Origin of the sequence: Cyclobacterium sp., from assembly GCF_014762705.1 — a bacterium.
Lineage (GTDB): Bacteria > Bacteroidota > Bacteroidia > Cytophagales > Cyclobacteriaceae > Cyclobacterium.
Map to the genome: position 1 here is coordinate 1 of NZ_JABURL010000117.1, position 57671 is coordinate 57671.

61 protein-coding genes and 1 pseudogene (1 of these 62 running past the window's edge) are annotated in these 57671 nt (G+C 42.8%); 12 read left to right on the forward strand and 50 right to left on the reverse strand.

What is annotated here, in order from left to right:
• Positions 1-1052 (reverse strand): P-loop NTPase fold protein (locus HUJ21_RS22945; protein WP_291373160.1); only part of this gene is annotated, 1052 nt, incomplete at its 3' end.
• A gap of 493 nt (positions 1053-1545) precedes the next feature.
• Entirely contained in the window at positions 1546-1767 is a 222-nt protein-coding gene (locus tag HUJ21_RS22950; RefSeq protein WP_291373161.1) for a helix-turn-helix transcriptional regulator, read from the reverse strand.
• Positions 1768-1950: 183 nt separating this feature from the next.
• On the opposite strand from HUJ21_RS22950, the gene HUJ21_RS22955 reads away from it, so the two are divergent.
• Genes HUJ21_RS22955 through HUJ21_RS22970 form a run of 4 tightly spaced genes read left to right on the forward strand, consistent with a single transcriptional unit; the run spans position 1951 to position 3623 of the window.
• Complete coding sequence (locus HUJ21_RS22955) at positions 1951-2277, forward strand: hypothetical protein (protein WP_291373162.1); 327 nt, start codon at positions 1951-1953, stop codon at positions 2275-2277.
• A gap of 24 nt (positions 2278-2301) precedes the next feature.
• Complete coding sequence (locus tag HUJ21_RS22960) at positions 2302-2565, forward strand: hypothetical protein (protein ID WP_163380160.1); 264 nt, start codon at positions 2302-2304, stop codon at positions 2563-2565.
• A gap of 6 nt (positions 2566-2571) precedes the next feature.
• Complete coding sequence (locus tag HUJ21_RS22965; RefSeq protein ID WP_291373166.1) at positions 2572-3090, forward strand: stage II sporulation protein M; 519 nt, start codon at positions 2572-2574, stop codon at positions 3088-3090.
• Positions 3087-3623, forward strand: coding sequence for a hypothetical protein (locus HUJ21_RS22970; protein ID WP_291373168.1), 537 nt, complete (start codon positions 3087-3089; stop codon positions 3621-3623). The genes HUJ21_RS22965 and HUJ21_RS22970 overlap by 4 nt, the downstream gene beginning before the upstream one ends.
• Before the next feature lie 12 nt (positions 3624-3635).
• Here HUJ21_RS22970 and HUJ21_RS22975 read toward each other — a convergent pair whose 3' ends face one another.
• The 29 genes from HUJ21_RS22975 to HUJ21_RS23115 all read right to left on the reverse strand — a co-directional run bounded on the left by HUJ21_RS22975 (position 3636) and on the right by HUJ21_RS23115 (position 27479).
• Positions 3636-3926: a type II toxin-antitoxin system RelE/ParE family toxin gene (locus HUJ21_RS22975; RefSeq protein WP_291373170.1), complete on the reverse strand. Its 291-nt coding sequence runs from the start codon at positions 3924-3926 to the stop codon at positions 3636-3638.
• On the reverse strand, positions 3914-4093 hold the full coding sequence (locus HUJ21_RS22980) for a hypothetical protein (protein ID WP_291373172.1): 180 nt from the start codon (positions 4091-4093) through the stop codon (positions 3914-3916). Before HUJ21_RS22980 ends, HUJ21_RS22975 begins: the two co-directional genes overlap by 13 nt.
• A gap of 596 nt (positions 4094-4689) precedes the next feature.
• Positions 4690-5343, reverse strand: a complete 654-nt coding sequence (gene radC, locus HUJ21_RS22985; protein WP_291373174.1) for a DNA repair protein RadC — start codon at positions 5341-5343, stop codon at positions 4690-4692.
• 598 nt (positions 5344-5941) lie between these two features.
• Complete coding sequence (locus HUJ21_RS22990) at positions 5942-7474, reverse strand: RNA-binding domain-containing protein (protein WP_291373175.1); 1533 nt, start codon at positions 7472-7474, stop codon at positions 5942-5944.
• A gap of 183 nt (positions 7475-7657) precedes the next feature.
• Positions 7658-8149, reverse strand: coding sequence for a hypothetical protein (locus tag HUJ21_RS22995; RefSeq protein ID WP_291373176.1), 492 nt, complete (start codon positions 8147-8149; stop codon positions 7658-7660).
• 76 nt (positions 8150-8225) lie between these two features.
• The gene (locus tag HUJ21_RS23000) at positions 8226-8870 is read right to left on the reverse strand and encodes a hypothetical protein (RefSeq protein WP_291373178.1); all 645 of its coding nucleotides are present in this window, start codon (positions 8868-8870) and stop codon (positions 8226-8228) included.
• Complete coding sequence (locus HUJ21_RS23005; RefSeq protein ID WP_291373179.1) at positions 8845-9753, reverse strand: DUF4099 domain-containing protein; 909 nt, start codon at positions 9751-9753, stop codon at positions 8845-8847. The genes HUJ21_RS23000 and HUJ21_RS23005 overlap by 26 nt, the downstream gene beginning before the upstream one ends.
• Positions 9750-10817, reverse strand: coding sequence for a zincin-like metallopeptidase domain-containing protein (locus HUJ21_RS23010; protein ID WP_291373180.1), 1068 nt, complete (start codon positions 10815-10817; stop codon positions 9750-9752). Before HUJ21_RS23010 ends, HUJ21_RS23005 begins: the two co-directional genes overlap by 4 nt.
• Entirely contained in the window at positions 10807-10986 is a 180-nt protein-coding gene (locus HUJ21_RS23015; RefSeq protein WP_291373182.1) for a hypothetical protein, read from the reverse strand. The genes HUJ21_RS23010 and HUJ21_RS23015 overlap by 11 nt, the downstream gene beginning before the upstream one ends.
• 32 nt (positions 10987-11018) lie before the next feature.
• Positions 11019-13001, reverse strand: coding sequence for a type IV secretion system DNA-binding domain-containing protein (locus HUJ21_RS23020; RefSeq protein ID WP_291373184.1), 1983 nt, complete (start codon positions 12999-13001; stop codon positions 11019-11021).
• Entirely contained in the window at positions 13002-13466 is a 465-nt protein-coding gene (locus HUJ21_RS23025; RefSeq protein WP_291373187.1) for a hypothetical protein, read from the reverse strand.
• An 85-nt stretch (positions 13467-13551) separates the two neighbouring features.
• The gene (traN, locus tag HUJ21_RS23030) at positions 13552-14394 is read right to left on the reverse strand and encodes a conjugative transposon protein TraN (RefSeq protein WP_291373189.1); all 843 of its coding nucleotides are present in this window, start codon (positions 14392-14394) and stop codon (positions 13552-13554) included.
• A gap of 1 nt (position 14395) precedes the next feature.
• Complete coding sequence (locus HUJ21_RS23035) at positions 14396-15607, reverse strand: conjugative transposon protein TraM (RefSeq protein WP_291373190.1); 1212 nt, start codon at positions 15605-15607, stop codon at positions 14396-14398.
• On the reverse strand, positions 15594-16037 hold the full coding sequence (locus HUJ21_RS23040; protein WP_291373192.1) for a hypothetical protein: 444 nt from the start codon (positions 16035-16037) through the stop codon (positions 15594-15596). The genes HUJ21_RS23035 and HUJ21_RS23040 overlap by 14 nt, the downstream gene beginning before the upstream one ends.
• On the reverse strand, positions 16015-16626 hold the full coding sequence (gene traK / locus HUJ21_RS23045; RefSeq protein WP_291373193.1) for a conjugative transposon protein TraK: 612 nt from the start codon (positions 16624-16626) through the stop codon (positions 16015-16017). Before traK ends, HUJ21_RS23040 begins: the two co-directional genes overlap by 23 nt.
• Before the next feature lie 12 nt (positions 16627-16638).
• Entirely contained in the window at positions 16639-17811 is a 1173-nt protein-coding gene (locus HUJ21_RS23050) for a plasmid transfer protein (RefSeq protein ID WP_291373194.1), read from the reverse strand.
• Positions 17812-17954: 143 nt separating this feature from the next.
• Positions 17955-18746, reverse strand: a complete 792-nt coding sequence (locus HUJ21_RS23055; protein WP_291373196.1) for a hypothetical protein — start codon at positions 18744-18746, stop codon at positions 17955-17957.
• Complete coding sequence (locus tag HUJ21_RS23060) at positions 18743-19402, reverse strand: hypothetical protein (protein WP_291373198.1); 660 nt, start codon at positions 19400-19402, stop codon at positions 18743-18745. The genes HUJ21_RS23055 and HUJ21_RS23060 overlap by 4 nt, the downstream gene beginning before the upstream one ends.
• Positions 19399-20046, reverse strand: a complete 648-nt coding sequence (locus tag HUJ21_RS23065; protein ID WP_291373200.1) for a hypothetical protein — start codon at positions 20044-20046, stop codon at positions 19399-19401. The genes HUJ21_RS23060 and HUJ21_RS23065 overlap by 4 nt, the downstream gene beginning before the upstream one ends.
• Before the next feature lie 3 nt (positions 20047-20049).
• On the reverse strand, positions 20050-20709 hold the full coding sequence (locus HUJ21_RS23070) for a hypothetical protein (RefSeq protein ID WP_291373202.1): 660 nt from the start codon (positions 20707-20709) through the stop codon (positions 20050-20052).
• A gap of 87 nt (positions 20710-20796) precedes the next feature.
• Positions 20797-23307, reverse strand: coding sequence for a TraG family conjugative transposon ATPase (locus tag HUJ21_RS23075; RefSeq protein WP_291373204.1), 2511 nt, complete (start codon positions 23305-23307; stop codon positions 20797-20799).
• On the reverse strand, positions 23279-23590 hold the full coding sequence (locus HUJ21_RS23080) for a DUF4133 domain-containing protein (protein WP_291373206.1): 312 nt from the start codon (positions 23588-23590) through the stop codon (positions 23279-23281). Before HUJ21_RS23080 ends, HUJ21_RS23075 begins: the two co-directional genes overlap by 29 nt.
• Positions 23590-23895 (reverse strand): DUF4134 domain-containing protein, encoded by a 306-nt coding sequence (locus HUJ21_RS23085; RefSeq protein ID WP_291373207.1) that lies wholly within the window; start codon positions 23893-23895, stop codon positions 23590-23592. Before HUJ21_RS23085 ends, HUJ21_RS23080 begins: the two co-directional genes overlap by 1 nt.
• A 53-nt stretch (positions 23896-23948) precedes the next feature.
• A complete protein-coding gene (locus tag HUJ21_RS23090) occupies positions 23949-24269 on the reverse strand; it encodes a DUF4134 family protein (RefSeq protein ID WP_291373208.1) in 321 nt (106 codons plus the stop codon).
• A 1-nt stretch (position 24270) separates the two neighbouring features.
• Entirely contained in the window at positions 24271-24618 is a 348-nt protein-coding gene (locus HUJ21_RS23095) for a hypothetical protein (RefSeq protein ID WP_291373209.1), read from the reverse strand.
• Position 24619: 1 nt separating this feature from the next.
• A complete protein-coding gene (locus HUJ21_RS23100) occupies positions 24620-24961 on the reverse strand; it encodes a hypothetical protein (RefSeq protein ID WP_291373211.1) in 342 nt (113 codons plus the stop codon).
• The gene (locus HUJ21_RS23105; protein WP_291373212.1) at positions 24940-25584 is read right to left on the reverse strand and encodes a ParA family protein; all 645 of its coding nucleotides are present in this window, start codon (positions 25582-25584) and stop codon (positions 24940-24942) included. The genes HUJ21_RS23100 and HUJ21_RS23105 overlap by 22 nt, the downstream gene beginning before the upstream one ends.
• Positions 25585-25596: 12 nt before the next feature.
• Positions 25597-27099 (reverse strand): relaxase/mobilization nuclease domain-containing protein, encoded by a 1503-nt coding sequence (locus tag HUJ21_RS23110; RefSeq protein ID WP_291373214.1) that lies wholly within the window; start codon positions 27097-27099, stop codon positions 25597-25599.
• Positions 27099-27479, reverse strand: a complete 381-nt coding sequence (locus HUJ21_RS23115; protein ID WP_291373215.1) for a hypothetical protein — start codon at positions 27477-27479, stop codon at positions 27099-27101. Before HUJ21_RS23115 ends, HUJ21_RS23110 begins: the two co-directional genes overlap by 1 nt.
• 127 nt (positions 27480-27606) lie before the next feature.
• On the opposite strand from HUJ21_RS23115, the gene HUJ21_RS23120 reads away from it, so the two are divergent.
• The 7 genes from HUJ21_RS23120 (at position 27607) to HUJ21_RS23150 (ending at position 35149) form a co-directional block, all read left to right on the forward strand.
• Positions 27607-27843: a hypothetical protein gene (locus HUJ21_RS23120; RefSeq protein WP_291373216.1), complete on the forward strand. Its 237-nt coding sequence runs from the start codon at positions 27607-27609 to the stop codon at positions 27841-27843.
• A gap of 257 nt (positions 27844-28100) precedes the next feature.
• Positions 28101-29648, forward strand: a complete 1548-nt coding sequence (locus HUJ21_RS23125; protein WP_291373218.1) for a hypothetical protein — start codon at positions 28101-28103, stop codon at positions 29646-29648.
• Between the two features lie 357 nt (positions 29649-30005).
• Entirely contained in the window at positions 30006-30803 is a 798-nt protein-coding gene (locus tag HUJ21_RS23130; protein WP_291373220.1) for a hypothetical protein, read from the forward strand.
• Between the two features lie 463 nt (positions 30804-31266).
• A complete protein-coding gene (locus tag HUJ21_RS23135; protein ID WP_291373221.1) occupies positions 31267-31773 on the forward strand; it encodes a transposase in 507 nt (168 codons plus the stop codon).
• A gap of 36 nt (positions 31774-31809) precedes the next feature.
• The gene (locus HUJ21_RS23140) at positions 31810-32877 is read left to right on the forward strand and encodes a nucleotide-binding protein (RefSeq protein WP_291373222.1); all 1068 of its coding nucleotides are present in this window, start codon (positions 31810-31812) and stop codon (positions 32875-32877) included.
• A gap of 694 nt (positions 32878-33571) precedes the next feature.
• Positions 33572-34252 carry a hypothetical protein gene (locus HUJ21_RS23145; protein WP_291373223.1) on the forward strand — a complete coding sequence of 227 codons (681 nt, stop codon included), beginning with the start codon at positions 33572-33574 and terminating at the stop codon, positions 34250-34252.
• Between the two features lie 633 nt (positions 34253-34885).
• A complete protein-coding gene (locus HUJ21_RS23150) occupies positions 34886-35149 on the forward strand; it encodes a hypothetical protein (protein ID WP_291373225.1) in 264 nt (87 codons plus the stop codon).
• 828 nt (positions 35150-35977) lie between these two features.
• Here HUJ21_RS23150 and HUJ21_RS23155 read toward each other — a convergent pair.
• From HUJ21_RS23155 to HUJ21_RS23175, 5 genes are all read right to left on the reverse strand, one after another.
• Positions 35978-39058, reverse strand: a complete 3081-nt coding sequence (locus HUJ21_RS23155; RefSeq protein WP_291373227.1) for an efflux RND transporter permease subunit — start codon at positions 39056-39058, stop codon at positions 35978-35980.
• A gap of 12 nt (positions 39059-39070) precedes the next feature.
• The gene (locus tag HUJ21_RS23160; RefSeq protein ID WP_291373229.1) at positions 39071-40585 is read right to left on the reverse strand and encodes an efflux RND transporter periplasmic adaptor subunit; all 1515 of its coding nucleotides are present in this window, start codon (positions 40583-40585) and stop codon (positions 39071-39073) included.
• 20 nt (positions 40586-40605) lie between these two features.
• On the reverse strand, positions 40606-40890 hold the full coding sequence (locus HUJ21_RS23165; protein WP_291373230.1) for a hypothetical protein: 285 nt from the start codon (positions 40888-40890) through the stop codon (positions 40606-40608).
• A 21-nt stretch (positions 40891-40911) separates the two neighbouring features.
• Positions 40912-42096 (reverse strand): TolC family protein, encoded by a 1185-nt coding sequence (locus HUJ21_RS23170; RefSeq protein ID WP_291373231.1) that lies wholly within the window; start codon positions 42094-42096, stop codon positions 40912-40914.
• An 83-nt stretch (positions 42097-42179) separates the two neighbouring features.
• Positions 42180-42632, reverse strand: coding sequence for a hypothetical protein (locus HUJ21_RS23175; protein WP_291373233.1), 453 nt, complete (start codon positions 42630-42632; stop codon positions 42180-42182).
• A 946-nt stretch (positions 42633-43578) separates the two neighbouring features.
• Here HUJ21_RS23175 and HUJ21_RS23180 point away from each other — a divergent pair.
• The gene (locus HUJ21_RS23180; protein WP_291373235.1) at positions 43579-44286 is read left to right on the forward strand and encodes an FRG domain-containing protein; all 708 of its coding nucleotides are present in this window, start codon (positions 43579-43581) and stop codon (positions 44284-44286) included.
• 307 nt (positions 44287-44593) lie between these two features.
• Here the strand turns inward: HUJ21_RS23180 and HUJ21_RS25125 are convergent.
• From HUJ21_RS25125 to HUJ21_RS23255, 14 genes and pseudogenes are all read right to left on the reverse strand, one after another.
• Positions 44594-45228: pseudogene (locus HUJ21_RS25125) on the reverse strand (Na+/H+ antiporter NhaA).
• Positions 45213-45569, reverse strand: coding sequence for an STAS/SEC14 domain-containing protein (locus tag HUJ21_RS23195; protein ID WP_291373241.1), 357 nt, complete (start codon positions 45567-45569; stop codon positions 45213-45215). The pseudogene HUJ21_RS25125 and the gene HUJ21_RS23195 overlap by 16 nt, the downstream one beginning before the upstream one ends.
• Before the next feature lie 17 nt (positions 45570-45586).
• Positions 45587-45760, reverse strand: a complete 174-nt coding sequence (locus tag HUJ21_RS23200; RefSeq protein ID WP_291373243.1) for a hypothetical protein — start codon at positions 45758-45760, stop codon at positions 45587-45589.
• Positions 45761-45763: 3 nt separating this feature from the next.
• Complete coding sequence (locus tag HUJ21_RS23205) at positions 45764-46762, reverse strand: sodium:calcium exchanger (RefSeq protein WP_291373245.1); 999 nt, start codon at positions 46760-46762, stop codon at positions 45764-45766.
• Positions 46763-46785: 23 nt separating this feature from the next.
• The gene (locus HUJ21_RS23210) at positions 46786-47580 is read right to left on the reverse strand and encodes a cation diffusion facilitator family transporter (protein WP_291373247.1); all 795 of its coding nucleotides are present in this window, start codon (positions 47578-47580) and stop codon (positions 46786-46788) included.
• A 6-nt stretch (positions 47581-47586) separates the two neighbouring features.
• Positions 47587-47793 carry a GDCCVxC domain-containing (seleno)protein gene (locus tag HUJ21_RS23215; RefSeq protein ID WP_291373249.1) on the reverse strand — a complete coding sequence of 69 codons (207 nt, stop codon included), beginning with the start codon at positions 47791-47793 and terminating at the stop codon, positions 47587-47589.
• A 10-nt stretch (positions 47794-47803) separates the two neighbouring features.
• Entirely contained in the window at positions 47804-49153 is a 1350-nt protein-coding gene (locus HUJ21_RS23220) for an NAD(P)/FAD-dependent oxidoreductase (RefSeq protein ID WP_291373250.1), read from the reverse strand.
• Positions 49154-49159: 6 nt separating this feature from the next.
• On the reverse strand, positions 49160-49765 hold the full coding sequence (merTP, locus tag HUJ21_RS23225; protein WP_291373252.1) for a mercuric transport protein MerTP: 606 nt from the start codon (positions 49763-49765) through the stop codon (positions 49160-49162).
• Positions 49762-50136 (reverse strand): metalloregulator ArsR/SmtB family transcription factor, encoded by a 375-nt coding sequence (locus HUJ21_RS23230; protein ID WP_291373254.1) that lies wholly within the window; start codon positions 50134-50136, stop codon positions 49762-49764. Before HUJ21_RS23230 ends, merTP begins: the two co-directional genes overlap by 4 nt.
• Before the next feature lie 74 nt (positions 50137-50210).
• Positions 50211-52703, reverse strand: a complete 2493-nt coding sequence (locus HUJ21_RS23235) for a heavy metal translocating P-type ATPase (RefSeq protein ID WP_291373256.1) — start codon at positions 52701-52703, stop codon at positions 50211-50213.
• A 7-nt stretch (positions 52704-52710) separates the two neighbouring features.
• A complete protein-coding gene (locus HUJ21_RS23240; protein WP_291373258.1) occupies positions 52711-53133 on the reverse strand; it encodes a transcriptional repressor in 423 nt (140 codons plus the stop codon).
• 10 nt (positions 53134-53143) lie between these two features.
• Positions 53144-53473, reverse strand: coding sequence for a P-II family nitrogen regulator (locus HUJ21_RS23245; RefSeq protein ID WP_291373259.1), 330 nt, complete (start codon positions 53471-53473; stop codon positions 53144-53146).
• A 76-nt stretch (positions 53474-53549) separates the two neighbouring features.
• Positions 53550-54830 carry an efflux RND transporter periplasmic adaptor subunit gene (locus HUJ21_RS23250; protein WP_291373261.1) on the reverse strand — a complete coding sequence of 427 codons (1281 nt, stop codon included), beginning with the start codon at positions 54828-54830 and terminating at the stop codon, positions 53550-53552.
• On the reverse strand, positions 54830-57671 hold the 3' portion of the coding sequence (locus HUJ21_RS23255) for a CusA/CzcA family heavy metal efflux RND transporter (protein ID WP_291373262.1). Its footprint extends 1571 nt past the window's final position; the window shows 2842 of its 4413 coding nt (coding positions 1572-4413); its start codon lies off the right edge, out of view; it ends in the stop codon at positions 54830-54832. The genes HUJ21_RS23250 and HUJ21_RS23255 overlap by 1 nt, the downstream gene beginning before the upstream one ends.

Below are 57671 nucleotides of genomic sequence, written 5' to 3' on the forward strand. Positions count from 1 at the left end.
TCAAGATATCTTCCGTTAACTTTCGTATATGTGATACCTTTAAACTTAATTTCCTTGTCTAGTATTTTTAATATATTTCTAATTGACAGGATATTAGAATTAATTAAAGAAAAAATAATGTAGTGAATGCACATAATATCATCCTGCGATTTGTGTTTATTTAGGTCATATGTCTCCTTTTCTGTCTGAATTAGAATTTTATTGAAAACTTCAGTTAATTTTTTTTCAAGCTCCCCCGAAAGGTCAAAATGAAAAACCGACTTAGAATAAAATTTATCTATATATCCAGAAAAATCTACATCTGAACCATATCGATTCGAAAATATCTTTCTGATATTTTCAATATCACACACCAAAATGATTCTACTGAAGTCAAACTTATTTTGTTCGCTGTCTTTTTTCACATCCACATGGGCAGCCAAGACATTCAAAATGCGGAAAATATGCTCTGGATCAATGCGGTCTAGATCATCTATAATCAAGACTATTTCTTTGCCTTTTTCTTTTAACTGATTAACCAGGCTACAAATCAATTGCGTGTAAAAATCCTCTTCGTTGACTGATCCTTGTTTTTTGGGGAATTCTGCCAAATAAGAAACGATTCTGTCTTGATTCGTAAGGTTTGCCTCTTTAAACTCTTTATTAAATCTTTTATCAAGGTCAATCAGCCCTTGCGCAATTTCTTTCAAAGAACCTCCAACTTTTGGAATAACACCCAATAAAAATGGGATAATTTCGGTGGAATGGTTTTCCAGAAAAAACGGGAGAAAAGTCCACTTATCAATTTTTACCTTTTCAAAATTCATACCTTCTTCAAGAAGTTTAAACAAAATATCATACTTGATCAACTCAAAAATATCCTCATTGGAAGCCACAGAATAATTCACAGGAAAAAGATGGATAGCTTCGTACGATTCATGGTCTTTGAAGAACTTTTCCAAAAAATACGTCTTACCTGTTCCGAAAGCACCCGAGAAAATAATCCTGTTATTATTTTCTATTCCAAGGTGTTCTATAAATTGCTTTTTGGGAATGTTAAGTGGGAAATCCATTCTTGTAATTTTTCTGTTTATGTTATGTTTAAAACCTACGAATACGCCGCAGCGCACTCAAAAGTCAAAGGTTTCTTGCTCCCTGCTCCGCCGCCATCACCCCCTACCTCTCCACCACCACAAACTCCTTCATTTCTTGGCTTACCAACTCCCTCCGAAATGCCTTCGCCAATATCGCCTGAGACAATTGATCAATCTCGGCTTTTAGGACTGATATTGGGGTTTACTTACCCAATACTAAAAAAAATTTCGAAATTCATTTTCTAAGTACATAAAATTGAAGTTGGGCATACCGGACAAAAACAACTTCTACGCAATCGTTGAATATAATTTCAATGGTGGTTTTAGATAAAAATATACTTTTTTCTGTAGGCCTCACCAAGATTGAACCAAAATATTGGATAAAATTGGCCTGAATCCCGCTTTTGGATATGATTCCGTCAATAAACTCAAACCTATTTGATTAGTCGTAGTGGTTGCATGGATTTGGTAGCTAATTCTTTTCCCTCAAACCCAACCCCCCATACAACTCCTTAAACATCTCCCCTGGATCCGCATTAATGGCCAGGGCGATCAGGTAAAGTTCGTCGGCGCGGAGTTTGGCGGAGTCGTTGGAAGTCAGCTGGGTGAGGCGTGATTTGCTGATGCCCGTGCGCCTGGAAACTTCTGCTTTGTTTACCGTCCTTTTGGCTAAATACAAGCCCAAATCTGTCATGGATGTATCGTTTTAGAATACATCAATTTAGCTATCCGATACTTTTGTTACTAAAAATCAAATAACTGTTTTGAAAATAGGTTTATTTTCTATATTATTGTTTAGAAAATAGAAACAATCGTTTTACATTTTAACACGCCTAGGGTTCGTGGTCTTAGAGTCCACCGGTCCTGATTGAAAAATATGGAGAAAAAAGAATCGTTCACCTGCCCGCATTGTGACAAAAAGCTGCCCTTTCGGGTAATACTGAAGGTAAAAAACGATCATGCCTTTGCCTGTCCAAGGTGCGGAGGTGCTGTGGTTCCGCAGAAAACCAAATCCTTTACCTGGGGCTATGTGATCGGGTTTTTGTCGTTTGTGGTACCCGAACAAATTGTATTCTACCTGAACGAAGATTTTGTGATGGCATTCCTGATCGGATTCGTCCATGCCCTCACCGCATTTGGTCTGGTATCCCTTTACCTCTATTACAATACCAAATTTTCAAAAGCCATTTCCTTTTTTATTTGATTCATTCACTAAAACAAAACAACTATGAAAACTAAAATGAAAAGTCTGCTTATCCTGATTGCCATTTGTGGCAGTTTTGCAATGGGAAGCGTAGAACAAGCCGCGCCTAAAGAAGGAGAAGTTTGGGCGGGTATTAGTTACCTGGCCGCACGAAGAGGCGCTTCGGCTGAAGCTGGATTGGCCATCAATGCCATTGGCCTGATAGATGCTGCTGCATGGGGCTTTGGCGTTGGTATGGTGGCAGGCCCTGCCGGAGGGATGATTGCAGGAGCCACTGCCGGTATGTAGTGAGCCATGAACGCTAAACCCCTTACCCTATCAGTTGCCGCCGTCTACCTGACCGGGCTGCTGGTAGGGTATTGTATGGATTCTGATTTTGATTTTAGCCTATCGGAAGCCAAGCCTCCGGTAGCAATGATGGATAATTCCAAATCTAAGTTGTTCTGTTCCATTGCCGGCAACAATATTTCGGTCGCCTTGATCAATATAGGAGGTGGTTTTTCCCTGGGGGCCATTTCCTTGCTGAATACTTTCTACAATGGTGCCGTATTGGGTTATGCCCTATCTGTGGCAGGGGATAATTTTTCGTCTATCTTAATTATAAGACACCTGCTCCCCCATGCCATCGAAATCGTAGCCATCATTCTTTCGGCTTCACTGGGGTTTTACCTGGGTTTATACCTTTTGAGAAAATTCATCCTTGGAAGGAGTCCTGTATTTGAATACCAAAAGTTCCTAATCCTGGCATCCATCACCCTGATCATCCTTTTGGTTGCAGCCGTTTTGGAAGTTTATGTCAGTTTCTCCGGATGAGAAAATACCTACCCTATATCGTTCTATTTATTCTTTCCATCCTGTTTTACTGGATTTCCAGCAGGTCCTATGCCCTTCAGTCCGGCGAACTGGAAAGCATGGAGCTTTTCAGGTTATTCCGGGGCATCAGCAACCTGATAGCCCTTTTTGTTCCCTTGATGCTTTTTGTGTTTTACATGCTGACATCCGGACTGATGTTTACCCTGCTGGATGAAAAAATCAATCACCAGAAGTTGGGCTTTGTTCTTTCCATATCGTTTATTCCTATCCTCCTCAACTGCCTGATTTACCTGTTGGTGTTGTATGGGATCGAAGAAGGCGGGACCCTTTCTGAAATCTTGAATCAACCCTCCTTTATGGGATTGGGGCTGTCGGATATGGAGGAACTGAGTTATATTTTTTGGCTGGGGTTCTACTTGTTTTTTGCCATTATGTTATGGCATGAGTTTGAACTGGAAGTTAGTAAAGCCATAGCCATTAGCTGTATGCCTACTTTATTGGTAGTATTGGGAAAGTGGTTGGTTGGATTTTAAAGTAATTTTTAATTAAATATTTTCCAACGGCCTAGACGCATGATGCACCATTAGTATTTCTATTCTGTCTTCACCTCGGAGTTCATAGATGATTCTGTAATTGCCTTCAATCAATTCCCGAATATTTTCTTCATTCTTTTCAGGCACTTTCCTTCCGATCTTCGGCATCTTCTTCAAGATTTCCACTTTATCAAAGAGTTTTGAGACAATAAAAGATGCATATTTTTCAGAAAATTTGTTGCTATATTCTGCTATACTGGTTAAATCATCTATGGCCCGTTCCGCCCATATTATTTTAACCATTTTTCCAATTTCTTTTTAGCTTCTTCCTCCGTATAGAATTGTCCTGCCTGTATTTGGTGTTGGCCTTCTTCGATTTTCTGCAAAATCATTAATCTTTCCATTAATTCATCTACAGAAAACTCCTCAGGCATACCTTGAATAGTTTCTAATAATTCCGTCTTCTTCATGAGTCTTAATCTGTTTCAATCACAATATACGAAATACAACCTTCCTTGTCCATTTTTTTTGATCACCACCAACGTTACGGTCAATAGCGTAGAGATACTATCCCTGGTTTTGAGCTAATTTGGCATCTTCCCATTCCTTTTCTTGTCACTTTTTTGCTGCAGAGCCAGTCCCGAGCTGCGAAGCAAATCGGGATCAAAAAAGTAACCAACCTGTCCTGAGAATTCAGGGAAAACCCCGCTCCGCCACGGCGGACACGCGCTAATGTGCATCTTCAATCCCGAACACCACCCACACATAGGCAAACTCCTCGGGCTTTTAAAATGACTCCGTAAAAAAATTTAAATTTCATCCAAACCCCTCGTCAAACATGCCTCTGTTCTTCCCAACGCACTGCCCGGAATTCTTAACGCCAAAACCTGCAATGCGGAAGATAAATAGGGTGGCTGAGGTTTATTAATAATAGAACACCTATGTAATTGGTTTAAAAAAAGAAAAATATTTAAGGTTCTTTACCAAGCAGAGGAGTGAAAATAAGAACAAAGTGAATGAGAATTCTTCTAAAGAATTCCCATTCACCGATTTTACAAATGAAGACCTATATCAGGCCTTCATCTGCAAAACTAAGGTAGGAAGCATCTGTAAATATCAAATGATCCAGAACCGGTATTTCCAGGCTTTTTCCGACTTCTATCAGCCGCTGTGTAAGCCTCTTGTCCGATTCGGAAGGGTTAAGATTCCCGGAAGGGTGATTATGCACCAGGATCAATCCCGAGGCAAGGTAGTCCAATGCCTTTTTGAAGATCAACTTGGGATCCGCCAAAGTACCGTGTGTTCCTCCCGAACTGATTTTATGTAGCTTGACCACCTGGTTATTCCGGTTCAATAATACGATGTAAAAGTGCTCCACAACTTCATCGAAGAGATACGGTTTCATACAATTGTACACATCCTGGGAACAGTTGATTTTGATTCTTTTATCCGGTTGTTCCACCATTCTTCTTCTTCCAAGTTCAAATGAGGTAACCAGTGCGGTGGCCCGAGTATATCCGATGCCCTCTATTTTGAGCCATTTTTCCATGTCCCATTTGGCGAGTTCCGAAAGCCTGTTATCTGCCAGTTTAAGGATCTCCCGGGCTTTGTCTACCCCGATATTGGCAATGGCAGCGATGATATGGTAGTCTGTCATGGCGGATTTTCCCTGGTTGTACAGTATCTCCGTAGGTTCTGATAATAAATTAAAAGATTTCATAATGTGCTTACCGACTTTAAATCTCCTGGCACTGGAGGGCTAAATGAATGATAAGCCCATCCCATGGGGAGTTTATCACTAAGCACACGGAGGAACGGAATAAAGCATCTCAGTCGGTGACCTCCTATTATGCCGTAGTTCCTTGGTATATCTCAGACAGTCAAATCGGATGCATGTGAAAAAATAGCCCATAAATTGGTGCGTCATTGATTGGCCATTTTTTGTCACTATCAATTTCATAAATAATCCAAAAAATTTTCCCTATCAAAAATAATTTATCTTCCAAAAGTCCCCGAGACCTCCACGGTGTAGAACTCGTGAAGATGAATTCGAAATTATGAACGGATTTTTCCACATTCATAAAAACTTCGGTAATGTTAATTGGGCGTGGATAGATTATTTTCGACAACCTTTGTCCTTGCCAGATCACCGGGAATTGAGGTCTTTCAACTAGCTCTCCGAATTTATCACCGAACTTTTTCACTAATCCCTTCGTACTTTGTCGTTCGTTTCTTCCGAACTGATTATTCGGACTCATTGCTTATTTCTTCCGAACCAGAGTTTCTTCCTTATTTTGATGGAACCATCCTAAATATATTCATTCGTCCCAGGTTAAGAATACTATCCAAGTACCTTTTTTTGTGGCTCCTTCACGCTCCAAATAGCCTTTTTCACGCATTTTAGCAATGTTCTTCTCTACCGCCCGACTTGATATTCCAATTTCCAGTGCTATCTCAGCCGCAGTTACTTTTGGATTAGCTCTCATGGAAAGCAGAATTTTAAAGGCTGATTCACCAAGTTCACGTTTAATTTCTTCCGAACTCAGGATGATTTTCTTCCGAACTTTGGTTTTCGATATCCGAACTTTAGTTGAAGTCAAAAATTTGGAATGAATAGGAATAGCGACATGAAAAAATGATCGATCGTCATCTGTTTCAAACACTGCCTTTGGGGAGCCGTTCTCCTCCAATGCTTTGATAATGGTGGGTATCCCCGTAGCTTTTCCTTCGGTGAGATCGAGCTCTTTTAGAAAATCACCCAGTCTTCGGTTTCTGTAACGCCTTGGGATTACCTTGCCTTTATTAAATTCCCTCAACTTGATGCTTCTGTCAGGCCCTCCGTAATTGATGACTCTGATCTTTTCCTGATAAATCCGTATTTCAACAGGTTCCCTTGTTTGATAGTCTCGGTGATATAGCGCATTGGCAATGATTTCTTCCAGGGCCTGGTAGGGGTAATTCCAAACCCTGATGGATTCCGCCTGACCTTTTACCTTGACGGTTTTTTGTTGGAGCACATTAATTTTCAAGTATTCAAGTGTCCTATTGATCATATGATCCACTGGCCCGGATATATGGGGCGCCTCCATAAATTCATCGGCAGCTTCTCCATTTGGGAAATGAACGATTTCAACCCGGCTGTAGGGAAAGTATTTTTCCGGATTTTCCGTAAACATCATCAACGCCACATTTCGGGGATGCCTTCTTTCCGGTGGCCCGTATAGCAATTGCATCTGGGAAAGCAGCTGCTCTTTGGTTAAGGCATCCATGTTTCCCAGTAGCTTACTACTTACCTTTCTCAGGTAATCTCGAACCAAGGTCAACGAGATTTCATCGAGACTCACCTGGGAATTGGCCCGGTCATCAAAGGGCGTTTTTCCACTCAAAGAAATTAACTCTTCTTTTTGGTCTTTAGATACTTTGATAGAGCTGGATCCATAACGTACGTAATAATGGTACTTTTTGTCTTTGGCCTTTATTTCATCCGGCACTTCATAAGGTCTGTTATCTCCCCCAAAGGCCCAAATGACCAAAATTTTCTTTCCCTGAATTTCTTCAATACTGATTTTGGGGTGATAGGCAGGGTTGATCAGATTATTCAACTGAATCATTTCTTTTTGAATGCCATCCAGATCTTCTTCACCCAACCCTTCCGGAGGAAGAACAGGTCTACCGTTTTCTTCGGCTATACCCACAATAACGTAGCCTCCTCCGATATCATCAAAGTCATTGGCAAATGCGCAGATGGACCGGTAAATGGGTCCAGGATTCCAGCCTTTCTTGTATTCGATGCGTTCGGATTCTACTGCCCGCCCATTGATAAGATCCAAAACATTGATCGGTAATGCCATATCAATTTCTATTAAAAACTTTCAGTCGTGGTATTGGAATACATTCTGTTTACCGTTTACGATGAGATTTAGGAAACCCTTGACTAGAAATTAAACTGCTTGCTGGACTGGTAATTTAGAATATTTCCACCAATACCGTTTCCTTCAAATCTCCAAAAATGAAATTAAAAATTTAAATTTATTCTAAAACTCCACCGTCTCACTCAACGGCTCCGATACCTCCCCTACCGGTCTTGCTTTATATTGGTAGGTTTGTACTTCAGCATTGTTTCCAAAAACCCTGATGGTGGCACTTAAATCCTCAAAGTCTTCATCAGGAATGTCTCCGTTGTGGACCACATTGAAGATAAAACTGAAGGTATGAACGGGTGCTGCTGATTTCACGATCAGTTCGGAAAAGGTAAGGGGTGTGGAAATATTAAAGGTATTGGCCTGTTCAATAACCTGGGTCCATTCCAGTTCACCGGGCTGAACGATGGTGGCACTGACAAAACCGCTTTGGCCGGTGTAGAGGGAATGCACGCCAAAATTAACCAGGTACTGGTCCAAACTTCCCTCGAACTCGATTTCAATCCGGGCTGTCTTTTCTATAAGCGGCTCTTCATCCGGAGCATTGCTGCAGGAGAATGCCAAAAAAATTCCAGCATAACAAAGGAGGATTTTAAATCTTTTCATAACAGTGGTTTGGTTAGGTTATTTTAGGGATTTAATTGGGTCTATTTTAATGTTATATTGGAAATCATACCTAAAATTAACTAAACGAATAAAAATTGTCAATATTTTTATCAATTGGTTTACAGGTGCTTACCATTTGCCGCAAACCTACCTGCCTGCAATGGTTCCTCAACGAAAACTCACCAACCTTCATCCAAAACTCCTTGCCTTTAAATTGAGCAACCACCTTATTACCTGCTACCCTAAATGAACCATCCGATCCCTTAAGCCAATGCTGCACTTTGCAGTCCCTGATCCTTCCAATAAGCGAATGGCCGAAGACGGTATAAGTTTTCGCTTTCTTAGGATACCGTTCAATCACCATCATTAGCAGATCTTTATCCAAATTGGCTCCTACCATCAGAAAAGCAGCGTAAGAGAAATCTATCCTACCGATTTTTCGCTGCACCATAAAGATCAAATGCATTATCGCATCGGAAATAAACAGTGTGCGAACACTCTCAGGCAGTGCTGGTGATAAGTGAAGGATACCGCAGGAAGACAACTTCTGCTTGGAAACAGCAAGGATTTCCTGATCCACTACCCTTCCCTTTTCATCCCGGTAATTCGCAATCAATCTGCCACTGGCATCCTCCCGCAAACCGGCTGAAAATAGTTGCTGAACTTCTTTGCTAATCCCCAAACTGTCCAGCAATTCAAATCCTTCTTTGACGCTGTTCATCTTCTGATTGATTCGGGGAGTTTATCTCGGTATCCTTGGAGTTAAACCGTTTAACCTCATCTCCACCCTTGCTCTGATAGTTTGCCGGATGACCTGCGGAAACTTTTGAAAGTTCCTCCCTGACATTGTTCAGGTCCCTGACGGCATCCCTGTCATTGGGGTTAAGGGCAATTCGCCGCTCCATTTGTTGCTGCATCGTTTTAAGTCCTTCCTGGTAGCCTTTGGAATAGGATTGTTCCTCGGTGCTTTTTTTGCCCAACATCCTTCCCAATCCGGTTAGCAATAAATAGGATATTCCGCCATCCAGCAAAATGGACAAAACCAGCCCGTTTCGGTTGGAGCGGATTCCTCTTCGATCAGTTGTTGAAAATTGAAATTGGGTACCATCTGCCAGGTTCACCGTTTCCCCCTCTTTGAATTTTCGCTTTTGCTCGGCGGTCAGTTTTTCATTGTTCACAGCTTCGGGTGCCTGGACGGACCTGGGATCATGGCTCATAAACTGACGGGTATTTTTGTCATAGGCGATGATCTCCGTCCGTACGTTTCCATCCCGGTCTACATAATTCTTCCGGATATTGGCCAGATCTTCCCGGAGCAGCCTTTTTTTCTCCTCCGTGGAGAGTTGGGGATGGGAATTGGGGGACCGGTACACCGGATCAATTCTTAGGGAGGGGTTGCCATCTGTACCCCTTACGATGGATAGCCGGGCAGGTAAACTGTCAATATGCACATCCTTTCCTTTCAAATCTTTCAATTCCACTACATCGGTCATTTTTCCTTCCTGTAATGCCCGAATCTGGTCTTCCGGGATGGTAAACTTTCCGTCTTTATAAATCCCGAATAGTTTCAAATCCTGCATGGGTAACTTTTTTTTCTTGATCATCTTCCAATTTTTAAGGTGGGTTCTACATTTTCCTGCTTTTCTTTATTTTCCGCTTGGTGTGCCAATTCCGGCTCCACATCGGATGCTGAGCCTGTCGAAGTATCAGATGAGGAGCTTTTCGAAGCAACTGGTGCTGAGCTTGCCGAAGCAACCTGCTTCTGTTCCCTTTTTCGGTCAAAGGCCATCAGGTAGTCCATGATTTTTTGGGAATCAGCCGCTGCCTGATGAATTTCAAAAGGCTTTTCGGTAAGAATCTTGATCCAGCTGTCCACATAGGCCACATGTTGCCTGGGGTCATGGCCGATCTGAAGTTCCGAGCCCAGCATCATGCTGGCTATTTCGGCTCTCAGTTCTTCTCTGGCATATTCCTGTGTGCCAAAGGTGTTCATGATACTCCGGTCCAGCCGACCCTTGTGGCCGGTCCAATGACCCAATTCATGAAGAAGGGTGGCATAATACCTGTCGGAGGTCTTGAATTGAGTCCTTTCCGGCATCCTGATTCGATCCGCTAAAGGAGAATAATACGCTCTGTTACCTTGCACATGTTCAATATTGGCTCCGGTGTTTTTTACCAGGTTTTCTACCCGGTTCAATTTTTCCCAGTGGCTGATTTCCTGCTTTTTTTCCAGCGGAGTTACTCCCTTTATCTGCTCGGCATTGAATACCCAGGCTTTGGTGATAATGGGAGTATTCAGTTTCTTCCGGATATTAACAGCTTTTCCGTTTTGATCTGTAACAGGCTTACCCTGCTCATCTCTTTTGGGAATCAATTGGTGGGTCTTAACGAAATTGATGGCCATTCCCTTCGCTCCTTTTTGCACACTCCAGCCCTGAGATTGGGCCTGTTTGAAGGTGGCCCAGCGCGGGTCTTCAAAGGGGGTGAACAGTTGAAGGAAAAGGGAATTCAATCCCCGGTAGGCCTTGTTGGTTACCGCATTGTAGGGCTTTTCGAAGGCCCCGCTTGATTTCTCCCAGGGCAGTTGCCAGGGAGCCGTTCCTTCCTTGAGCTGGGCAATGATCTTCTCAGCTACCATTTCGTGCATTTTCGGAGTTTCAGTCGCCATATCTCAAGTGATTATTGGATTCAACATGATCTTCTTCGGGAAGCTCGTCCATCGTGTCAATCTGGTACAATTCCGCTTCGTCAGAAGTCAATTCTACCTGGCCTTTACTTTGAAGCCGATCCAATTTTTCCATCAGGGATCGCATGGTTTTTTCATCTTTTGAATTCATTTGGATGGTGTTTAAATGATGGATACATTTTCTTAAGCAGATGCGGTATAGTAGTTGATGATGTTCTCTACATCTTCCCGGATCCGCATAAAATTCCGGGTGAGGATCCGTTCTTTTGCATCGTTAAATTCATAGCATTTGGGAATGTCCCGGTAGTGTTGTTCTTCTGTTTTTAATGCTTTGGCATCGAGATTTACCCTACAGTGAAAAGCGGCGCTTTTGTATTTTCCATTGAACTCTTCGGCATCGACTGCTAATAATCCCGCCAGCTCCCCTGTTTGCATTCCGGCAATCTTTCCGGCAGGGATCAGGGGGTCGTATTTTTCGTTCATCGAAACAGAGGTCTTCATGCGATCAATGGAAACGCTCTCGCCTAACTGTTTCTTTTTACCAAACATCCGTTCCAGCCATTCCAGGGTTTCTTTATTCCTAACCGAACCGCTCAGCACATTGCCGATCACTGCAGTCATGGTGGTGGCCGTATCTTTTCCCTGCAATTGCTTCAACTGGGGCAATTCCTGCAGCCCCAATAAAACGGCTACCTTGTTGCTTCTGGCAGTAGATATCAGGTTTTCCACCCGATGGATGTAAAGCGTAGGTGCCTCATCCGCCACAATGGCAACGGGTAAGTTTCCCTTGGTATTGATCAATCGGGTAAGGCGGTTTACAATCACCGAATAACAGGTGGAGTTGATGTTTTGGGTGGCCGGGCTATTGGCCAGGACCAATATGGCCGGGGACCTTGGGTCGGAAATTCGCAGGTCAAAATCATCCCCGGAAAAGATCCAGGCCGTTTCCTTGGTATTCAGCCTGGAGATAAAGATTTTAAGGGTCCCCACCTGGCCTTCCAATTGCTCAAAGGCCCTTTTTTCCAAGGCACTGCGAAAAGGACTGAGCAGAGATTCCAATTCCGGGAAAGAGGACAGGCAGGTAAAAATTTCCTCATAGGTCCGGTTTAAAAAAGCAAGCAGGTGAGCAAAGGTGGAGTGCTTGCCATCCTGATGCCTGGATACAAAGTAAATGGAGGAGGCCAGAAAATTGACAGCAGATTGGGTGAAGAATTTATCCGAACCTCCGGTAGATTCTGTTTTTTGAAGGGACTCCACGATGGCTTCTGCCGTTTCAGAAGCGTCTGCCAGGGTCTGAATGTATTCCCGTTTCAGAGGATTTAGCCGTCTGGAATATTCCACCTGGTCCAAATTAACCACCAGGAACCGGTAATTCTGAATTTTCCCTTTTTGCTTTGCCAACAAATAATGGTAGTAAGCAATTTGGCTCAGGTCTGGAAACTTAAAATCATAGAGACACATGGTATACCCTTTGGCAATCATTTGCCTGATAAAGGGATTTACCACGCTGAACGACTTGCCACTTCCCGGAGTACCAATCAACAGGGTGCCACGGAAAGGATTGACAATATTGATCCAGCCCTTATGAATGCGTTTTTTATAATAAAATTGCATGGGTATATTGACCGAGTAAGGGGTCTCCCGCTTTTCCTTTTCCTGCATAAACGATTCCCCTTCAATGTTCCATTCATCTTTCCCCAGCCCACTTTTGATCAGCTTGGAGACATTGTCCAAAGCGGTATGGATCAGTACCGCTCCCAGCAGAGATGAAATTCCAAAGGCCAGGTCAGGCCAGCTCGTATAGGGAAGTATAATGGCACTAGCCTTCATGGAATAGAAAAACAATGAACCGAAGAAAAAGCCAAATCCTAACATCAAGGGAAATACGATTTGTTTCTTGGGGTTTAGGCTTAACTCCTTCCTTGACCGGGTTCCGATGGCGGCCAAACAAATGGCCAGTAAAATGGATAGCTTACTGTAAACAAGATTTTGGTAAATCGGAAATTGCATCAACCTATCTACCAGGGGCAAAACCTGCCTGGATATCCCCTCCCCTGTCAGGACTTTTGGACTGTAGATGAAAAGATACAGTTCCAGGAATACCATGCCGTACACCAGAAACTGGATCATACCATATAGCTTTTCCAACTGTCTTTTCTGTTCCATTTAATTGAGAGGTATTTTAATGCCCGCATCCAGGACCACACGCCACTGCTCCGCTTTTTTGCCCCAAAGCAATAACTGGCTGCTGCTGCCCAGGCATAGTTCCAAACGCTTGAGTAAAACCCAGGAAAACTCCCAACCCACCAAGGGAGCTATTATTAGCCCAGTAAAATCGGTTCCCAGTGCAGCCCCCGCCCTGAACCTTAGGGAAGCGGCATTCCTTCTGAAGATTACCGGTTTGATCAACAGGCCCAGCAATACCGTTTGGTAATCGGTTTCCCTGGTTTTCATCCACTCCAAAAACACTTCATGCCGTCGGTGGTGTTGGGAATTGAATTCGTATCCCAGACGGCCTAAATCCAGAAGCGGCACGCCCACTCCTCCTTCAAAAGTGATATGTTGGGAGCCGTTTTGGGCCATTAGCCTACCTGCCCACAAAATCAAAAGGATGCATAAAAGCCGTTTCATCTGTATACTTGTTTTCCTCGGTCAGCGGGAGTTGCTCTTGACTTTATTCATCCCTCTCCCTGCATCGCGATCGTTTTGTTCGATTTCATAGTGTGTCAGCCCGTAAAAGGTCGATGTAGTCAATTTCAAGTAATAGGGTCCTTCCGGACAATTGCTTCTCCGCCAGTTCTATGGTCAGCACCTTGTTGTTAGGAAAGGAAAATTTCTCCAACACGTAAATGTTTCGGTATTTGCGTTTGAACGATTCCTTTTCAAAAAGAGTGAAAACAGGGTCCATTTCTATGGCCTGTACATTGGTGGCTTTGGCAATCTTCTTGTCTGCCACCCTGAAACTAACCTGGTCGATATCAAATTTCAGATTGGTCTTATTGGTATAGGTGATATCCAGGAAAATGTAGTCATCCAGCGTATGGATATGATTGACATTACCGGTGATGCCGTATTGGCTGCTGTAAAGGCCTTTTTTGTTGTCTTTTCGCTTATACGCCTGCAATGAAAATTCCCTCAGTTCATTTTGCGTAAGGGGTGCCGCTCCTGTATTCAATGGGCGCATATTTTCAGGCCCAATTTCCAGCAAGGTGGGTAGTTCCCGGTTGCCGGAGGCATACTTAAAATCATATTGGGCAATGAATTTTTCGCCGATAATGGTCACCACCCCAAGGTCATGTAGTTCATTTTCCACTTCAACAGCACTATCATCCTTAATTTTAATTCGGAACACGTTGTCAACCGGCAGATCCCCTACCAGCTTTTTGCTTGATATATCCACATATTGGATGGGCTCGGGTGAGGTAAAATGAAGTGTAATGCCTTCCCGGATAAATAAGCTTTGCTTTTCAGGAAAGAAATTGCCTGAGGCAGTATGCTGAGCAAGGGTAGGTATGGTGAAAAGACCATAAAAGCATGTGATTAGGATTATCCTTTGCATATCAGTTAGGGTTTTGGTTTGAATAATTTTGCGAATTCAATTCTTCCGAATCAATCAGGTAAATAAGGGTGCCATATTTCAGATTGGCTTTATTTTGCCGGATTCTTTTGGAGAGGGCCTGGGAACTGGAGGTAAAAACCCGTTGGAGCGCAGACAGGTACATCTGATTCATTGAAGAGGGCTCCTGCTGCATCTGGAGGTTCATGCCTCCGGTGACATTTCCGCCCAGGTCCTTGGAGAATTCCCGGAATGAACTGGCGGGAACATACAGCCCTTCCATGCCATCCTGATCATAAATAGTTAAGGCGATGGGTAGGATTTTATCGCCTACCATCACGCTGCTAATCGTCAATTTAACCCGCTGGGACTCATAGCCGCTGATCCAGGCATAGAGATAGGTTCCTTTGGGTAAGACTTCAGCACCTACCTGAATGTCATTCAATAGCCGTATCCTGATCCTTTCGCCCAAGGTTCCGTTGCGGATTTCCTGATCTACAATGGCCTGAATAAAGGATGATTGGGAGGTTTTCTTGACGGTATTAAAATGGGTATCCGGTTGGCTAGCCTTTGAAACTTTCAACCGCTGGGTTTTGGGATCTTTTTCTATCGCTTCAACTTCCGCCTTTGGGGCTTGATAGGATGGATCATTGGCTTTGGAAATGGAATCCACCAAGGCCATTTGGGCACGAAAAAGGTCCATGGGATCTTCGTACTTTTCCGGCTCCCGGTTATTTTTGGGGCTTTCTAATTGACTCAACGCCTCAAGAATTAACTCATCCTCTTCGGTAGGTGAGGAGATTCGAGACCTGGTTTCGGTGGATGGGCTAAAAGCGGATTGCGCTGGAATTTGAGGTTGATCCAATGAATTTTTAATAGCCAGATCAATGGAATCCAGCATTCTTTTTTCAGCCTCATTGTACTGGGAAAGCATTTCATCTTCCGGTTCCACGTCAATTCTCAGATTTTTGATGGCGGTGTAGCCATCTGCCCTTTTATACCTGGACCGAAAGGCATCCAATTTGCCATCAATGCCCCGGTTCCTGATCTGATCCGATACCTCTCCTACACTTTCCTGAAGGTTTTCCGATCCTTCCTCATGTTGTATTTCATCTTCTCTGGTAAATGACTGCATGCCAAAATTCAGCAACAGCATAAAGGGCAACAGGATCAGGGGAAGGATGTATTTGGGTTGCTTGAAGTCAATCTTCATCATCTGCAGGGTTTAAATGATTATAATTTTCGAGTTGGCGAAGGGCATTTTCCAGGAAAAGACTATCCCCGGCATCGAGAGGGTCCTTGTCCATGATGCTTTCCACGTCTTTTTTTAGCTCTGCCATCCTTTTTAACTCAACCTGAATTTTAAAAAGTGACCTAACTTCATCTGTCATCCCGGAACCAAGGTTTTTGATTTCATTCATCAGTTGCCGGGGATTGTTTGTCTGCTCAGTCCGATGGTTAATGGGAATCACAAAGGCTAGCATAGCCGACAGCATAAGGCTGATTAACATGCCAGCAAAGCATTGCCGGGGATAGGTTTTCAGCAAGAGTACTAAACGATTTTTGGCCTTGATTGGAAGGTTTCCGAACTCTTTCCTTAACTCTCCGGAAGGGTGCTTATCGCTAGAATGTGTTTTTCGAAACATGGCTCAGATCTTTGTTTTCAAGTGTTTTCCAATTCGTGATCAATACTCCATGGCTATTATTTTCCGACCTTGGAATATCCATTAAATACCCTTCTGTAATCAGGGATCTGGTGATGGTGGCACTCCTTCTTTCGATCTTCTGTTTTCCATAAAAGGTGAATTTTTTATTGGGCTCCAGAATGATGGAATCAGTCTGGAGAGTCAAAACAGAGCTGGAACTGAGAATGGAGTTGAAAAACCCTTTCTCCTTGAGGTTATTGTATTGCAATACACCAGATTCGTCTGCCAGGTACATGGCCTTTTTCATTTGGTATTCTATATGTTCGTCGTCGGGAGTCAGGGAGAAAAAAAGGCTGTGAAAAAGATCCACGGCAGCTCTGTATTCCGCAGGACGATTCATTTCCATATTGGTTTGTTGCGCCAGAATGGGCACATCTTTATCCAGAATGTATATGGATTTCCGGGCATTGGCCACCTGCCGGTAGGCAAAGAAAGAAACCGCAATACAGATAATGGTTGCTGCCAGCAAACTACCTATTGATAAAAGGGTAGCGAGTTTGATTTTTGATTCTATGTTTTTGATGATCATTTTCTTTGCGTTTTATTTTCCAAGAATTCCTTTTGCCGACATGCGGGACCCGCTGCGGATTAGGGTAGAACCAGTCCTACCTGCCGTTGCTGCGGCTGCTGTGATGCCTGAAGTGCTGATGATCCAGGTAGAAATAGACGGTACCGTGGTGATGGCAATAGCTCCAACCAAAAAACTAATGATCACCAGACCAAAGGAAAGGATTCCGTTACCTGCCATCCAGGCCAATTTGGTCAGTACTTCCTCTCCTCCCGATGTATCTAAAAGCGCTTCGTATTTCTGAATTTCCTGCAGAAAGGCATATTCCTGCATCAAGCCGCAAACATAGAGTACCAGGTAGGCGATGCCTACGTAAAGATTGACCGCCACAAATCGGGCTATCCAGGTAGTGAAGGCATCCCTAAAGGCAGGTAGTATGCTCGCTGCCAATGAAAAGGGGCCCAATATCACCAAAATGGTAGAGTATATGATCTGGATAAAAAAGATGAAATAAACGCATATCCGTAATATCCAGATGGCCAGGAGTTCCAATAATTGGGTGACCAATAGCTGCATATTGGTCTGCATCCGGATTCTCATCTGGACCAATGGACCGTATACCTTGTCAGTAAAAAACCCTTTAACCCCATCCACCATGACCGTGCCCAGGCCTTTATCTGCCTCCTGAGCTTGTTGCGAGGCCAATTCAGTGGTCGCCTGGTATTCCACCATTTTGTCAGCCACTTCTATGATGTATACTGCCCGGTCTAAACGTAAAGCGTTGATCCGATCATTCTGGTTGGAAAACATGGCCTCTGTTTTGGCAGATATGAGGTCAGTCGGAAAGGCAATGATTCTACAGAAAACACCCCACCACATGGTTAGCATCAACAAGCCGAAGGGTCGCAGGAGCGGCATGATTTCCATCTTTTTATCTCCCACCATCATTTCGTAGGCCTTAATAGAAAAGAAAATCAGCATAAAAACGCAGGCCAGTGCCTGGGCATCCTGAATAAAGGGGCCAAAATGACTGTAGGCATAATCCCGCATGCCTTCGAAAAACCGCATGATACCCCGATCATAAACGCCATTTCCCTGAAGAAATGAAATGGCTTCTTTGTACTCATCAGCAGGTACAGGAGTCTGAGCATTTGCCATAGGCAGACAAATCAGAAATAAAGCGAAAGTGATCATTGACTTTTTCATGTCTTTATTATTTCTTTTGATGATAAATAGCCTAATCACCTGCCTGACGGTTTACAACCGTCTGGCAGGTAGTCTATCCTAATCCTCAAAGGGTATCTCTCCATGATAAAACCCACCGTGTGTCGGTACCGTCATGTTAGATTTCATCGCAGTAGGATTCGTTTTTTTAAGATATCCGCAAGTATGTCTTCAGATTGATCTGTTTGCTCCAATAAATTTCTCTTCTGACTGACTTGTATGCTTTGCCGAAAGGCCAGCATTTTTTGGGACAGGGCCAACTTCCGATCCCAGTCGCTCTGAAGTTTTCGGAGATCTAATAAAATCCGGTGATACATCAGGATTCGTTGGCCTCTTTCCATGTCCTGCGTTTTTGCAAATCCATACCTTTCCGCCAGACTTTTCATATTTTCCAGGTACCAGGCATAGGCACCGTTTTCTTCCAGATAGGCCTTCACCTGAGCGGAATGGTGTTGGAATGCCTGAGCTTCAATATTTTCCAGCGGCGAAAGCTCCTTTTTGTAATAGAGCACATACAGTGGATCAGCGGAAGAAAAGGCTCCGGAAATGCGGGCCATTTCCCTGGTAGCCAGGTTCCGGATGGTATCTGTTTGCTGATTGTAATAGTCCGAAGAAATTTTCGTCGCCACTGCCAAACCCATTCGCTGCGTTTGCTCCCCTCTCGCAGAAAGAGGCCTTCTGTCCAATTTGGGATAGTTGGGGTGCAATGCCCATGTCAAATACCAATTGGAATTGGTGGGGATGCCCAGGAACCGGTTGGGTCCGGGCAGGAAACGGTCTTCATCCCATTGTTTGAAAACCATTCTTTCCTGTTGGGCTACCACTGCCCGATCCTGAATGGGTGTTTGTGCCTGGCTACCTGCCATAAATAGCAGCCCGAAAGCCGGAAATAATAGCCAAAATTTTGTGTTCATCATCGCAGCAGGTGTCTATGGGCAAGGATTTGGTTAGCCAAATTCTTACTCTGATTGATATAAGCCTGATAGGGATTTAGCTTTTTGAGCACGCCATTGATATTGGCCCAATACATGGCATGGCGGACTGCAAGCAGGTATCCGGCTATCCGTTCCAGTTCCATCTGGATTTTCCCTAACAGCTCATCTCTCACATTAGGGTTGATCAGGAGATTTTTTCCTTCGGCCAATACAAAGGTGGAAACCTCCGTTACCAGGGTAAAGCTCCTTTCTTTGGCCTGGCGGATATAGGTTTCGGCAAAAAGGAGCAAAACGGGATTTTGGGAAGCCATGGAAATGGTTTCATCACTTAAGGCATAAATCCGTTGCAGGGTCCTCCCGATCTGTTTTACCTGGATGGCATCTTTTAATCCTTCATTGACCTGGTTGAGCGACTGGAGAATCATGGTCTCTACCATGGCCAGGCTGGATACATTCAGTCCAATGTCATCCATGTTTTTTCGGATACCGTTCAGGCTTTCCTGATAGCCTATCTCAGAAATATTCCTCAGGGCTGCATTTTCATTGATGATCAGAAAATGCTCCCGGTCAAACACCACCGTTTGAGCTTGCAGCTCAAAGGAGAATGCCAAAAGGAATATCGTCAGCAGCTGTTTCAATCTTTTATCAGTTGAATGTTTGCCAAAATTTCATCTACCATTTCTGCGGTTTCATTTGGGTAATGTAGATTGTTGTTTCTCGCTGATCTGCGCCTGATTTCGGAAGCCAGCGTTTGCGAAGTGGCGCTCGCGAGCCGGTTGATCGACCGGAGTTCCTGTAAGACATGCTGCAACAACAGCCTCCTTTCGGAAACCTTCATCTGGTTGAGGTCACCGATGGAGGCCGTCAATCCTATCAGATAATTCATCAGGGAATAGGACTGCTTTACGAATAGCTTTTCGGTTTCCAGTGCCAGCGGGATCAGCAAGGGATCCTTTTGGCAATGGAAAATGATTTGTTCCTGGTGGCCGATGATAGACCGGAGCAAAGGATTGGCTGATGCAGCCAGCCCTACCGCCTCTATCAGTAAATTCAGTTTAGCAAAGCGCTCCTGCAGGGTACGGTATTTCACCTTTACCTTCCCCATCAAATTTCTGTTCACTTCTTCATTGATGGCATTTTTGGCCTGGTTGGTCTTTGCTTCGGATTGCCTTTCATGTTCCTTTTTCGAATCTTCCACCAATTGATGCAATAAGGCAACGTTGACCTGCCCAGAAACAGGAGAAGCGAAAAGTAGGCAGAGGATAAATAGGAGCTTTTGCATGGCTTATCGGGTTAAGGCTTCTCTTTTTCTGAGGATGTCATTCATAATATCCAGGTCCATTTCAATGTATCCCTGGAAAGGGTTCAATGACTTGAATAGTCCCTTCATGCTGGCAAATTGCATGGACCGGTACATCCCATAGGTGTAGGATCTCAGTATCAGCAATTCATTCAGAATGGTGTTGATTATTTTTGCCCTTTCCCCCGCATCCATCAGGTTATCCTTGCCTCCCTTCAGGGCAAATTGCTGCACTTCAAGAGCCAGGGCGGTGGCCCTTTGCTGAAACAGTGAGGCATTTTGTTGGGCAAAGACAAGGAATTCAGGGTTGGTACGGGCCAGTTCCAGGATATCCCGGACATCACCGGAAATGCCTGTTGCGATCCGGGCTATCTCTTTTACATCGGCGAGATTGGTAAGTATGGCGCTCACCTCGGTCAGACCTTCATAAAGTTTCTCCTGCATGGTATTCACCACCGTAAGGTTTCCGGTCACCGCCAATTGCCCCCTTTCTATTAAGGTCAGCCGTTCATTCGTGTTGTTCAGCTGGGTATTGATGACCGCTGCATGGGTGGCCTGGGCTCCCGAAACGGCAGGGTCCACATACACCTGGGCCTGCGCCAAAACACTGGTGAGCATCAAAATAAGAAATGTGAGGGTTTTCATATCGATGATTTTAAGTGGTTAATTCTTTCTTTTCATGTGTTTAATAATTGTTTTGAGTTGTCACATGGAATCTCGCGTGCTTAATAATTATCCCAATGTGACGTTTTCGTCATGCTCGATTTCCCCATAGGGAATTCCGAGTTGATTGATCAGGGAGAAAAAACGGTTCAATTCCGCTCCTGAATCTTTGTAATCCGCCACAAAGTGGTCCAGGCCTTCTTCGTAATTGCCATAGTGATCAATGTAGATTTCCACTGCTGCCTTTTCGGGCTTTTCGGTGGTGTAGGTCAGGTATTGGTGAAGGGAAACCTCTACCCCATACACTTCTCCGCTTGCTCCTCTTCGGATATAGACCTCCTTGAACCTGCCCCGGCCTTCTGTATTGTCAAACTGGTTGATGGTAAAGATCTTTTTTCTCTCGTGTTCATTGATGGAAAGCAGGGAGGCGATTTCATCATAGTGGTCCTTGAATTTTGACTGATCCAGCAAAATGATGGTATCCGAGTTATTCACGATGCTATCCTTAACCACCGTATTGCCAATGATGTCTCCCAGTTCCTGGGTCACCACTATGGCTTCACCCCAGAATTTCCGCACCGTCTTGTACAGGTAAAGGATATAGTTGGCCATTAGTGGAGAGGCAATGGCTTTCCAGGCTTCCTCAATGATCAGCGCTTTTCGCTGTTTGCTTCTGAACCGCATCTTTTGGATAAATACATCCATGATGATCAGCGTGACGATCGGAAAAAGTACTTTGTGTTCCTTGATGGAATCTATTTCAAAGACAATAAAGGATTCCCCAAAAAGGGACTGGTCCACCTCTTCATTCAGCAGGCTGCCATACTCCCCTCCCCTATAAAATTTCTTCAGGACGAACTTGAATTCATCGATGTTGAAATGGATGTTTTCCTTCTGGATCATCTCCGGAATAAATACCAGGGCAAATTCATAAAAGCTGTTAAAACAGAGGCGTGGTTTTTCTGCAGGGGCTTTAAAATAGGATTGGTAATAGGCGGCAATGGTATCGGATATCACATCAGATTCTACCTGAGAAATCTGGCCTTCCGCTGATTTCCACAGCACAGAGATCAAGGTGAGCAGGGCATCTTTCTTCTCGATGTTGTATTCTTCCCTGCTGATGGCAAAGGGATTGGTGGTAATGGGACTTTGCTCGGAATAGGTAATGTATTTCCCCCCATAATAGGCACAAAGCCCAAAATAAGAATGTCCCGTATCCACGATAACTACATCCATCAGCCACCTGGGTTCCGGGCTTTTGTTGTACATGCAATACTGTTCGATCAGGGCATTCATAAAAAAAGACTTACCCGAACCCGATGGGCCCAGGACAAATTTATTCCGGTTGTTGATCCGGTTGGTCTGCATGGGCAGGTCGGCGGGATCAATTTTGACCGGTATGCCCTGCCGGTCCGTCAGCCTGATCTGAAAATTGCTGACCTCGTCCCGGCTCATGGATTCCTTGAAAAAGAAGCACAAGGCCGCATCGGAAGTTGTCAGGAAATAATCATAGGGTTTCAATTCGGCCGTATTGCAGGGCAATGCCGTTCTGAACAATTCCAATTGGTTGTAGGCATTCCTTGACGGAATGATTCCCTGCTGAAATAGAGAAGATTCTATGAAATTGGCGGTTCCCTGAATCAGTTCTTTCTCCCCCGACACCAGGATATTGAAATGGGAATTGACCAGCAACTGGTTGTTTCTGGTAATGTCCTCCAACAGTTGGTCAATGTCTTCCACACACATATTGTTCGCGGAATCGGGTATGCCGGAGTGCCTTTTCCGTTTCAGTTCCAACTTCCTCTGGGTCATGGCCTGGGGCACGATTTCAATCACCTGATTATAGATAATGGTGTTGAAATGGGGTACTGAAAACAAAAAGCCCATATTGTCAATGGGAAAGCCCTTTAGGGTATCCTTGTCGGTCCTGACCTGATGGGTGCCCACCCTTTGGGGCAGATCAATGGTATCCGTATTGATCAGACTGAGGGAGCGAACAGCCCTTTTGCCCATCTCTACCTGCTCATCTCCTGCAAGCAGGTTGTTCAGGCAGAGTTGGTTTTCATGGAAATTCATGGACAGAATTCGTCTGATATACCGGTTGATCTGATTTTTGTTTAGGGCATTTACAGGCAGGTGACTTCGGATAAATAGATCAGCTACCTTGTTAATGGATTGGGTAAAATCATGGAGTTGTTTTTGGCTGTAGGTGTAAAAACCTGATTTTGCCCTTCTGGTGATTACCAGAAAAGTTTGGTGGAAAGTGTAGATCCTGCCCCGGAAATGTTCATCGTACTTCCGTTGCAGATATTCGCCGGAAGCTTCCGGGTTGAACTCCTTCCTGCTCAGGATATCCTGCTTCTGGATCAGGTAGCCTTCTCCCAGTATTTTGATGGCATTGACATAGAGCTGGTGGAAATTGTCATAGTTCCCCGGATCAGCTGCATACTGCAGGACAGGGTTTTTGATTTCCAATACCACCCCAAAGTCACCTTTTTCATTGAAAAGGATATCATATCCTTTGCAGTGATCCACTCCAAGATAAGGCAATTTAAAGGGTGTTTTTCTCCGCTTTGGCATGGTGATAAGGCTTTAAATCTGTTGGGGGCAGGAATACCCCCAGGTTTCTTGTTTTATTATGCAGACCTTTTTTCTGTTGTTGACTGGTAAAATAAAGGCCTCCTGTAATCGTGCCTATGGTAAGGATTCCTCCAAAAACCATATCGGTAAGGCTACCAATCAAACCGCCCAGGACCAGGCCCAAAACCAGGGAGGCGATGCCCCAGCCTATGAACTTGCCCTGAAAACCCTTGTACATCAGGGGTTTTTGAAGCCCTTTGTAGATGGAAAACTGCTTGCCCATCAGACTCCGAAAAAGGCCTTGATGACCACGCTGACCAGGACCATAAACAGGCAGGAACCTCCCCAGCCCATCAGTTCTTTGTTGATGTCCTGATCGCCACTATTCCATTTGATGTATACCCTTACCCCACCTATGATTCCGACTACCGCGCCGATAACCAGACACAGGGAAGCCACTGGATCCACATAGCCAATTAGTGAAGATTCTGCTGCCGTGATGCCCTGCACTCCCTGGGCTTTTGCCCGAGCCAGGGTAAGTACCGCCAGCCCCACACTTGCAATTGATTTTTTGCTGTTTTTAAACATGATTGAAGGATTTAAATGATTTATTTTTATTGGTTGATTTTAAATATTCGTTTTTAGGATATGGGTACCTGGTAAAGAGCGCTGAGAAAGATTCCCAACACGGAAAGGAAAATACAGGCCCCGAACCAACCGGCTACTTCCATGTCAATGTTTCTTCTGCCCATTTGCCAATTGTTATAGATCCTCAACCCTCCCAGCAATCCGAAAAGAGCTCCCAAGACCAGAATCGCAGAGGAAAGGGCCCTGAAGTTTTGGGCCATCAGGCTTTTCCCTTCATTGATCTCCGGAATTCCGGGAGGTGTTTGTGCCATGGACACCCTAATTCCTACCAGGAAAAACATGGTGACTGCGAGGATAAGATAGGAGGTCTTCATTTTAGTAAACCAGGTGTTTTTTGACTTCTATCGTTTCGTTTTGAGCCAGCTTAAACAGTTCTGTCATACTACTGACCCCACCGGTGGAAACATTGGTATTTTCCCGGTAAAGTCGCCATTGGTCGCTGTCTTCTGGTTTGGCCTTCCCCACACCGTAAGCGGAATGGCTTTCAACCTGATCGTCCTCATCGATAACCTTTGTCGGGGTTTCCTCTGGTAGTTCCAGGAGTTCATCTCCTCCGATCAGCAATTCATCGTTTTGAGGTTTTAGCAGATCCAGGACCACCAATACCCCGTAGTACAGCAGGTAGCCGGATGCCAGGTATTTGATAAATTCAGTCCATCCCATGTCATAGTTTTTTAAATGATTCGCGGATCTCCTCTATCAATTCCGGATGATCCTGAAAAAAACGCGTCAGTAGGAAATTGATAAACCGGGTCACGTCTACAGAAAATACCGGATACAACACCTTTAGAATCTCCTCGTGCCGCTCGTCGATTTTTATCAGTCTCTTTTTGCTCCCTTCAATCCTCAAATCTCTGACATTTTCCAATTGATGGAATATTTCCTTGTCATGGTTGAGTGAGCTCCCTTTGGTCAGCTTTCTCATCCTTCCGCTGGCAGATTTTGGGGAAGACCTATCCGGACGGAAATTGCTCATTAGATTTTTTATGTATTCGTCTTGTGCCATGCCGGGTCGATGTATTCGTTGTAAATGGACTCAAAAACGGGTTCGATCACCTCAATGATGTTGGCCGGGATGTCATAGGTGGTGATCCTCTGGAAATCTATCCGCTCGGTGATGCTGTTTGTGACCACCCCGAAATTTTTCAGGGCATCCTGAACGGATTTCATAGTCTCGTATTTGACACTGCTCCGCACCCGGTTGGGAATAAAAATGATTTTAGCCTTTGGATTGATCTTCAGGATCACAAAAGAAAATTCGATGGTAGAAGAAACGGAGTACTCGTCGTAGCTGAAAGGACACAGAATTAAATCTGATTTCCGAAACACCGGAACCAGTTCGTCGTCATCCATTTTACCCGCCAGGTCAATGATGCTTACCTGGTTTTCATCTTTAGAAGCCTTTTTTTGAATGGATGTAAACTGGGAAAGTTCGGCAGCCTCTACCGGATACAGCGGTTCGTTTTCAATCACCTCCGCAGCCTGGGCTTTGTTGTAAAGGGATCGCTGAAAGTCCATATCATAGACCTTGACCGGTTTGTTTTTGGCGAGCGACAGGTAATTGGAAAAAAGGACTGACAGGGTGCTTTTTCCGACTCCCCCTTTTTGGTTTGCGAATAGGATTATCATATGCATTGGTTTTTATCTGATGCTTCTTTTTTTGTTGTCTTTCTCTTTGTTCCTTCTCCTGCCATGCAAGGCCTCATCGTCCACATCTTGATGGATATCCAGGCTGATGTTGGAGATCGGGTTTGCTGTCTCCCGGTCAGGTTCAACCTGATCATTTGCCTGGGATTCTGAAGCAGGGGTTTCTTTGTCCGGATGTACCGGCACCAGTGCTCTGGATGCTCCGCCGGTTCTAGTCAATGGGCTTTGTTCTGTTTCATTCCGCTCCGGAACATTCCAGAGGCGGGCAAAGCGATTGTATTCCCCGCTCCTAAGAATGGCTTCCAGGCTGATGAAAAACCGCTCCCGGGTATCCAGCAGGTACAGGCGCTTTTCGTTTACAAGTAGGTGAAGTCCATATTCCTCAAGACCCCTTTGGAGATTGGCAAAATCCTCCAATACTGAAAGTAATTTGAGCCGATAAGCTGCTTGCATTGGAAGGCGTTTGAACCGGAATATGGAATCCCTGGTCCCGGTAATATCTTCATAAGCAGTCTTATCTGCCTGGAAAGCGAAATTGATGACTTTTACAGTATCCTTTGTTTCCTCCCAGACCAGGTTTTTGAGTGGAAAAACTTCACTTCCTTTCAAGATAATTTTTCTGTTATGGTCAATGATGGTATAGCCATAGGGGGCTTTCCCATCCTTACCGTGAAAAATCAGTTCCACTCCGAATTTTTCTTTAAGAAAGTCCGCCAGTTCTGAGCGGTATCCGGTTGGTTTTCCCAGGCGGTTGCCTTTTAACGGTTCGAATACCGGGACTGGGGCACTATTGTACACCTTTCTGTATTTGTCGAATAAGGCATGGAGCTGCTTGATTCTTGCTTTATCCGGGGAATAGGAATTGGCTTTAGTATTTAGTTGCTTGAGTGAAATTTCACCCTGCAGTAAGCCAAATTTGTACAGGGCTAATTTGCCTTCTTTCTCCTTTAGGCTGTAGCCCCGGGTTTCCAGGTACAGCTTTGCCTGGCTTATTGTGGAAAAGGAAAAGACTTTGAGTTGATCAAGTACCTTTTTACATTCCTGCCCCGGATTCCGGTTCCTGATTTCCAACATGCATTTTTGCGCCCTGATCCTTTCCATGCTGTCGTTGATTTTCTTGTCATCGTTCCCGATTCTGGAGGAAACCATATGGACATGGTTGTTTTTGGTGTCCCCGTGGAAGACGATCAGGTAGGGATTGCTGCTATAGCCCATTTTATGCAACCATTTTTCAGCCATCTCCGTAAGCTCCTTTTTATCAAATTCACTCCCCTTGCAGGAAATCATCGCATGGAACTGTTGGTTTTTGACCCGGGTATTGCGATTAGAGTGGACTTTCAGATAGGTTTTCATTTCATCCGGCGTTACTTTCCGGGCCGATTGCAGGTAACCGAAATTCCTGAATTTCATCAGCTCTCCCCTGGCAGACTGGGTCTTGTTGGTGTTGTAGGACACCCCGTTGAAAGTACTGGTCGATGATAGGATTTTGACGGTCATCAGCTGATGGATTTATAGATTTTCCGGAAAGTCCGGTTCATGTCCTCCTGATAGTCCAGGTACTGGGTAAGGAGGCTATTAAACCGGGCAAATACCTTGGGATCCATGTCTTTCACCCTGGAATATTGATTGGCATGTTTGGCCAGCTGGTTGATATTGTTGTTGACCCTACCCTGTTCGGCCGCCAGCTCATTCAGCGTTTGGAGCAGTTTATCGGTTTTAATAATGGAAGCATCCCCCTGTATTTTCCGGATCAGGTTCCTCAGCGTATCGCTTCTTGAAATACCCGCACTACTGGAGAATTCATCCAGGAATTTCACTTCCTGCTCATTCAGCCGGAAGGTGATTTTGTGGGTTCTGTTTTCCTTGGAGTCCTTCATGGCTATGTAGTAGCTTGGCCCTTTCCAGGCATTGTTTGACCCAAAGAGAAGGAGAAAAAAAATGGGATAAAATACGTAAAAAGCTATATTTTAGGGGTATACGCAGGTATGCGTATATGGGAGTGATATGGAAATTTATATTGGTAAAAAATATAAAATTGGAAAAACCACCAAAACTACACAGCCTATTTTCAAAACAAGTCCGGGCTTGTTGTTGCTATTTTTAATGGTTTGGTTCGGCTATTGTAGTAACTATTCAAACGGCTTTTTCCAGAAATATTTCCATGCGAGTCTGAAAAAAGAGGCAAAAATCACAACATTTTTCGGCACAGATATCGGGACTATTTATCAAAAGGGAGCCTGACTTGAAGTAATTCATCATTTAATGTGTCATTGGTTGGGTAGAACCACAAATATTTAAAACAATTGAGCCTCTAGCTTCTGGTTCAGATAATCATCAGGGGAGATATTGAAAGGCAATAATGAAAAGAAAAAAAGAACCAGTTGAGCGAATCTATATATTTCATATATTTAGGAAATTTTACAAATACAACCAAAAGTAAAATAATTGTGCTGTGCAATAATTATTATCCTTTCATTTTGTATATTTAAATCGTATAAATGGCATTATTTGACAAATTCATTAAGAAAGACAATTCATTAACATTTACTACAAAGAACTTCTTTATCGGATCACCGGAAGCTGAAGCAGAAAGTGTTGCTCATTCTAGGATGAGGTTAGCAGAGGTGTTTGAAGATTTTTTGAACGTACTTCCAGAATTGCAGCATGAGAAATTCCTGATTACCGGACGAAAAGGTAGTGGGAAATCCGCAATTGCAGAATACATTTCTCATTTATACGAAAAGGAAGCAAACTGTTTTTCTTCCTTTATAAGAAAATCAGACATCAACATCGAACGTATTGCACAGCTTACCCAAGAACATGACCAGAATGTTACTCAAGAATTAATAATTGAGTGGGTAATTCTGACTAAGCTTACCTTAATGTTGACATCCAAAGAGTCTTTACAGAATTACAAAGAAATTTCTGACTTGCAAGTTTTTCTCAAGAAAAACTCTGGATTCATTGATATTAAATCCAATCAGATTACTCAGGTAGTGCAGAGCAAAGGACATGAATTGAATGTTAATTATTTCAAAAGATTTTTAACTGCCAAATTTGGCAATAAGTTTGACATAACCAAGGAAAAGGCTCCATTTTATAAGCTAATTCCTCATCTGAAAGCAACAGTTCTTGAATTAATGAATTATCCAGAAAATCGAGAAAACAAATTTATTTTAATTTTTGATGACTTGGACATTGGCTTTAAATCAACTTCTGAGAAGAATAGGAATACAATCCTTAATTTAATTCGTGTTGGTAAAGACTATAATAATAATTTTTTTGGAAAAAATAACTTAGATTCAAAGATCTTCATTCTCTTACGTGACGACATTTCAAGAATTCTTTATAAGTATGATGCTGATACGGCAAAGCTTTTTTCTAGCTATGCCGTTAGTTTAGTATGGTATGAATTTGATTCTCACAAAAGATTTGATCAGGAAGATAAAACTAAATTAAAGCAATTTATTAATAAACGATTAGTTGTAAATTTTGAGAAGCTCGGTAAAACTTATAACAAAAATGACCCTTGGTCATCCTTTGTTGAAAACGATCCAACCTATAAAAAAACAAGCTTTAAATATATTGTCGATCATACGTTTGCACGACCGAGAGATCTAATTCTCTTTTTCAGTCCCATATCTTCAATGGATTTGCAACTACCTCTTCAAAAACGGGATATAAATAACTTACTCGGAAAATATTCAGCCGAATTGATTGCTGAGGTTAAAAATGAACTCTCGGCCCATTATTCCTCAGAAGATATTGATAGAATTTTCAAAGCACTTTATCAATTCTCTAGTGGCAACGAATTTAGCTTCCAAGAATTCATTGAGTTACTAAAGGAAATGGGATTTCAAGAAGACTCCGAAATTTCAGTTTACAAACTCTTTGAATATTCTTTGATAGGTAACTCAATTCCGGACTCTAACAAGGTAACCTTCAAGTTTTGGGAAGAACGCGATGAGGTAGTTAAACTGAATCGTGATCACCCCTTAGTTATACACTTTGCAATGAAAGTTTATTTGGCCAATAGAAAATATTAGTTACATGATAACCTTTAAAATCGGGACATTCGTTTTGTAACGGGCATTTCATTAAACATAACTACCGTTCCATCAGTATTTTGATTAAAAACAAATAGGGATGAAGTCATCATTATATTGATCATGTCATCTCTTATCAATAAACCATTCGGCACAGGCTTTTCACCTGTTGGAACGGTTAACTTTTTGACCTATATTCACCATTCAAGGCACACCCAATGTATAAAAATAATAGCCGAGGTAGTAGTGAATTCAAGGGCTGTGCCTGCGTCAACTTTTGGGTAAATTGGCATGTTGAAGCCCATAATCGGCTACTATTCTTATACGAAACGTTGGCAGTAATTAGAATCCTAAAAAATGAATGACTTGGAATTAGAATATTTCTTATTTAATCTACCAATTTATACTCCCATTCAAATAACAAAGGAGAATCGGGACAATTTTATTTTCTTGTTGAGCTATGGTAGAGGTGATAATCAGCGGGATGTTGAAGGATATAACCCTTTCAGAAAAACCGAATCAACATTTAATGGGTGGAGTAATATCAATGAAAACATTGATTATTTTGTGAAATATGGTGGAACTGATGGCATAGGAATTAAATGTAAAAGGTACGGAGACGTACTTAAATTTTATATTAATTATAATCCAGAGAAGCATATTTTAATGAAGGTTGGACAGTACCCCTCAATAGCTGATTTTCACATTCAAGAGCTTAATAAATATCGCAGAGTCTTGGATAAAACTAAACTAAAGGAGTTCAGCAAGTCAATTGGTTTAGCGGCTAACGGTATAGGAATTGGCTCATACGTTTACTTACGTAGAATCTTTGAAACATTAATCGTTGATGCGAAAAATATGGCAGAATCTGATGGAGCAATCACTGATGATGACTATCAAAAAGTAAGAGTTGAAGACAGAATTAAACTTCTAGCAGAATATCTGCCCAATTTCCTTGTAGAAAATAAATCAATGTATTCTATACTTAGTCTAGGTATACACGAATTGGACGAAGAAACCTGTTTAGCTCATTTTGATTCATTAAGAGTTGGAATTGAGATAATACTCGATGAGAAATTGGAAGAAATAAGAAAGAAGGAGAAAACTGAGGAAGCAAAAAAAAGATTAGCAGCAATCAAAGGGAAATTAAAATAATTACTGCCAATCGTGGATGGCCGCAGGCCATAAGCCTGCGGAGCACCCCTCACACCACCAAGGTGCGACAAGAAGTCGCTTAGATAACTGTTTAACGTTCAAAGAACGATTAAACCTTGTGTTCCATCAATAGGATACGTGCATTTCTGGTAACGGAATTGTGCGAAGCTATCCGGACAATATAGCCCGTAAAGGGATTCTGTGAAGAATCTCTGTTGCGCACCACCGTCAGGTGCGGGGGAGTATTGGGTATGGTCGACATACGTGAACTGCTGAAAAATGTCGTGACGTGTAAACAGCGAAAGAAGATACCACGATTAGACTAAAAGTATCCGTCCGATAAACCCCATATATCAGAATCCGGGTTCAATTGGTAAACTTGTCGCATGAAAAGACAAGATGAACAAGAAATGAAAATGCTTTAACCCCAAAAGGCATCGACCTCAACTTGAAGGCTTATCAGATGTTTGAAGGTATTTACCTACTGGCTATCGAAGGAATGAGTTTTTCTACGGTACTAGCCTTAATGAGTGAAGTGGGAATAGAGGGCATCAAGAAGTTCAAAACTGCCAAGCACTTCGCTTCCTGGCTGCGGCTGACCCCCAACAACAAAGTAAGCGGGGGAAAAGTAATTTCAAGTAGAGTCCCAAAAGGAAGCAACAGGCTGAAAATCGCTTTACGGAATGCAGCCAATGCGATTAGAAACCTGAAGGATTCCACACAACTACGAGACTTCTTCCATAGAATAAGCTTTAGAAAAGGAAGGGTTTTGGCCATCAGTGCAACCGCCAGTAAGCTGGCCGTCATCATCTGGAACATGGTGGTGAATGGAGTTCCCAATATTAATCCGGAAGGCTATCTCTTCCTGGATCAGAAAAGAAAATTGGGTTTAGTTAAACGGATAAAGAAAAAAATCGATAAATTCGGTTTGACTAATGAGGACCTGGGGCTCGATTTGACTAAGATTTGAGGGTTTTTTTGTACGTTAGTCAGAATACAATAATCAATGAGACCAAGGGTATTTATCGGATCTTCGACTGAACAACTCAGCATTGCATATGCAATCCAAGCGAATCTTGACCATGATGCGCAGGTGACAGTTTGGACACAGGGGGTCTTCCGACTTTCTAAAAGCGCTTTAGAGTCTTTGATGGACTCTCTAGATTTATTTGATTTTGCAATTTTTGTATTTCATCCCGATGACATTACTAGAATAAGAAACAGTTCTTTTGAAACTGTTCGTGATAACGTGGTTTTTGAGCTTGGCCTTTTTTTAGGCAAGCTTGGGAAGGACAAAGTTTTCTTTCTCGTGCCATGTAATTCAGAAGGGCTTCATCTCCCAACAGATTTGTTAGGGATCGCACCAGGGACATTTGACAGCAACAGGGAGGATGGAAATATTGCAGCAAGTGTTGGACCTTTTTGTAATCAAGTAAGAAATCATCTTAAGGAATTCCTCTATTTGAATATTGAGGGTATTCAAGATCAGCCTAAAAATATTAAGGACATTGTGATTAAGAAAGAGGCAAACTGGGAACACCTTCTTGCCGCTGAACTTCTTTCTCTGAGGCTGGCTGACATAAACAAGGCTTATGACGAACTGGAGTCGGAACTTCTGATTTTAAGGCTGAAACCGATTTCAGCTGAAGATTTTTTTCAGTGGTTTAAGACTACAAATTCAAGCTTAAAGAATTTCATCAATTTCTTTACCAAGTGTTTAGATGAACTTATAAAATCATTTGGACCTCCGGGAGAGGCGGGAAAACCTATTGAAATAAAAAATGCGGTCGAACGATTTCGCCTTCTTTGTGAAGAATTACTCAGCCTGGAGTATGAACTTTACGGTTTTGATCCTCCAGACGAACTGGAAATTATAAAGACGAAATTGAAAGGATTCACCAAAATTATGTTCATCAACGAGATCAATCGACTTCATCGGGAAACAAGAGAGGTAATTCTGGCTTATAGAAAGGGTGAATCAATCAAAGAATTCCAATTAACCCTTAAGCCAGAATACCCTACATCGATGAATGAGGTGTTGGAGATTTTTAGGGCTGAATTGGGATACTTCTAAAAAAGTACTGCAGCCAATGAGTAGCCCGACCTGAACTAAATGGACTCTGGTTTAGGCTCTCTCACCACTGTAGTGCGACAAGAAGTCGTTTAGATAACTGTTTAACGTTCATAGAACGATTAAACCTTGTGTTCCATCAATTGGATACCTGCATTTCTGGTAACGGAATTGTGCGAAGCTATCTGCACAATAACCCGAAAAGAGATTCTGCGAAGAATGTCTGTTGCGAACTAACGTCAGGTGCGGGGGAGTATTGGTATTGGTCAACATATGAAAACTGCCAATAAATGTCGTGACGTTTAGACAGCGAAAGACTTTTATACGCGGAGACCAAAATGGTATTGGGTACAGTTAGCAGGCTTTTCGGTTTCTGCTACATGGATTTCGATTTTCCCGGCTGGCCTTCTCGCTGTAGACTACCCCGCTCAAAAGTCAGGTTTACCCCTGCTCATAGAGATACCGATTAAGATCGGCACAGGCAACCGAAATGCTTCGAAACAGGTTTTACCCGTTTGAGCGGTCAACTTTTTGACCTATATTCACCATTCAAGGCACACACAGATGCTAAAAAATCATAGGCTAATGAGCTATTTGCAAAGAGCTTTTGAATCGGGTACTTTTAATAAATTAACAAGCGGTCAGCCTACATATTTTAGCTGAACGTTTTATTCCATTGGTGTAAACGTAATAACTTATGCTTTATATAATTCCAACTAAGAGAGGAATCGGAATTGAACTCTGGGGAGCTTACGGTGACCTAAATAACTTTTATGAAGTTATAGGTAAATTTTGGAATGACGAAAAAGCATCCGAAAAACTAGGATTCGAAAACCGAGACAAATTGATAAGTAACTTTTCATACGAAATAAGAAAAGCAAAAGATAACAGTCGTTTAAAAAGGAAGAACAATCACCTTTATCCATTTGAAGAAGGAAAATATTTGGGTACACAATTTTCATGGGTACACTTCTTGTTTTCAATATCAGCACTGAAATACAACATGCAGTTTTACGAAACAAACAAATTCGATATTTCAGTAATTCTTCAAATAGAATTTTGGCTTGAAAAGGCCATGAATTCCTACGATGAAACTGGGGCAAGAAATCTGATACCATTTATCAATGATGGATTACATGGAGCAAATGAATATATCTATCAATGCATGAGAACAACAAACCTTGAATACTTCTTGCTGGGAGGTGGTAAGAAAGCTTTTAGGAAGTTGCCAGAACTTTTAAAGCGTGGAATTTTCTATACTGAGGAGTACAACGAACACCATAGACGTTTGGAAGCGGATGCGAATAGATTGAACTGCAAACCTTCCGAATTGGAAATTGATGATGACCACATAGATTACGACGGAATAAAATGGTAAAAACAGACTCCAGTCGAGTAGGTAAAGAGGAGTCCCACCCCTATACCTTTCACAGAACCGTGGTGCGACAAGAAGTCGGTTAGATAACTGTTTAATGTTCAAAGAACGATTAAACCTTGTGTTCCATCAATAGGATACGTAAATTTCTGGTAAAGGAATTGTGCGAAGCTATCCGGACAATATAGCCCGTAAAAGGATTCTACGAAGAATTCCTGTTGTGCACCAACGTCAGGTGCGGGGGAGTATTGGATATGATCAACATGTGTGAACTGCTGATAAATGTCGTGACGTGTAAACAGCGAAAGACGTTGACACGCTGTGACCAAAATGGTAAGGGGTATAGACAGCAGGCTTTTCGGTTTCTGCTACATGGATTTCGATTCCCCCGGCTGGCGCTCTCACTGCAGACCTCCCCGGTGAAATGTCAGGAAAGGCTTTGCCAATGGATTGCCTTCGGGACAGCCTGCCCTGACTCAGTCAAGGTTACCCCGTCCTTAAGCGATACCGATTAAAATTGGCACAGGCTACCGAAATGCTTCGGCGCTGGTTTTCACCCTCTGTATTAATTTGCTATCTTCGATACCAGATGCCCATGTTGGGCACACACATTGGAGCGCATAAACCGAAAAGCATATGACACCTGAAATTCAAAACAAATTAAATATTTGGGCTGGACAATTTCATGAATCTAAACATCCTAAAGATTATGAACGATTTTATGAGGTTGTAATTCAAAGTTACAAGGACGATTATCGTCTTTCCGGAGATTCGATCCAAGAAGTACTAAAAACCGCTGGTAAGTTAAATTCACAACTTATTTCCGAACTGTCGGATTATTATTCTGACTTGTATCATCATCTTTATAATTTATTGGAATTCAATAACTCACCAAGATAACGTTGCTTTTTTTATATTTCATGATAGTTTTTTTTTTATTGAATGCCGTTCTCAGCATACTAACCAAAGTTAAAACTCACAAACTGCTGAGATCGGGTGATCATAAAATCCGAAAGTCTAGTTGGAGAATTGGCTATTCTCCTAGTGAACTCACCCAACTTTTTGAACAATCTAACTCTAAACAAATGGACGACAAAATTAGGAGTGTAATCCGGCTAACTCGACCATTTGGACTTGGGGGATTTATATCTCAATCTTCATCCTAATAAGTATTCTGATACATCTAAATTGAAAATACTTGATCGAGAAGTGTAGGCGAAGTGGAATCCCACCTCTAAACCTCTCACAGAACGTTTCGACAAGCTCAATGCACCGACGTATCCCATTTGACGGGACCGGCTCTCGCTAAGGCGGGACAACGTGTGAACCTCTCAATTGTTCAAATATTTTATTTTCTTTAGCGGAATTCAAGAATGCTGGCGCATTTCATACGGCTCACATTATGCCGTCGGTTAGTAGTCCATTATGGTAGACTAATTTGTATCCCAGTCCCCAATGATAAAAAAGGTGGGCGTATTCGTCAGTACAAGCCCCGCCGTCTGGCTTATAGTATTTCCTGAAACATCAGGGCTTCACCTACACTTCCCTCGCTCCTCACAGCAAGCCAGCTTTGAGAAAAGACAGGGTAGGCTTGCCAATTGCTTGCCTTCGGAACAGCCTGCCCTCACTCAGTCAGGGTTACCCCCGAACTTAGGGATACTTAGCTTCTTAACTAAAATGCAACCATTCGGAACTCCCGAACAGATGCTTAACCTTTAAACGTTCAAATTACTTCCGCTTCGTCACCAGCTCATACACACACGGAATCACCACCAGATTAAGCAAAGTTGCTGACAGCAAGCCACCCAAAATAACTACTGCCATAGGACTTTGAATTTCATTGCCCGGTTCCCCTCCTTTCAATGCAAGCGGAATCAAAGCAAGTCCAGTAGTGAAAGCAGTCATAAGAATTGGGTTTAACCTGTCCAAAGCTCCTGTTTTAAGCAATTCAAAACCTTGCATTCCTTCTTTCCTTAAATCCTCATATCGAGAGACCAAGAGAATACCATTTCGGGTAGCAATACCAAACAAACTGATAAAGCCAATCGTAGCCGCGATGCTGATGATACCCGAAGTGAAGTACACGATCAAAATTCCACCAATCAGCGCTAATGGCAAGTTGATTAAGACAATGAAAGAAAGTTTTACATCCTGAAACTCATAATAGAGCAAAAGGAAGATGATCAAAATAGCCAGAACCGCAGTAATGAGCAGCAATTGAGAAGCCTTTGCTTCACTCTCAAACTGACCGCCATACTCGACTCGATAGCCTGGGGGTAAGTCAATATTCGACCCAACAATTTGTTGAATTTCATTAACTACCCCGCGCAGATCACGGCCCTGGACATTGGCTGCTACCACAATCTTTCGCTTTACGTTCTCTCGTGAAATGGTATTGGGAGAACTTACGGATTTCACCTCTGCCAACTGATCCAACGGAATTTCACCTCCATTCGGCATAGCGATCAAAGCAGACTGTAGGGCTTCCATACTATTTCTCGATTCTTTTTGAAAGCGGACTATCAGGTCAAAATACTTTTGACCCTCGTATATTTCTCCGGCCTTTTCCCCGGCAAAAGCCACATCCACCTGCTCCATCAAATCACCAACGGTCATTCCAAAAGCAGCCAGCATTTGTCGTTTAGGAGTGATACGGATTTGCGGCACTTCTACCTGTTGATCTACTGCCACATCTGCAATCCCTTCAATGGACTTGATATTGGTTTCCACACTTTTCCCCAACTCAAACAATTGCTGCAAGTCATCCCCAAATATCTTAATGGCAATATTGGCACGTGTTCCCGAAAGCATGTGATCGATGCGGTGAGCAATAGGTTGACCCAAGGTGACATTCACACCATGTACCACACTGAGATTCGTCCGTACTTCTTCAAAGAATTGCTCTTTTGATTTTCCATCGAGAGAAAAGGGTACATCTATTTCAGCCGCATTCACGCCCTGTGCATGTTCATCCAGTTCGGCTCGTCCGGTTCTGCGAGTGACTTCTTTTACCTCAGGCATTTCCAACAGTAGCTTTTCAATCAGTTTACCGTTTTTATTGCTCTCTTCCAATGACATACCAGGTACACCTACCGCACTTATTACCAACGAGCCTTCATTGAACTCAGGCAAGAAACTACGGCCTAATTGCGTCCATAGAATCAAACTGATAATGAAAGCCCCAACGGTCAACCCAATCACTGTCTTGGGAAATTTCAACACACTTTCCAAAGTTCCTGCATATCGAACTTGCAGCCAGCGTTCCACCTTCGTTCCTCCTGCTTGCTTGCTGAGTACTTTTTCACTTTTTAGCAAATAGGAACACAGCACCGGGGTCACCGTCACCGCTACAATCAGGGAAGTTAATACCGAAGTAATAAATGCAATTCCAAGTGGTTGCAGCAATCGACCTTCCATGCCACTCAGGAAAAACAACGGCACAAACGATACAATGATGATCAACGTAGCAATGATAATCGAGCTACGGATTTCCACCGAAGCATCTTTTACCACAGTCAGCACAGGCAATTGTTCAGCCTTTGGCTTCCGGAGGTTTTCTCGCAATCGCTTGAAAACATTCTCCACATCAATAATCGCATCATCTACTAGGGCTCCAATGGCAATGGCCATACCGCCCAGGCTCATGGTATTGATGGTATACCCCAACAGCTTCAACACGATAATGGAAACCAGCAGCGAAACCGGAATAGCTACCAAGGAAATTACTGTAGTTCGCCAATTCATCAGGAAGACAAACAGTACAATCAATACAAAGAAGGCTCCTTCCAGTAGCGTTTGATTCAGGTTATCAATAGAAGCGTCTATAAAATTGGCCTGACGGAAAATGTGGCTTTTAATTTCCACACTTTCGTGCAAAGTAGTATTCAAATCTGCAATCGCTTCATCCAGTCTTTCGGTCAATTCCAGTGTGTTGACATCCGGTTGCTTGGAGATAGTCAAGATTACGGCAGGATCGGCATTCAATGACCCATCACCAATCTTGTCCGCAGCACCAATTTGTACTGATGCAACATCCTTAATCTTGATGGATTGTCCATTCACACTTTTTACTACTGCCTCTTCCAAATGTTCAACAGAGTAAGCTCTGCCACTTCCTTTGATGATGTACTGATTGCCGTATTCATTCAGAAAACCACCTGGAGCATTCATATTGCTCTCTTGTACCTTTTCCAAAAGTTCGCCAAGGCTCACATCATAATATTTCAGCTTCTCGGGATTGGCCAACACTTGATACTGTTTATAATCGCCACCAATTACAATCACATTGGCAATACCACCAATGGATTTAATTCTTGGCCGGATCGTCCAGTCTGCCAACGTTCGCAGTTCCATCGGAGACAAACTATCCGAACGAACACCCAATAACATCACTTCACCCATAATGGACGAAATGGGAGCCATAGTGGGCGAACCAACACTGGAAGGCAGGTTTTCACGTACCATCGGGATGCGTTCACTTACAATTTGCCTTGCTCGATAAATGTCCGTTCCCCATTCAAATTCTACCCACACAATGGATATTCCGGCAGCAGATGACGAGCGGATTCTTCGCACATTGGGCGAGCCATTCATGGCCGTTTCCAATTGGTAAGTCACCAGCTTTTCCACCTCTTCGGATTCCATGCCATGAGCTTCAGTCAATATGGTCACAGTAGGAGCCGTAAGGTCAGGAAACACATCTACATTCATATTTCGGGCAATGTACAAACCCGTCACACTCAACACCACAGCAGCCAAAAGCACCATTAATCGGTTTTGTAGTGAAATCGATAATATCTTATTCAACATAACTTCTACCTTTTAATGTGCGTGACCATGAGCAGGTGCCTGACCGGACAGGGATGCCATCTTTACCTGATAAGCCCCTTTGGTGACAACCACTTCTCCATCGGACAAACCCTTGATTATTTCTACTTCGCTTCCGTTCCTTTTGCCAAGGGAAACATTCCTGCGTTCAAAGCTTTCACCGGACAGTTGGACAATTACGGAGTAGTTGCCGTAATCCTCCATCAAACAAGAAATAGGGACAACCAAACTTTCAGTTGCTTTCCCAAAAGCCAGTTGCGCTTCTGTGAAACTACCTTCCGGCAATTCCACACCTTCATTTACTTCGGCATAAACAGAAATCAATGGTTGATTGGCTTCCACCTCCTTACCCACAGACAGGATTTTACCTCCTTTTTCATTCAGGCTCGACCATGTGCCTTGCTTGGGTTGATACCAAATGTTTTGGATGTTTTGAAGGGCGGCACTGTATTTAGGACTAACCTGTACCTCGAGCAAGCTACTCTTATGGCTTGTCACTGTAACTAAAGCATCTCCCTGGTTAGCAAAGCCACCATTTGCCGCCTGAATGGATTTAATAAAACCATCCATTGGAGCGGTGATCTGTTTGCCCCCTGCACGATATCCACTACTCAATGTTTCGTAGTTGGTTTTTGCTACCAGATACTTTTGCTCGACCTGCTCAAATTCTGATTTGGGTACAATCTTCGATTCGTACAATTCCTTCTTTCGCTCATATTCAGATTTGGCTTGCTCATAATCTGCCTTGGCTTTCTGAATCTCTGCACTTAGGTTATTGGAAGTCAGCCCGGCACTACTGATGGTCATGAGTACCTGACCTTTTTTTACAGCACTACCTTCTGTCAATACGCCTGAGCTAAAGCTCACTCGTCCCGTTGCAGGAGCCACCAGCGTTTGATAATCAGAAGGTGCAACTTTCCAGACACCGGATGTTGGAACAGTCTGAAACACTTCTTTCTTCCACACAGGAGCGGTTTGAAACTCCATCTTCCATGCTTGCTCTTTTAGGAAGGTAATGGCATTGCCATTTTCGCCCTCACCAGCCAAAGCCTTCTCAGCTTCTTCGGCAGTCGCAAAAACGGTAATTTCTTTCAGTTCAATCCTATCCGAATAGGCAGGAGTTTTCAATTCAAAAACCAACTGATAAATCCCTGCTTCCTTAGGCTGAAGTGATGGTCCGAAAATTCCTGGAGAAGAAGGAGTATCCACCGAATGACGAATGCCTTTATCTCCTTTGATTAAACTCACAGTTACACTCCCTTCTCTCACAGGCTGATGCCCATTCAGCACCGTAAAGTGAGCTGCAAAGCGACTTGTTTCACCCACTACCAATGCAGGAAACTCCACGAACAATTCCGTTTGGTCTGTCCAAACCGTATAAGCAACAGCAGGTTTTTCGTCACCAGAATGCGAATGACCGACATCATCATCATCATGGCTATGTCCATGATCATCCGTTGATTGGCATGAAAAAACCAGCAACGAAAGCGTTACTACTATATATCGCATATCCACTTCTATTTTAAAGATTAATGATCGTGATGGGTGCTACCATCCTCATGGGTATGTGTGCCCTTATCCTCAACTTGAGTGGAGTCACTGCCAACAGTAAACTCTTCCTGCTCAGTATGTTCGTGTCCATGTTCATGGTCACCATCACCATGACTGTGTCCGTGATCTTCACTAGCTTCATCATGCGGGTGTGCTGGTGATTCTGTGTCATGAGAATGTCCATGCTCCTCATTGGCTTTCTTGTCCTTACAGGCAACAGCGAATACAAAAGTTAATGCGATAAGAATATTTGAAATTTTCATATTGATTTGATTTTTAAGATTCTACAATTGATGTTTTAAGAGTTGATTTTGCGATATATAGAGTTGGTATTGCATGCCCAGCATGGCATCATAAGCCTGTCGGTAAAATTGAAGCTCCATATAGTATTCAATGAATGACAGCTCACCCAACAGATAGGCTTGCAGCAACAATTTATCACTATTCAGGCCAGTAAGAGTAGCCTCATACTCCTGAAACTTGGAAAGCATGATTTCATAATCATTGAATTGCTTCTCAAAAAAGGCATAGGCTTGAAGTGTCTTTGATGAACTAAAGGACTGCTGAAAATCCAACTGTGATTGAGCAGCTTTCACTTTATTTCGGTTACTCCATAATGGAATGGTGACACCAGCATAAATACCGGAAAACCGCTCACCAGCGACACCCTGACTATTATAGCCAGCAGTCAGATTAGGGAAGGATTTGTTTTTAGCCAGATTCAATGACTGCTGAGCAATAGCCTCTTGTTGATTCAACTGCTTCATTACAGGGTCTTGCACCTGCTTTTCCTGCCATACTGCATCCTTTGCCGCCAAAGCCAGTGATGCACTATACTCCCCTTGGGTGAAGCTTAGTTCATTTCCACCATTCAGGTTGACCAACTGCAAAAGCGTGTTCTTTACGTCACTCTCAATCTGTTGGATTGTGAACTGCTCCTGCATCCAGGCCACTTTAGCTTTATTCAGTTCGAGGATACCGACCTGTTCCTTTTCGTAAAGCTCCTGTACCTGATCAAATACCTGCTTGGCTTGCTCCACTCGAAGCATTTCGGTATCCAGTCGTTTATTCAGGTAGATAAGGTTCAGACAGTGATTTTTGGCTTCTGCCAGTATATCCTGCCTTTTCGCTTGGTAGTCCAATTCCAATTGAGCCGATTTTTGGTCAATAAGACTACCCCGGGCACTATAAACAGTTGGAAACTCAAAAGATTGACTAATCTGAAACTCGGTGTAATCACCCCTATTATGCTCCCCAAAAGGAAGATAATAAGCTCCTAATTGGGGATCGGGTAAATTATTGCCAGATTGCAACTCAAGTCTTTTGCTCTCCACATATTCGGACAGTGCTTTTAATTCCTGGTTGTTTTGTTCGACCATTTTTAGAATGCCTTCTATGGATGGCGATTGCGCAAAGCCTCCATATGCCAACAAGCATCCGCAAAGAGCGAACACAATATTTTTATACATGTAAATTGATTTTAGGATTCATCCAATGACGCAGTGTACACCTTTACGTCTCACGGTGACAGGTCAATACTTGCTATAAACAATTATCCTAAAGAAGGGGGACCCCGAAGCGGGGTGGAATTTAAATTGGGATCTGCTAATCCAACATCATTAAAAAGCACATAGCGGTGCAATCCACTATCAATTTCTATCCCAGAAAACTCCCAGGAATCATTACCCCCAAAAAAATTAACAAAAACCTGCTTTACCGTTTTTACATGCTCAACTAGGGCAAGGATATTTGGATGCGTGTGTTTGGTATGAGAATGATTGTTAAAAAGAAACTCTAAGAAGGTCTTTTTCTCGTGATCGTTTTCCTCTTTATCTGAATTATGATGGTGGTCTGAATCATGATGGTGATGATGCAATTCTCCAATCGGTTCCGTATGCCCGTCAAGCTCATGTGCATGATGTACATGTGGAAAGGCATTGTGCATCACACCAAATAGCATGGTGAGAATCACAAAATGGGCCATTATCTGTGCAAGCACTTTCATCAACCTCTAAATTTAACGAATTATTGCCAATTTTAACAATTGAATACGATGCTTCTTTGCGTAGCGGTTTGTGATTTCCAGTTAATAACTCATATACATTGCTTTCGGCCTTAGGTCAACCGCAAACAAAGCCAAAACACGGAGTGTAAGATGAAGACCCGGATAGATAAATATTTAGATTTTAACCAATTGCCAATGTGAGAACAAAATACAAAGAATGAAAAGGACAATGCCCCAGTCGTGTAGGTAAAGGAGAATATAACCTCTCACAGAACGCTTCGAGAGGCTCAGTGCACCTCCGGATCCCGTTTCACGGGACAGGCTCCCGCTGAGGTGGGATAAGTTGTAAACCTCTCAATTGTTCAGTTATTTTATTTTTCTTTTGAGGAATTGAAGAATGCTGGCGCATTTCATACAGCTCTTATTATTCAGTCGGTTAATAGTCTAATATAGTAGACTAATTTGTATCCCAGTCCTAGATGGTAGAAAAGGTGGGCGTTTTCTTCAGTACAGGCACCGCGGACTGGCTCATAGTATATCCTGAGGCTTCAGGGCTTCACCCTGGCTCCTCACTAATAATACCCATAGCATATTTTCTTAACTTTTGGCCCTCTCACGGCAGACCAGCCACACTTTGGCAGGACAGCCTTTGGCACTTGCTTGGCTTCTGTATAGCCTGCACTGATTCACTCAGGTTCACCTCCAGGCTTAGAAATACCGAAAGTTTTGGTCACAGGCTACCTATATGTATCGGCACGGGTTTTCACCCGTTGGAAAGGTCAATTTTTTGACCTATTTTCACCATCCAAGGCGCACATTGTATAACGACAATTATGGCAGATTCGAATGAGTTCAAATCCACTCGGAATTCGTAAACTCTGTGCCTAACCGAAAATAACGCATATAAACCCGTAACTGCGGTTATACGAACCGTTCCCCTGCATACATGCAAAGCTTAACGGATTTAAAAAACGAGATAAATTCAAATTTTCCTCAGCAGTCAATCTCTCTTGAAGTTTTTGATTTCAAGGCAAAGAAAAAAGTGGTCAAACCACAACCCATAAATCTCTTCAGAGGTGAAAGAGCGGAATGGCCAGAAACGAAATCAACATTCAGTCGGAACCTTTTTGAGAAACCATTTTTTAGTGAGGTAAATTATTGGCTATCGGGGCATCATCAAGTTATTTCAGAACATAGAACAAACTCATATAGCCTGTATTATTTTATAAGAGAAGCGGTATTCGGGCTATCTCCATTTGATCCAACTCCTGATCCTAATATCGAAAAGTCTATTGTTGGAATCATGCAACATTATGAGTTTGACACATCATTTTTCGACCTAACTAGTGACCTGACTGTTGTTGCATATTTTGCTACTTTGGAAGCTGAAATTGGACATATTGGCCAACTTATGATTTTTTTAACAAAATCTATTGAGGATAAATATTTTGATTTATCTGAAGAAGTTGCAAATAGGCCTAAAACTCAAAGTTCATTTGTGCTCTATGGTGCTCCTGAATTGAATTTAAAATCACCGAATTTTATAAAAGAATGTGGCGCCCTCTGGCGGAAATTCCAGGTTACAAAGGAGGATATTGAAAGTTTTAGAGGTTTGGAAGTTTTGTCAACTAAAGGTGATCGAATAGCTCAATAAATATATGATTGGTATGATTGCCACATTCTTGATAATGCCGAAATTACAACTGAATCGTCTAACTACTTTAAAAATAAAATCGATAACCTAAAACAATACGAAGAGTAACATCGGTTACCCTTTATCTACTACAATGAACATTCAAGATTTCATTTCAAAATACGAACAATCCGATATTTCCAATTTTGAATATTCCGAAATCTTGACAAACATCCACAACTCAATTTTAGGCACCCCATTTCCAATGGTGTCTCTTTATAGAAAAGAACTTATCGAAAACCAGAGAAGGTTTTTCATTCCAAAACTGTTACATAGCATTAAGAGGATGAATATACCAAGCCCCCGCACCCAAATACAACCAACTTAGCTCATTGCTGTAAAACAATGCTATCACAAGTATGGCTCTTAAATCATCGGCAATAGCCAGTGCCACCAAAAAGAATTTAAGCTGTACAGATACCCTTTTACCTAATACCCCAATAATGCCCAAAGAATAGGCAATGTCAGTGGCCATCAGAATTCCCCAACCACTCATATTTTCCGTACCAAAATTCAGGGCAATAAAAACAATGCAGGTACGACCATTTTAACAAGTGCTCCCAAGAGAGGCGTAGAAGCATTTTTAAAGGACGACAATTCACCCACCATTATTTCCCGCCTCAGCTCCATACCTGCCACCAGAAAGAATATGCCTATCAGCCCGTCCTTGATCCATTCTTCAATGGTCAAACCAAAATTAAGATGCTCGGATAGCTCAAAGAGAAATTCATCTTTAAGGTAGTGATGGTAAGCATCCGCCCATTGAGAATTACCCAGCACCAGGGCAATAATCGTTGCTGCAATCAGAAGCAGCCCCCCGGTTGTTTCCCGATCCAGAAACTTTCGGGCTGTTTGCTGGATATACGCTATTGCAGATTGGCTATTTTTTACTGACTGATCCATTCCTTTGCCTCATCTTTTTCTTCCAAATCAAAGTAACGGATCTCTGCGCTGGTAAACGGTTTCATAAATTGCCTGATCCAATTCTGCCATTTCTTTTCACCTACCATGGCTATCTTTTCATAGTTTTCAGCATGGGATAAATCCATCTTAATATCTTCCCATAACCCCTTTATATTCCATCCCGAGAAATTCTCCATTTCAAAGTACCACCGTACTTTTTGCCCACGGTTCACAATGTTATGAATCAAGGGATGTATTTTCTGGATATCCTTTTCAGTCAGGTTATCCTCGGCCCTCGTGGCTATTATGTTGTTTTTGGTGAATCCCATTATCTGTAGCATAGTGGTCTATAGTTAAGTTATAAATTTCTTTTTTTCATTTCAGCTTTCGCGATTGCCCGGTCACTGGCTTCTGCCTTTGTGCATTTATCATGGACGTAGAATTCTTCGGCATGTTTTAAAACCAGCATCTTGACATCCTTATCCAGTGCGTTGAGACGGTGCTTATAGTCTTTGAATAAATGCTCTTCCATAGATTAAAAAAGTTTTAAGACGAAAAACGCCATGATCAACAAATAGGCGACATAAGCTGCATCAAATACGAATATTTGCCATTTGCTAAATCCATGAAGCTGCTTGCTCTGATGGACAAAAACTGAATAAAGCAATGGCATCAATACTACAAAAGCCAGGTTGACCCAATACAATTGAAAATCCTCCACTGGCGTGGTTACCAGGGCCAAAGGGAAAAATGCAACTGTCATGGTTATGGCATTGTCGGCTATCACGCTGGTGGTTCCTGCGGTAACCTCTCCACCTTTTACCACACTCCAGGTCTTAAATACTTCAGGGGCAGTGGTCATAATGCCGGTGATGAACAGTCCTCCGACAATCTCTGATATACCCAAAACCGAAACGATGTTCTCAGTGGCTTTCACAATGAAAAATGCCCCGGCCGCTATGGCAAATGCCCCAGCAATGGAAAGCCATATTTTCTTTTGTGTCCATTCTACTTTTTCTCCTTCTTTTCGTCCTTTGATAATAGCATGGATTAAAAAGGCACCATAAGCCCCGAGCATAATCCACCCGTCAATGGGTTGCAAGCCCCGCCAGGCTTTTGGTAAGGTTAACACAGCTACCAGTGCGATTATACCCAAATAGGGAAGTGACAAAACGGATACGGAACGCTTGTTTAAAGCCAATAGATTAGCATCCAGGTGTTCCTGATGCTTGGGGTTGTTTTTGAATTGTTTGCGTGACGCAAAATAGGCTATCGTAACCATGAGGGGAATGGAGATGATATTGGAACCTAGTAAGTTTCCTAAGCCTATATTTGATACACCCCGGGCGGCACTGGTGATATTGATTGCGACTTCGGGACTTGCGGTAACAATCGCCAGAAAAGCAGCTCCTGCCGAAGCGGTGAGTCCCCATTGTTTTCGCAACATTTTGAGCGGAGTAAGCAATTGGTCAGCTCCCCAATGAGCAGCCCATGCAGCTGCTACTAAAACTCCTACCCATAACCATGCACTCATTCTTCTATTTTTATTGGTTCAACTTATTTAGCTAATTTTAAAATCCTTACGGCCCCTCTCATTACAAATGCAAAAACAATCCCTCCAATTGCCAGATCAGGCCATTTGCTTTCCAGAAAATAAACCAGCACACCGGCCAGGATTACTCCGCCATTCACTGTAATGTCATTGGAGGTGAATATGGCGCTGGCCTGCATGTGCGCTTCCTCGCTTTTGGCTTTATTGATCAGCCAGAGCGAAACCAGATTGCCGATAAGAGCCAGCACTGATATGATGATCATCCATTGAAACAGAGGTGTTCCGCTTTCGCTGAAAAACCTGCGCAATACTTCTGAAAAGCCTAAAAGTGCCAGTCCCAATTGAAAATAACCACTTATTTTGGCTACTTTTTTCTTGCGAGACATTGCTGCACCAACAGCAAATAAGCTCAGGCCATAGACGATGGAATCTGCCAACATATCCAGTGAATCGGCCACCAAGCCCATAGAGCGTGATATCCATCCGGTGGTCATCTCTACTACAAAGAACCCGAAATTGATGCCCAGCACCCACCACAATATTTTTCGCTGTTTTGACTCATCAGCAGCCAATGGCAACTCAGCTTCATCTACCGTTCTTTCCAGCCGGTCATTGAGTTTGAGTTCACTGAGGGCTTGATGGATTTTTTCAACTTCTTCGGTGTGATATACCTCCAGTTTACGATTGGGGATGTCAAAAGAAAGCTGCTTTACCTCATCATAAGGTTCCAACTTCATACGGATCATCTGCTCCTCTGAGGGACAGTCCATTTTGCTGATATGGAATGTGCTTTTCTTCATGGCTCTTTAGCAACAACTCTTGACTTGCTGAATTGGTGGACATTTTTCCGAACCATAACTACAAAAAACACAGCAATCTCCTGCTTTTGGCTTCAAAATGGTCTTGCAGCTTTCACATTCATAGAAAAATTGACAAGCGTCAGTTGGCATTTCTTCTTCTTTTTGGTACCCACATTTTGGGCAGGTAATAATTGATTGTAAGATAACTTCCATTTTTTCATTTTTAAACCATATGTGATATGTCAGAGGCAAGGGTTGGATAGGAGAATATCATGTTTTTTATTTGGTTGGTTTTTAAACTGGCATTCATAGCCATTGCAAACAAGTTAATTGTTTCTTCAGCTTGAGGGCCTATTAAATGTGCTCCTAAAACTTTATTGGTCTCATTATCAATCAAAGTCTTGAAGGCATAATGCTTTTCGTTCATTCTTCTAGCGTTAAACCAAGTAGGAACAGATTTATAGTTTACTTTAAAATTTAAACTTTTTGTTTTTGCATCTTTCTCTGTAAAACCTACTGAAGCCATTGAAGGGATTGTGAAAACGACCGTTGGCATTGCCTGGTCATTAAAGCTTTTGTGATTTCCTTTTATAAGGTTAGAGGCCAAAATATGCCCTTCCATAACTGCCACCGGAGTTAAAGGTAGTCCGTTAGTATCGGCTGCATCTCCTGCTACATATACATGTTTATTAGTAATGCTTTGCAAATATTCATTTACTTCAACTCCTTTTTTACTGAATTTGACGTTGGCTTTCATTAAGTCAAGATCAAATATGGCGGGCATTCGGCCTGCAGAATTAAAGACTGCCGCTGCGGAAAAATCCTTACCTCCATCCTTGTCTTTGCCTCTAACCTGATAGTTCCCATCATTTTCTTTGGTAATCCCCGTTACCTCTGTATTCAGGACTATTTGAATTCCCAAATCTTCCGTTGCTGAAACTAAATGTTTAACAATGTCCTGTTCAAAGTTTTCAAGCGGGGAAGTACCTCGGTGAACTATGGTTACATCGGCACCGCAACGGGCGGCAATATGAGCGAACTCAAAAGCAATATATCCGCCACCAATAAATAATAGGGATTTAGGTAGTTGGTCAAGGTTAAGAAAGTCCGTACTTGTTAATGCATGTTCACCACCCGGAATACCAAGTGTTCTGGGTTTAGCTCCAGTAGCAATCACTATTTTATCCGCTTTAATATTGTATTCTCCAACGATAAGCTGATTTTCTCCTACAAATTTGGCCGATGAATGAAACATCTCGATCCCATTCTTTTTGTATCCCTTTTCTATTTTAGAAGGCATTGGTTCAGTGAAGGATTGTTTAAAGGCCATCAAGTCTTGCCAATTGACAGATGGTACACCTTTCACTCCTTTATCTTGAAGGTTTTTCGCGAAGTTGACCACCTCGGTTGCTCCGATAAGTACTTTTTTTGGGTCACAGCCTCTTAAAGCACAAGTTCCACCATAGGGCAGTTCGTCGGTAATTCCGACTGAAAGTCCTTTGGAAGCACATTTGTTGGCAACGGTCATTCCGGCCATTCCTGAACCAATAATAAAAACATCATATTTTTTCATATCAAATTATTTTTGTTTTTGGTCAGTTACTTCATAGCCAGTTGAGTTAATTGCCTTTACAATTTCCGTTTCGTTGGTTTTTGTTTGGTCAAATTGCACTATGGCATTTCTGTTTTCGTAGGAAGCACTGGCTTCTATTATTCCGTCAAGTTTGTTCACTTCGTGTTTTACGTGCTTTGCACACCCGTTGCAGGTCATTCCTCTGATTGTAAACTCAACCGTCTGTATGTCGGCCCTTTCAACTACCATTGTCTGTTTATCTTGTTTCGGATAGAAAACATCTGCATATAGGGGGAAGGCAAGCATTAGTGTGGCAAAAACGGTGATAATTGCCAGGAATGTTTTGGATTGGATGAATTTTGGTTTTTCGTCATTCTCGCAAGCGCATTCTATTTCTTCCCGGGAGAGAGGTTTCAATTTCTGATACCAGGCAAAGCCAAGAACCAAAACCGTCAGGCCAATTAAATACGGTCTGAATGGTTCAAGCCAGGAAAAAGCAGATGCAATGCCACTTGATCCTGCTATAAGTGCCAATACGGGCGTTATACAACATAACGAGGCTGCAATAGCTGTCAAAAGCCCGGCTCCGACTAGTTTTTTATCTGTTTTCATGCCGTTTCTAATTTTTTGTTTTCATCAAGAATTTTGAAGAACGGGTTCATCAATTCTTCGTATGCTTTTTCCAATGAGTAAAAAATGGTTTGGGCTTCTCGGTCAGTCTGAATGAGCTTTCTGTCTTTCAGTTTTCGTAAATGTTGAGATACTGCAGAGATGTTCATCCCAAGAATGTCACTCAAGTCACAGACACAAAGCTGTTTTTCTTGATAAAGCAGATACAAGATTTTTAATCTCACATTGTTACCTGCCAAAGAAAGTCCAATAGACAAATAGTCAAATGTCTCGTTTAGTTCTGAAACTCTATCCTGGCAGCGTTTTATCTGTTCAATATCCGCCTGTTGTCTTATGCAAGAGTTGTTATCCATAAGAACAAAGATAGTGAGTTTGTGTATTTAAGCAAATACTAAAATACATTCCTCAAAATGGCAATATAGATTCCTTAGTTTCTCTTATAAGCCAACAATCTCAACGCATTAAAGACTACCACCAAGGTGGAACCTTCATGAATCAAAACGGCAGGCCCGATGGTTGCAATCCCTGAAATCGTCAGGGGTATTAAAATAGCTACTATTCCCAAACTAACCCAGAGGTTTTGCTTGATAATGCCTTTGGCCTTTCTACTTAAACCGATGGCAAAAGGCAAGGTTTCCAGCTTGTCGGCCATCAGGGCAATGTCCGCAGTTTCCAGAGCAACATCGCTGCCAGCTGCCCCCATAGCGATGCCCACGGTGCTATTTGCCATGGCCGGGGCGTCATTCACGCCATCGCCTACCATCGCCACTTTGGATTCCTGTTCTTTGAGTTTCTTAATGGCCTCAACTTTTTCTTCTGGCAGCAAGCTGCCCCAGGCATCTGTAAGCCCTATTTCTTTGGCTACTGCATCGGCTACTTTCTGGTTATCTCCGGTAAGCATGATCATTCGCTTGATACCCAGTTTTTTTAATTGTTCTAGCGTGTTTTTTGCTTCCTTTCTGGGCGTATCCATCAAGGCAATGATGCCGATGTATTTGTCATTTTGACGGATCAGCATGGTAGTATTGCCATCTGATTCCAGGGACTTTACTTTTTCTTCTGTTTCCTTCTCTGGCGTATTATCATCCAGGGATTCAAACAGGTCCAGATTGCCAATGTATACTTTGTCATCACCCAAGGTGGCTTTGATCCCTTTCCCAAGCACAGCTTCCAGATCTTTCGCCTCGGGTATGTCAACACCATCCAATCGCTCTTTTCCATCCCGAACCACGGCTTTTGCCAGTGGATGGTCGCTTAAGGCTTCTACAGCTACTGCTATTTTCAACAGTTCTTCCTCGTTTACATCATCCAAAGCAATTACTTCGGTGAGCTTGGGCTTGCCTTCCGTTAGTGTTCCTGTTTTGTCAAAAGCCAGGGCTGTTAGTACTCCTAAATCTTCTAACGGACGACCACCTTTAATAAGTACTCCACTTTTGGCTGCCCTTGCAACTCCGCTTAGCACTGCACTTGGGGTGGCTATGGCCAAAGCGCAAGGGCTGGCGGCCACCAATACGGCCATTGCACGGTAGAAACTTTCGCTAAACGTTTCATCAATTACCAGAAAAGCAAAATTGAGCAGCACGACCAGTACTAATACCGAAGGCACAAAATACTTCTCAAATTTGTCGGTGAGGCGCTGCGTAGGTGATTTCTGGGTCTGGGCTTCATTCACCAGTTTCACCAAGCGGGAGAGTGTAGAATCCTTCGCTACCTTAATCACTTTAATTTCAAGCGTATTGTTGCCATTGATGGTACCCGAAAAAGCACGGTTCTCGTCTTTGATGTCTTTTTCTTCCGACCAGTCTTTATCGGGATTATCCACCGGTTCTTTATCCACCGGCACACTTTCCCCGGTGATAGGAGCCTGATTTACACTACTTGTACCGCTTACAACCACGCCATCGGCTGAGATTTTACTATTGGGCTTCACCACAATGATGTCACCTATGCTCAATTCCTCAATACCGACTTCTTCGGTCTTACCATTTCTTTTAAGCAATGCCGTTTTAGGAGCGAGTTCTGCTAGAGCAGCAATGGATTTACGGGCTTTGTTCATGGCGTAGTGTTCCAGTGCATGCCCCATGCTGAACAGGAATAACAATAAGGCACCTTCTTCCCATTCGCCCAGAATAGCCGCTCCAATGGCTGCCACGAGCATAAGGAAGTCAATTTCAAAACCTCCTTTTGCCACAGTTTGAATGGCTTCTTTAGCTGTAAAATAGCCGCCAAAGAAATACGCTGCAATGTAAAGGGAAAGGCTTACCCAGGAGGGAACAGCTTCTATGTAAGAAAGTCCAAAACCAATGCCCAACAGTGTTCCACAGATAATAGAAAAAATCAGTTCCGTATTTTTACCAAAAATACCGCCATGGGAATGTTCATGATCTTCACCTTCCTCATGGTCATGTTCCTTTTTACCTTCACCTTTTTTAGTTTCTTCTACCTTCTCAAGAAAACGTTCGGCACTTACCTGGGTATCTGGTACATCAAGCCCCTCTTTTCTCAACGCTTTCATTATTTCCGCCTCATCCACCTGGGCCGTATCATACTCTATCCGCACCATGCCGGATGCCGATACGGAGGCTTCCATAATGCCTGCTATATCCCTAAGGTCACGCTCTATACGACGGGCGTGGCGGGTATGGCGAATTCCTTCTACTTCTATGAGTTTATGTCCAAATTTCTGCGTGATTTCAGCGCCGCTTTGCTCTGCCAACAACTGGATACGATCGATGGAGATCAACTCCGGGTCGTAATGAAAGCATAGCTGAGGTACGCCATTGTCTGTTTCGTCTGCTACATGCACTTTTTCAAGGCCTTCTTTATCCTGAAGCTGTTGAATAAGTTTTTGCACACACTGATCTTTCTCATCCGGTACTTCGGGCAGAAGAAGAGGTATTTTTATTTGTAGTTTCTCCATAATCTCTCTATTTATTCTCTGAGCAATTATCACAAACACCTTTTACCACTAAGTTGGCCTCTTCAGGGACATACTTCGGAGGCAACTCCACTTCAGGAATTTTATAACTGGTCATGCATTTGGTTTGTCCGCATACTCTACAGTGAAAGTGCAGGTGTAAGTCTCTTTCTATCTCACATTTACAACCTTCTTCACACAAGGCGTATTTAGGCACACCTGTACCATCATCTATGCTATGAACTAATCCATTATCTTCAAAAGCCTTTAGTGTTCTATAAATAGTAGTCCTGTCCGATTTCTCAAAGTCTTGATATAGATCGGTCAAACTTACCGCTGCTTCCCTACCCATGAGGTACTCTAATACCAACAGCCGCATAGCAGTAGGTTTTATATGATGTGCTTTTAGGGTTTGTTCTAAATCCTTTATCATTTGCTTGAGATTATTCTTTTAAAGAATCACCTGTTTTTATTCTATACGCATCATCTATTTCAGAGACGTAAATAATCCCATCACCCGGCTCAGGCGTTTGAGCTTTTCCACATATCAACTGTACCGCTTTTTCCATTTCTTCGTTTTGGCAAACCAGCTCCAGTTTTACAATCGGGCTATCGGTAAAATGAAAGTCTAATGAAGGGGAAGCATCTTTTTGTCGGTGCGCCCCGGTTCCTTCACCTTTAGATAGCGTTACACTCTCAAAACCTGCATCGCGCAGGGAGTCAACAACTATTTGTACTTTTTTCGGTTTTATATATGCTTTTATTTCCTTCATGTCTTTGTTTTTTATTGTCTTCTAGTTTAGCAATGCAGTTGACAAATTTTCTTGCCAACTGCATTTTGCAACTCTTTTAATGACCATGAGAGGTCTGACTTTTCTTCATTTCAGAAATCAGGTAATAGGCATTGTTCCATGCTACCTGGGTACCGTCAGGAAGTGGTTCTAATAATCTGATCTCTACCCAACCGTCTTCGGTTATACCGGTGCGTACTTCTATGGCTTTAAATGCCCATTCGGTCTTTCCATCGTCTTCATGTGCTTCCGCCATAAAAATAAAAGGCTTGCCTTCTTCTTCTATGATGGCACTTTCAGGTAAGGCTTTAACCTGATTGTCTCCTGTGCTTATTTTACCATTGATATACATGCCCGGGATCAGAAAATCTTCTTTTTGATCTATTTCGGCATGCACATGTACTGCCTTAGGGTTTTGTTCAAATTGTTTACCCACAGAATAAATCTTGGCTGAAAGCGTAGTACCCGGAATGGATTCCACGGTAAAGGCAATTTCCTGTCCTATTTTAACCTTGTGAACGTCCTTTTCAAATACCATCAAATCCGCATGTATGTGGTCGATATTGACAATCATGAACATCTCGGTCTGAGGATCAACATATTGCCCAATCTGAACCTCTACTTTTTCAATGTATCCATCAATTGGACTAACCACTGGTACGTATTGATAGATATCACCACTCTGTACTTTTTTCACATTCAAGCTTAGCTGCTTCAATTGGGCTTCATAGCCTTTCACCTCACCCTTCATGGCCTGGTAGTCCGCCTGTATTTGCTGATAAGTTTTTCCGGAACCGACTTCCTCCTCATATAACCTTTTCTGCCGTTGATTTTCTTTTTCCAGAAACTGTAGTTGGCTGTAAGCCCGTACATAGTCAGTCTGTAACGTGGTCAGGTTGGGGTGGGAGAGATAGGCCAATACTTGCCCTTTGCTCACCTGATCTCCTTCAATCACTTTGATGGAAGTAACATTGGCTCCCAGAATAGCCGTAACGGTCGCCTCATGCTGAGGCGGCACTTCTAACTGACCATTTGCTTCTACCACGCCAGATAGTGAGCGGGTGGGTAGTGTGTCAATCTTGATGCCTAGACTTTCAAATTTGAGGTCCGAAAGATGAAGCTCGGCCATCCGTTCTTCATTATTTCCTTCTTCACCTTCGTGCCCAGCCTCGCCCTCACTGTGTTCTTCGTGAGAAGCTTCACCTGAGTCATCAGCCGAATTTTTGCCGCAACCTGTAAACACCGACACCATAAGTACTAGTGCAACTATATATATAATTTGCTTTTTCACTTCTTCTATTATTTGTCTGATTTTATTTTTGACTTTCAATTCCATCATTAGTTTGTTGTTTTTAAGTAGTACTCCAGTTGGTAGCGACTGTCCAGATAACTACCAAAGGCATTCCAGGAGTCTACCTCTATGCGAATGGCATCCCTAATGTTTTGTAGGAAGGTCACATAATCAATAGCACCTTCCCGATAAGCCAAAATAGCTCCGTCCCTTTGCTCCTGGGCCAATGGTAGTGCTTCATCCCGGTAGTAGTTCCATGAATTGAGCCATTTCAGGTACTGTTCTTTTATTCCCTGATAGGCCGCATTCAATTCCATCTGGTTTTGTCGAAGGTTTTGTCCGGCTATATCCCGCTGGATTTTGGCCGACTGTGTCCTACCAAGTTCAGACCCGAAAAACAAGGGAATCCGAATACCGATCTGGTACTGATAAAATCCTGATTGCCCGGCTATCTGCTGCCGGCCATACTGCCCCTGCAATTGAGGTAAAAACTGCGAACGAATCTCTTTTATGGTGGCGTCCGCTACATCCAACCGTTGTTTTGATACATTCAGCAACGGATGGTTCATCAAAGAATCAGCCACATAATTGAGCGGTTCATCCAATTGGGAAGCTGGAACATCCGGCACGGTAAATAGGGTATCATAGGCAAACCACAGGTTGAGTCGCTGCAAGGCACTGAGATAATCCCGGTAAGCCTGTTCCTTCTGTATCTGTACCTGATTGGCCTGGTTGGAAGTGGCAAGGTATTCCAGCTTGGAGGTAGCTTCCGTTTCCAAACGAATTCGTGCGGCTCTTTCAATATCGGTAAAAACCGAATCCAACTGCTCATAAACCTGGTAGTTGTTTTTGGTGGCATACACCATCGCCCAGGCTTGGCTTACTTCCCTTTCCAGCTCTATCACGGATAGGTCAAGCGCCTTCTCAGCAAGTGCTACCCGTTCTTTTTGTAATTTCAATTTTGGAGCTATTCCGAAAATATCAATCTGCTGTTGCTGAATACCGAATTGTGTGTACACCCCATCCGAACCATTGCCCACTTCTTCTTTTCCGGTAAACACCTGTGTGTTACCAAAATCCCATGCCGTTTTCTTTAAGGCCTGTTGGCTTTCAATTTCCAGACGTGCCGATTGAATTTTAGGATAATTTTCTACTGCGCGCTTTCTCGCCTGTTCTAATGTAATCGTTGGAAGGCTGTCTTTCTCTTGTTCCTGCTGTTGTGCATTCGCTACAGCCGGTAACCCTAAAAATCCACCACAAACGATTAGAGCAATGATCACATTAGCATTCAGTGCTTTCAGGCCTTTTCTTCTGTCAGTTCTTCCTTCTACAAAAGTGTAAAGTACCGGAAGTACTACCAGTGTAAGCAATGTAGCGGTAAGCATGCCACCAATGACTACGGTGGCCAATGGTCGCTGCACTTCTGCTCCAGCTGATCCTGAGAAAGCCATCGGCAGGAAACCAAATATATCAGTCGTGGCTGTAAGCATAATGGGCCTGATCCGCTCTTTGGTTCCCGTAAGAATACGCTCTCTGATGCTGGTGACACCTTCTTCTTTTAGTGAATTGAATCGGTTGATCAGTACCAGGCCATTCAACACCGCTACTCCAAAAAGCACGATAAAGCCCACACCCGCTGAAATACTAAAGGGCATATCTCTTATCCATAAGGCAAATACACCTCCAATAGCTGCCAGGGGTATGGCGATGTAAATCATAATGGATTGAGAAAATGATTCAAGTGCGAAATAAAGTAAAACGAAAATCAGAAACAGTGCTATTGGCACAACAATCGTTAATCTGCTTTTAGCCCTTTGTAGATTTTCGAATTCACCTCCATAAGTAATGTAGTAGCCTGGGGGTAAATCCAGTTCTGCATCCAACTTTTCCTGAATGTCATTTACTACTGACTCTACATCTCTTCCCCTTGTATTCACCCCTACATAGGTTCTTCTATAAGTATTGTCCCGCGAGATCTGCATGGGGCCAGGCACATAGCTGATATCTGCCACTTCTTTTATCGGCACTTGAGTACCATCGGGCAGATCAATGTAGAGTGTTCGCAGGTCATCAATACTTTTGCGATGTGCCTCGTCAAAGCGGATGACCAGATCAAACCTTTTTTCTCCCTCAAAAATCACCCCGGCCACACCACCGGCAAAGGCAGAGCTCACATACTCATTAAGCTTTTGAATGTCCAATCCATATTGGGCAATTTTATCCCGGTTGTAACGAACCGTCATTTGGGGAAGTCCTGATGTACGTTCGGGGTTTACATCACCAGCACCCGGTACAGTAGAAATAATATCGGCCATTTCCTGCACCTTAGTCGCCAAAATTTCTAAATCCTCACCGTACAGCTTAACCGCAATATCTTCTCGGACTCCTTCAAGTAGCTCGTTAAAACGTAACTCTACAGGCTGGGTAAAGACCAGGTTAACGCCAACAAGTTGTTCATCGAGTTTGTCCTTGATCTTATCAATTAGCTCGTCCTTAGTTTCAGCAGAAACCCATTGGTCTTTATTTTTTTCTAAAATGAGATACATATCCGCTATATCCATCGGCATAGGGTCGGTAGGGATATTCGCCACCCCGATCCGGGCAGTTACTGTTTTTATTTCAGGGAAGCTTTCCATCAAAAGGTTCTCAATCCTGATAGATACCTCTTTTGATTCACTTAGAGAACTTCCGGGCCTGATGAGAGCCTGCATAGCAATATCTCCTTCATCAAGCTGTGGCACAAACTCACCTCCCATCCGTGAAAAAATGAACCCGGCTGCTCCCAGCAGCACAATAGCTACGATAATCACAATTGTTTTAAAACGCAGTGCGCTTTTTAGCAAGGGCAGGTAAGCTTCTTGAATACCACCAATGATTTTATCACTTACC

Coding starts and splice junctions, on each gene's coding strand:
- HUJ21_RS22950 (WP_291373161.1), bottom strand. CDS start 1,767: ATGACAGATTTGGGCTTGTATTTAGCCAAAAGGACGGTAAACAAAGCA.
- HUJ21_RS22955 (WP_291373162.1), top strand. CDS start 1,951: ATGGAGAAAAAAGAATCGTTCACCTGCCCGCATTGTGACAAAAAGCTG.
- HUJ21_RS22960 (WP_163380160.1), top strand. CDS start 2,302: ATGAAAACTAAAATGAAAAGTCTGCTTATCCTGATTGCCATTTGTGGC.
- HUJ21_RS22965 (WP_291373166.1), top strand. CDS start 2,572: ATGAACGCTAAACCCCTTACCCTATCAGTTGCCGCCGTCTACCTGACC.
- HUJ21_RS22970 (WP_291373168.1), top strand. CDS start 3,087: ATGAGAAAATACCTACCCTATATCGTTCTATTTATTCTTTCCATCCTG.
- HUJ21_RS22975 (WP_291373170.1), bottom strand. CDS start 3,926: ATGGTTAAAATAATATGGGCGGAACGGGCCATAGATGATTTAACCAGT.
- HUJ21_RS22980 (WP_291373172.1), bottom strand. CDS start 4,093: ATGAAGAAGACGGAATTATTAGAAACTATTCAAGGTATGCCTGAGGAG.
- radC (WP_291373174.1), bottom strand. CDS start 5,343: ATGAAATCTTTTAATTTATTATCAGAACCTACGGAGATACTGTACAAC.
- HUJ21_RS22990 (WP_291373175.1), bottom strand. CDS start 7,474: ATGGCATTACCGATCAATGTTTTGGATCTTATCAATGGGCGGGCAGTA.
- HUJ21_RS22995 (WP_291373176.1), bottom strand. CDS start 8,149: ATGAAAAGATTTAAAATCCTCCTTTGTTATGCTGGAATTTTTTTGGCA.
- HUJ21_RS23000 (WP_291373178.1), bottom strand. CDS start 8,870: ATGAACAGCGTCAAAGAAGGATTTGAATTGCTGGACAGTTTGGGGATT.
- HUJ21_RS23005 (WP_291373179.1), bottom strand. CDS start 9,753: ATGATCAAGAAAAAAAAGTTACCCATGCAGGATTTGAAACTATTCGGG.
- HUJ21_RS23010 (WP_291373180.1), bottom strand. CDS start 10,817: ATGGCGACTGAAACTCCGAAAATGCACGAAATGGTAGCTGAGAAGATC.
- HUJ21_RS23015 (WP_291373182.1), bottom strand. CDS start 10,986: ATGAATTCAAAAGATGAAAAAACCATGCGATCCCTGATGGAAAAATTG.
- HUJ21_RS23020 (WP_291373184.1), bottom strand. CDS start 13,001: ATGGAACAGAAAAGACAGTTGGAAAAGCTATATGGTATGATCCAGTTT.
- HUJ21_RS23025 (WP_291373187.1), bottom strand. CDS start 13,466: ATGAAACGGCTTTTATGCATCCTTTTGATTTTGTGGGCAGGTAGGCTA.
- traN (WP_291373189.1), bottom strand. CDS start 14,394: ATGCAAAGGATAATCCTAATCACATGCTTTTATGGTCTTTTCACCATA.
- HUJ21_RS23035 (WP_291373190.1), bottom strand. CDS start 15,607: ATGATGAAGATTGACTTCAAGCAACCCAAATACATCCTTCCCCTGATC.
- HUJ21_RS23040 (WP_291373192.1), bottom strand. CDS start 16,037: ATGTTTCGAAAAACACATTCTAGCGATAAGCACCCTTCCGGAGAGTTA.
- traK (WP_291373193.1), bottom strand. CDS start 16,626: ATGATCATCAAAAACATAGAATCAAAAATCAAACTCGCTACCCTTTTA.
- HUJ21_RS23050 (WP_291373194.1), bottom strand. CDS start 17,811: ATGAAAAAGTCAATGATCACTTTCGCTTTATTTCTGATTTGTCTGCCT.
- HUJ21_RS23055 (WP_291373196.1), bottom strand. CDS start 18,746: ATGATGAACACAAAATTTTGGCTATTATTTCCGGCTTTCGGGCTGCTA.
- HUJ21_RS23065 (WP_291373200.1), bottom strand. CDS start 20,046: ATGCAAAAGCTCCTATTTATCCTCTGCCTACTTTTCGCTTCTCCTGTT.
- HUJ21_RS23070 (WP_291373202.1), bottom strand. CDS start 20,709: ATGAAAACCCTCACATTTCTTATTTTGATGCTCACCAGTGTTTTGGCG.
- HUJ21_RS23075 (WP_291373204.1), bottom strand. CDS start 23,307: ATGCCAAAGCGGAGAAAAACACCCTTTAAATTGCCTTATCTTGGAGTG.
- HUJ21_RS23080 (WP_291373206.1), bottom strand. CDS start 23,590: ATGGGCAAGCAGTTTTCCATCTACAAAGGGCTTCAAAAACCCCTGATG.
- HUJ21_RS23085 (WP_291373207.1), bottom strand. CDS start 23,895: ATGTTTAAAAACAGCAAAAAATCAATTGCAAGTGTGGGGCTGGCGGTA.
- HUJ21_RS23090 (WP_291373208.1), bottom strand. CDS start 24,269: ATGAAGACCTCCTATCTTATCCTCGCAGTCACCATGTTTTTCCTGGTA.
- HUJ21_RS23095 (WP_291373209.1), bottom strand. CDS start 24,618: ATGGGATGGACTGAATTTATCAAATACCTGGCATCCGGCTACCTGCTG.
- HUJ21_RS23100 (WP_291373211.1), bottom strand. CDS start 24,961: ATGGCACAAGACGAATACATAAAAAATCTAATGAGCAATTTCCGTCCG.
- HUJ21_RS23105 (WP_291373212.1), bottom strand. CDS start 25,584: ATGATAATCCTATTCGCAAACCAAAAAGGGGGAGTCGGAAAAAGCACC.
- HUJ21_RS23110 (WP_291373214.1), bottom strand. CDS start 27,099: ATGACCGTCAAAATCCTATCATCGACCAGTACTTTCAACGGGGTGTCC.
- HUJ21_RS23115 (WP_291373215.1), bottom strand. CDS start 27,479: ATGAAGGACTCCAAGGAAAACAGAACCCACAAAATCACCTTCCGGCTG.
- HUJ21_RS23120 (WP_291373216.1), top strand. CDS start 27,607: ATGGAAATTTATATTGGTAAAAAATATAAAATTGGAAAAACCACCAAA.
- HUJ21_RS23125 (WP_291373218.1), top strand. CDS start 28,101: ATGGCATTATTTGACAAATTCATTAAGAAAGACAATTCATTAACATTT.
- HUJ21_RS23130 (WP_291373220.1), top strand. CDS start 30,006: ATGAATGACTTGGAATTAGAATATTTCTTATTTAATCTACCAATTTAT.
- HUJ21_RS23135 (WP_291373221.1), top strand. CDS start 31,267: ATGTTTGAAGGTATTTACCTACTGGCTATCGAAGGAATGAGTTTTTCT.
- HUJ21_RS23140 (WP_291373222.1), top strand. CDS start 31,810: ATGAGACCAAGGGTATTTATCGGATCTTCGACTGAACAACTCAGCATT.
- HUJ21_RS23145 (WP_291373223.1), top strand. CDS start 33,572: ATGCTTTATATAATTCCAACTAAGAGAGGAATCGGAATTGAACTCTGG.
- HUJ21_RS23150 (WP_291373225.1), top strand. CDS start 34,886: ATGACACCTGAAATTCAAAACAAATTAAATATTTGGGCTGGACAATTT.
- HUJ21_RS23155 (WP_291373227.1), bottom strand. CDS start 39,058: ATGTTGAATAAGATATTATCGATTTCACTACAAAACCGATTAATGGTG.
- HUJ21_RS23160 (WP_291373229.1), bottom strand. CDS start 40,585: ATGCGATATATAGTAGTAACGCTTTCGTTGCTGGTTTTTTCATGCCAA.
- HUJ21_RS23165 (WP_291373230.1), bottom strand. CDS start 40,890: ATGAAAATTTCAAATATTCTTATCGCATTAACTTTTGTATTCGCTGTT.
- HUJ21_RS23170 (WP_291373231.1), bottom strand. CDS start 42,096: ATGTATAAAAATATTGTGTTCGCTCTTTGCGGATGCTTGTTGGCATAT.
- HUJ21_RS23175 (WP_291373233.1), bottom strand. CDS start 42,632: ATGAAAGTGCTTGCACAGATAATGGCCCATTTTGTGATTCTCACCATG.
- HUJ21_RS23180 (WP_291373235.1), top strand. CDS start 43,579: ATGCAAAGCTTAACGGATTTAAAAAACGAGATAAATTCAAATTTTCCT.
- HUJ21_RS23195 (WP_291373241.1), bottom strand. CDS start 45,569: ATGCTACAGATAATGGGATTCACCAAAAACAACATAATAGCCACGAGG.
- HUJ21_RS23200 (WP_291373243.1), bottom strand. CDS start 45,760: ATGGAAGAGCATTTATTCAAAGACTATAAGCACCGTCTCAACGCACTG.
- HUJ21_RS23205 (WP_291373245.1), bottom strand. CDS start 46,762: ATGAGTGCATGGTTATGGGTAGGAGTTTTAGTAGCAGCTGCATGGGCT.
- HUJ21_RS23210 (WP_291373247.1), bottom strand. CDS start 47,580: ATGAAGAAAAGCACATTCCATATCAGCAAAATGGACTGTCCCTCAGAG.
- HUJ21_RS23215 (WP_291373249.1), bottom strand. CDS start 47,793: ATGGAAGTTATCTTACAATCAATTATTACCTGCCCAAAATGTGGGTAC.
- HUJ21_RS23220 (WP_291373250.1), bottom strand. CDS start 49,153: ATGAAAAAATATGATGTTTTTATTATTGGTTCAGGAATGGCCGGAATG.
- merTP (WP_291373252.1), bottom strand. CDS start 49,765: ATGAAAACAGATAAAAAACTAGTCGGAGCCGGGCTTTTGACAGCTATT.
- HUJ21_RS23230 (WP_291373254.1), bottom strand. CDS start 50,136: ATGGATAACAACTCTTGCATAAGACAACAGGCGGATATTGAACAGATA.
- HUJ21_RS23235 (WP_291373256.1), bottom strand. CDS start 52,703: ATGGAGAAACTACAAATAAAAATACCTCTTCTTCTGCCCGAAGTACCG.
- HUJ21_RS23240 (WP_291373258.1), bottom strand. CDS start 53,133: ATGATAAAGGATTTAGAACAAACCCTAAAAGCACATCATATAAAACCT.
- HUJ21_RS23245 (WP_291373259.1), bottom strand. CDS start 53,473: ATGAAGGAAATAAAAGCATATATAAAACCGAAAAAAGTACAAATAGTT.
- HUJ21_RS23250 (WP_291373261.1), bottom strand. CDS start 54,830: ATGATGGAATTGAAAGTCAAAAATAAAATCAGACAAATAATAGAAGAA.